A 56,287-nucleotide genomic window follows, 5' to 3' on the forward strand; every position below is an offset into this window, starting at 1 on the left:
CGAATAGAGGCGGGCTACGCGATACCTGTTGACCCGCAGGGCTGAGCCGATCAGCCGGGCAATGGCGCCACCCTTGGCGCCGTGCCCGTGCAAAATGTCCGGCTGCAAGCTCTTGATATATCTGTAACTCTTGTAGATCGCGACGAAGTCGGAGGGCGCAATTGCGCGGCGCATCGGAATACGGGTGAGGCCGAGCGAAAGATGCGGCCTGATACTGTTGAAGAGACGATCCTCATGCGCTCCACCGGTCGAGCTGTCGCACAGGATGCCGACTTCGTGGCCGGCCGCCCGGTGCTCCTCGACCAGATCGCGCACATGGCGGAAGATCCCGCCGACGGGCGACCTGAAGCAGTGGAGTATCCGCAAGGGAGCGCTATCCGCCATGGACCGGTCAGAACAGCCGCTCGCGGACGTAGATCGTGTCGCCGGCAAGCACCGTGGAAGAGATGACGGTGCGGCCGGTAATCACCTGGCCGTTGATCTTGCGGGTGACGTCGACGTCGCGCTGATTGCCGCGCGAGGTGAAGCCGCCAGCGATCGCGATCGCGTTCTGGGCAGTCATCCCCGGCACGTAGGAATATTGCCCCGGCCGGCCGACTTCGCCCATGACGAAGACGGGACGGTAGCGATCGATCTCGGCTGTGACATCCGGATCGCGCAGATAGCCCTGCTTGAGACGGGAAGCGATCGAGCCTTCCAGCGCTGGCAGCGTCTGGCCGCGGGCGACCACCTGGCCGATCAGCGGGAAGGCGATGTAACCGGCCTGGTCGACCGTATAGGTATTGGTGAGGCCTGGTTGCTCGAAGACGCTGACGCGCAGTCGGTCACCGCTGTCGAGCCTGTAGGGCTGGACGGTTGCCTGCTGGAAACTTTTCGGGGCGGGCGCGTAGCTCGTGCAGCCGGCAAGCGCCGTCGCAGCGAGCGCTAACGCCAGCACATGTTTGGCCATCACGCGATTGAAGGGGGCGAAGGACATTTCCGCGTTCGAGGCTCCGGCTGTTCATACCATCTGCCCCCGTTATCGATCCGTTAGGGTTAATGCCCGGTAAAGAGGCCGGGAATTTGGGGATTTTCTTGGAACCCCGACGCTGTACTTGGCCATTAACCCTCGCGTTACCATGATCCTTTACTCTTCGCCGAAACCGATCAGTTGGAGCGTATCATGTCAGGCGTAAACGGTGGCAATCAGGACGTGGATATCGACCTCGGGCGGGTCATCTCGGCGGTCTGGGAACGCAAGGCCAGGATATTGGCCGCAACGATCGTTGCGGCGGCGGTCGCACTGGTCGGCACCAGCCTGATGAAGCCCAGCTATAAGAGCGAGACGCGGATGCTGATCGAATCCCGCTCGCCCAACCTTTCGGGAGGGGATGCCGCAGCGCAGGCCAACGACCCGCTGCTCGACTCGCTCAACATCACCAGCCAGGCGCAGCTTCTGCAGTCGACCGATCTCATCAAGCGGGTCGCCCGCGACCTCAACCTCGCCAAGCTCAAGGAATTCGATCCGGCCGCCCAGTCCTTCCTTCCCGACCCGCTGGTCCTGATCGGCCTGAAGCAGGATCCGATGAAACTCGACCCGGAAGACAGGGTGATCAAGGAATTCCGCGACAAGCTGAATGTCTATGCCGTCGAGAATTCGCGCGTCATTGCCATCGAGTTTTCCTCACGCGATCCGAAGCTCGCAGCCGAGATCCCGAACCGGATGGCGCAGGCCTACCTTCAGATCCAGAGCGGTGCCAAGCTCGACACCCATTCCGAGACCGCCAAATGGCTGGAGCCGGAAATCGCCAGCCTGACCAGCAAGGTCAAGGAGGCGGAGAAGAAGGTTGCCAACTACCGCTCTTCCAACGGCCTGTTCCAGACCACCGAGACCAACAGCTTCTCGACCCAGCAGCTCAACGACATTTCGACCGAACTTGCCCGTATCCGCGGCGAGCGGGCGAATGCCGAGGCGCGCGCCGAAAACGTCCGCACGGCCCTGAAGGCCGGTCGCGCTTCCGATACGCTAAGCGATGTCGTCGGTTCGCAGGTCATCCAGCGGCTGAAGGAAGCGGAAGCCAACCTGCAGGCGCAGATTGCCGACTCCTCGACCTCGCTGCTCGAAGGCCATCCGCGGCTGAAGGGACTGCGCGGCCAGCTTTCCGGCATCCGCCAGCAGATCGAGAGCGAGACCAAGAAGATTCTCGCGAGCCTCGACAATGAAGCCGAAATGTCGCGCATCCGCGAACGCCAGTTGATGGGGCAGCTCAACGGCTTGAAGGCTGATTCCGCCAAGGCTGGCGAAGAGGAAGTGGGCCTGCGCGCGCTGGAACGCGAGGCCGCCGCCCAGCGCCAGCTTCTCGAAACCTATCTTGCCCGTTACCGCGAAGCGAGTTCCCGCCTCGAGGGCAATTCGAGCCCGGCGGATGCCCGTATCGTCTCGAAAGCCGTCGAACCGTCGGAACCCTATTTCCCGAAGATAATCCCGATCGTCATCGTGGTATCGCTCGCCACCTTCATCTTCGGCTGCCTGATCGTCATCGTCGTCGAGCTCTTCTCCGGCCGCGCATTGCGCCCCTCCGGCGTTCGTGATGTCGAAGACGACATCATCCTGGAACCCGCCGCATCCGCTCCCGCTGCTGCCGCTCCGCTGCCGGTCCACCAGATGCAGGCGGAGGCGGCACGTTTCGACCGGCCGGAACCGGCCCATGAAGACGCGAGGAATGCGGCAGCGCTCGCCTATGCCAAGATTGCCGAACAATCGCTCTCCGAGAAGGAGAGTGAGGCAGAGGGTGCCGTAGCGGAAGTCGACGATCGCGGCTTCACGATCGGCTCCGTCGCGCATTACCTGCAGCGCCACGACGTGCCTGTGGCGATCGGCATTTCACCGGGTGGCGACGAGGGCTCGACTGCGACCGTCATGCTCGCCCGCGAGCTCGCCGAGCGCGGCCGCACCGTCGTGCTGGTCGACATGACCGGTTCCGCTGCCCCGACGCAGATGATGGTGGAAAATCCGAAACTGCCCGGCATTACCGACCTTCTGTGCGGCGAAACCGCCTTCGGCGATGCGATCCATCCGGACCGGTTTTCCGACGCCCATATCATCCCGCACGGCGCTTCGGATCCGGCGCGTGCCATGCGCGGCGTCGATCGCCTGTCGATGATCATAGATGCGCTGGCGGATGCCTATGACCTGGTGCTGATCGAATGCGGTCCCGCCGAGATCGCCGGCATCTCGCGTCTGACCCGCAATGCGATGGCCGAGATCGTCCTGTCGGTTCCGGGTTTCAAGGATGAGGAAGTCGCCGAACTGGTGACGGATTTCGAAGCGGCCGGCTATGGCAATCTGCTGGTCATGGCGCAGACCGCCGACCGGCATTCGCCACGTCCCGGAAAACGCCGCGCTGCCTGATTATTCGGCTGCTGGTTCCGTGTCGGAGGCGGGAGCTTCCGGCGCTTTCGGGCACCGGCGGGACCGCCACCGCTGCACCAACGCATAGACGTGCGGATTACGCTTTATCGCAGCCTTTGCCTTGGTCACTCCGATCAAAAGCGGCCGCATCAGCGAACCCTTCCAGGTGAGCGGCAGCAGGATGTCGTACTGCACCGTTTCCTGGGTACACCAGTTGCGCTTGTAGGGCTGGTCGCCGACGCCGAAATCGAACACCGAAGCGCCCTCCCGGCAGGACTGCTCGATCATCAGCCAGAACAGCAATTCGCCGGGGCTCGCCTCCGGGCAGATCGTCTCGTCGATCGAGCTGAACTGGCAGATGACATGGTCGCCCTTGCGCGACAGGCCGGCAATCGCCGCGATGTGCCCTTCGTGTTCGCCGCGCAGCCGAATGGCATGCAGCGTCAGCGGCGTATCTGTCCCCTTGACCGGAACGTCCATCAGGTGGTGGAAGAAGTCCTGGATACCGGGAAATTGAAAGACGTCCGGCAGGCCGAACAGTCTCAGCCGCTCGCCTTTCTGGCGGAAGAAGATATCGAGCAGGGCATGTTTTTCGGCGGGGTCCGTCGGGATGAAATGGTCATAACCGCCGATCGCCTCGATCTTGCGGCTCTGCGAGCGGAATTTCTTGCGGCGGCTTTTCGCATTGAGTTGCGCAAGCGTCGCCTCGAAATTCTGAAAGAGCGGCAACTGGAAGGAATGGTTCTGGTTTTCGATCGAAGCAAGCGCGGACAGCGGATGCTGTATGCCCCGCCAGACAAGCGGGATATTATCGAGAACGACCAGGTCTGCCTTGTCGGAGAGTGCGAGCCTTATGCCATAGGCGAAGTTCTGCAGTTCTTCCGCATCGGGTGCGGCGAGTTCGGCATCGAAGAGGCCGGTATTGACGTTGTTGAACCGGTGGCCGAGCAGACGGGCGATCCGGGCGCGGCGTTCCGGTATGACTTCGAGCGGCAGGATGAAAAGCGTGCGGCCATCGACAATGCCCTGGATGATCGCAAGTTCGCTATGATGCGCCTGGACCCAGGCAAGACACCAGTCGAAACTCTGATGCAGGGAGTTCTTGGAAAGCCGTTCGAGGCGCCGCCACTCGGCTTCAACGGACCGGAGATCGTTGGTCGAAACGAGGGTGAGCTCGGACAATCGTATCGTCCGGTTATCGGTTCCGAGAGGATCCGCATCCTTGATCTGCTCTTCGTGTTGGATCTTCCGCTGCTGCATGGCCTCGCCCGCTGATGCCGTTCTGCCGGCAACATAAGGGGAGGGCGCCAAGAATCGGTTTACCGATGAGCGAAAGCCGCGCGAAACCGCTGCCACTGGTTAACCGGGGGTAAAGCCGCCTATTCCTTGGGCTTCGGCCCGGCCATCCATTTGATGATCAGCATGGCGGGCAGGATCCAAAGGAGGCCGCTGATCAGGAAGTAGAGGAAATGCACCCACCAGGGTGAAGTGGCGAGCAGCAGCATGGCGAAAGTCGTGGCGGCAAGCGCATAAACGATCACCAGGATGATGATCAGGATCGTGCCGATGAAACTTCTCAAACGCGGGACCAAGACGTCTTCTCCTATCCGCGACCGCATGCCGCAAAGCGCCGGGGCTTGTTTTGCATGGGTTGATGGGGCAAAGCAACGCGAAATGCTTGATGGATGCTTAGCCCGCACCCGCGTCCTTTTGGCTTGAGCGACAGGAGCACACCCATGTCGGTAACCGATGCTGTGATCATCGATGTCCTGAACCACACCAAGCGCCGCGAGCGTGACCGCAAGGCCGTGCGCATCTGGCTTGGCGTCGTCGTCTTCACGCTGTTCTGTCTGGTTCTCGTGGGCGGCGCGACACGGCTCACCGATTCCGGACTGTCGATCACTGAGTGGAAGCCGATCCACGGCGTCATCCCGCCGCTGTCGGCCGCGGAATGGGACGAGGAATTCCGCCTCTACCAGCGCATTCCGCAATACCAAGAGATCAACCGGGACATGACGGTCGACGAGTTCAAGTCGATCTTCTGGTGGGAGTGGGCGCACCGGTTCCTCGCCCGCTCGATCGGCATGGTCTTCGCCCTGCCGCTGATCTTCTTCTGGCTCACCGGCCGTATCGAAAAGCGCTTGCGCGGTCCGTTGGTCGGCCTTCTGGCGCTCGGCGGTTTCCAGGGGTTCATTGGCTGGTGGATGGTGTCTTCCGGCCTCACCAAGCTGGTCAGCGTCTCGCAATACCGGCTCGCGACGCACCTCGTCATCGCCTGTCTGATCTTCGCCGCCTGTATCTGGATCATGCGCGGGCTTTCGCCGCATAGCCGTGACCTTCCGCCGACGGCAAGGTCCAAATGGGCAGCCGGCGGCGTCGCCTTCCTGGTCCTCTTCCAGATCTATCTTGGCGCGCTGGTGGCGGGGCTCGATGCTGGCCTTTCCTACAATACCTGGCCGCTAATGGATGATGCGCTGATCCCGAGCGATCTCTTTGTCCAACAGCCCTGGTGGATCAATCTGTTCGAGAACCCGAAGACGGTACAGTTCGCGCACCGCTGCGGCGCCTACCTTTTGTGGGCTGCCACCCTCGTGCACATGATCATCTCGCTTCGCCTGGCTCCCGGCTCGACCCATGCCCGTCGTTCCGTTCTGCTGTTCGGGCTGGTGACGCTACAAGCCGTCATCGGCATTTCGACGCTCGTCATGCAGGTGCCGCTCGATCTGGCGCTGACGCACCAGGCCGTCGCCCTGATCGTACTCGGCTTTGCTGTCGCCCATTGGCGCGGTTTCGCCGGCGAATATCCCCCGGAGACCGCGATCGTTACGCGGACCTGATCTGCGATCTATCGAATGGAAACCTTGCCTAGGCAGGTGGATCGACTTCCGCCTGTCGTTTCTCAGAGAAAAATTTTCGGCCTCGTGTCGGAAGCGGTGACCGTCGCCCGTCCTTGGGACATAGTTCAATCGGCTTCGGCCAAGGAGAGGGTAGGGTTATGGCAAAGACAATCGCAATTCTCGTCGCAAGGCTGATCTTCGGCAGCGTGTTCGTTATGGCGACGACGTTCAAGTTTCTCGATATGCAGGCGACCGCAGGGTTCATTTCGGGCGCCGGGTTTCCGTTCCCGCTGTTCCTCGCCTGGATCGCGGCGATCTTCGAGGTGGGGCTGGCTCTCGCATTCCTGACCGGCGCCTTCTTCTCCGAAGCGGCGCTGCTTGCCGGCGCCTACGTCATCTTCCTGGCCTTCGCTTTCCATGGCCCCAGCCATTGGCAAGCCAACCAGGCGGAGTTCGGCTTTTTCGTCGATCACTTCACCTTCCTGGCCGGCCTGCTCTTCGCCGCCGTGCATGGCCCGGGCGAAAAGCTCGCCGTCCATCTGGGTTTGAAGCGGACGCTCGCTTAAGCCTGTTGCAGCACACTGTGGACCGCGGCGGCGACGGCAAGCTCGGCGTCGCGGTCTTTCGCATTGCCGTCTTCTTCATGCCATGCGGCCGAGAGACAGCCATAGGCGAAGGCATAACGCAGAATAGCGCGAACATCGCGGCTGAGCGTCTCAGCGAAGACGGCAGCCATGGAGGCAATGCGTTCTTCGCTGCGGGTGAGGTCGAAGCGGTCGAGCGGATTGGAAAACATGTTGGCGACGTCCATCGCGGCATCACCGATCAATCCGGCCGGATCGATGATCAACCAACCGCGCGGGCCAAGCATGATGTTTTCGTGATGCAGGTCGCCATGCAGCGGCTTGATGTCCCGCTGATCGGCGATCAGCGTCTCCGCCATTTCCGCCGCCTCGATAAAGGGGCCGGCAATGCCGTCACGCCGGTCCGTTTCGGCCTTTCCGAACAGGCTTTTGAAATAGCGGGAAAGCGGCATCATGGTTGGGGGCGGAGCGATGTCGGACGGCCGGTGATACTCCATGAGGACTTCGGCCGCGATGCGGGTGGCTTCCGCGTCGCCATGAGCTTCCAGATGGTCGCGCAGCGTCACCTTGCCCGCATGCTCCATCAGCAGGAGCTCGCCCGAGCGCGCAATCAGCCGAATACAGCCGACGCCATCCCGCCAGGCCATGAAATCGGCCCCGCGAAGACTGTCTTCCAGCGCCCTGGGCTTCAGGACCTTGACGATATCGATCTCGCCGCCGGCGCGCGTCACTTCAAGGACGGTGCCGACGACGGTATCGGCTATCTGTCTGGCGGTTTCGATCCGCCATTCGACAGGAAAGGAAAAAGGGAAGGGAATGCCTTCGGTCATCAGGCCGAAAGCATCAGGTCCATGTTCTGGACGGCGGCACCCGAGGCACCCTTGCCGAGATTGTCGAGCAAGGCCACGAGATTGACATGCGCACCGCCCGGCGTGCCGAACACGAAAAGCTTCATCGTGTCGGTGTCGACCAGCTCTTCCGCGTCGACGCGGGCAAGCGCCTTGCTCTCTTCGAGCGGCACGACGGTGACGATGTCCTGCCCGGCATAATGCTCGACCAGCACCTTGTGGATACTTTCCATCGTCGCGCCGTCGTTGAGGTCTTCGAGGAAGAGCGGCACCTGCACGATCATGCCCTGCGGGAAGCGGCCGACCGACGGCGAGAAGATCGGCGCACGGTCGAGCTGGCCGTGGATCTTCATCTCCGGCACGTGCTTGTGCTTGAGCGGCAGGCCATAGAGAAAATTGTTGGCCGAGATCGCATCTTCGCGCGACGGGTCTTCCATCTGCGCGATCATCTGCTTACCGCCGCCGGTATAACCGGAGACCGCATTGACCGTTACCGGATAACCGTCGGGCAGGATGCCGGCGGCGCGCAGCGGCCGGATCAGGCCGATCACGCCGGTCGGGTAACAGCCCGGATTGGCGACGTGCCGGGAGGCCTTGATCTTGTCTGCCTGCGCCTTGTCCATCTCCGCAAAGCCATAGGCCCAGGAGGGATCGACGCGGAAGGCGGTCGAGGTGTCGATCACCCGCACCTTGTTGTTGCCGGCAAGCATGGTCACGGCTTCCCGCGAAGCGTCGTCCGGCAGGCAGAGAATGGCGACGTCGGCGCTGTTCAGGAGATCCTCGCGCATGGCGGCGTTGCGCCGTTCCGCTTCCGGGATCGACAGCAGTTCGACGTCGCGGCGGCCGGCCATGCGGGTGCGGATCTGCAGTCCCGTGGTGCCGTGTTCGCCATCGATGAAGATTTTCGCTGTCATGGTCTTATCCTGTTAGATCAGTGCCTTGGATTGGATGCCGGATTCAGTTTACCAGCAAGTTGATTCAGAAATTTAACGCGCTCGCGCGGCGTTCCGCACGAAGCCCGAGCATATACATCGCAACCGTCGCCCCCGCAATGGCGGTGATGTCCGCATGGTCGTAGGCCGGTGCCACTTCGACGACATCGGCGCCGCGGATATCGAGGCCTCCAAGCTGGCGCAGCACCGAGAGTATCTTGGCGCTCGAAGGCCCACCGGCGACCGGCGTGCCCGTGCCCGGCGCGAAAGCCGGATCGAGGCAGTCGATGTCGAAGGTGAGGTAGGTCGGCGTTTGCCCGACGTGATCGAGGATAACCCTGGCGATCTCAGCTGCCGTCATCTCCTCGACCTCATGGCCATAGACGAGGCGGATTCCGAAATCTTCCGGCGCATGGGTGCGGATGCCGAGCTGGATCGATCGGGCAGGGTCTATGATGCCGGCCCGCACCGCCCGCGCCACGAAGGAGCCGTGGTCGATACGTCCATCGTCGTCGAGCCACGTGTCCTGATGTGCATCGAACTGCACCAGCGCCAGCGGCCCGTGTTTGGCGGCATGCGCCTTGAGCAGCGGCCAGGTGACATAATGGTCGCCGCCGAGCGTCAGCAGGAAGGCGCCGCTGTCGAGGATGACATTCGCCTGGGCCTCGATCGCGGCTGGGGTCTTCTGGTGGTTGCCGTAGTCGAGCAGGCAGTCGCCGTAATCGATAACGGCCATGTCAGCGAAAAGATCGCGCTGGAACGGATATTGCGGATCGTTGTCGAAGATCGCCGACGCCCGCCGGATCGCCTGCGGCCCGAACCGCGCGCCTGGCCGATTGGAGGTCGCGGCATCGAAGGGGATGCCCCAGATGACGGCATCGACACCCGTCAGATCCTTGGTAAAGCGGCGGCGCATGAACGACAGAGCCCCGGCAAACGTCGGATCCGACGCGGCCGAGGTCAGGCTTTTTGCAGTGAAGGCATGGTCGATCGACTTTTCCGCCATGGCGTCCCTCCATCGTTAACGTGGCGGGAACGTTGGACAATAAGGGCCGACAAGGCAAGCCTGAGCGAGACAAAATTCCTCCCGTTCAGGAAGCCTTGGCTTCGAACACCGGCGGAAAATCCCCCAGCGCCTTGGCCTCCCTGATCCTTGCGCCGATATCCTCCTCGATGATCGATTCCAGCTGCGCGAAGCTGTCGATGACATAGTAGATCGGCTGGACGATATCGATGCGGTAAGGGGTCCTGAGCACTGTCATCAGATCGAAGGGCCGGAATTCGGCCTCGCCACCTTCCATAGCGGCCCGCGTCTCGTTGGGAGAGGAGACGATGCCGGCGCCGAAGCAGCGGCGCCCCTGCGGCGTGTCGATCAGGCCGAACTCGACGGTGAACCAGAATATCCGGAACAGGTGCCAGGAATATTCCCGGCCGAGCCCGACGGCTTTTTCGCCGAAGCGGCGAACGAAATTGGCGTAACTCCGGTTGGTGAGGAGCGGGCAGTGGCCGAAGACTTCGTGGAAGATATCCGGTTCCTCGATATAATCGATGTGCTCGCGGCGGCGGATGAAGGTTGCCAGCGGAAACTTGCCCTGCGACAGCAATTCGTAGAAACGCGATGGCGGAATAAGGGCGGGCACGCCCTCGACGCCGAAGCCGGTCGTCTCGTTGAGGCGCCGGTCGACATCGCCGAGCTGCGGAACCTTGTCCGGTCTCAGCCCGAGTGCCTTGACGCCGTCCAGATATTCCCGGCAGGCCTTGTCGGCCAAGAGCGTCATTTGGCGCTGGTAGAGTTCGCTCCAGATCCGGTCTTCTTCGCTGGTGTAGTGATAGACGCCGTCTGCGTCCGGCAGGTTTGCCGTATAGGTGCTTTGCTTGGTCATCAGCGACCTCCCTTCGGTGATGGAATAAGCCGGATGCTCCAGCCGCCGGCCGTCAGGTCACCATTATATCTCCGAAAACGCGGGTAATCATTTCAGCTTTGCCAGATTGAGCGTAGATAATGAGAGGATATTTCGGGAGGAGAGGCCATCATGAAAGAAAACCTGCAGGCTGCCCGCAAGCTTCTGCAACTCGTGCAGACAGGCGACGGTTCGTCGCTCGCCGAATTGGCGGAAAAGGCCGGCATGTCGCAAAGCACCGCTTGGCGCAAGATCCAGGAACTGGAGGCCGAGGGCGTCATTCGAAAGCGAGTGGCGCTTCTCGATCCGGCAAAGCTCGACCTCAAGCTCTGCATCGTCGCCCATGTGACGCTCGAGGATCACCACGAGGAGGCGATCGAAGCCTTTGCCACCGTCGTGCGCGACCGGCCGGAGATCATGGAGTGTTATGCGCTGTCGGGGACATTCGATTATATGCTGAAGATCCGGGCGCGCGACGTCGAAGCCTATGAGGCTTTCATGACCCGCCACCTGATGCGGAACCCGCATGTGCGCAATGTGGTCTCCAGCTTTGTCCTGCGCGAACTGAAATCGACGACCGAACTGCCGATATAGGAAAGCCTATAAACGAAAAAGGCGGGACCGAAGCCCCGCCTTTTGAAAGTCCAAGTCCAGAAGCGATTAGCGCTTGGAGAACTGGAAGGAGCGGCGGGCCTTTGCCTTACCGTACTTCTTACGCTCGACGACGCGGCTGTCGCGGGTCAGGAAGCCACCCTTCTTGAGCACGCCGCGAAGGCCCGGCTCGAAATAGGTGAGTGCCTTGGAGACGCCGTGACGAACAGCGCCGGCCTGGCCGGAGAGACCGCCACCGGTAACCGTCGCGACGATGTCGAACTGGCCGGTGCGGGCAGCGGCGATAACCGGCTGCTGCAGGATCATCTGCAGGACGGGACGGGCGAAGTAGGTCGAGAAGTCACGGCCGTTGACCGTGATCTTGCCGGTGCCGGCCTTGACCCAGACGCGGGCGACGGCGTTCTTGCGCTTGCCGGTCGCGTAGGAGCGGCCGAGGCTGTCGACTTTGCGGACATAGACCGGAGCGGCAGCTTCGGAAGCCGGCGCGAGGTCCTTCAGGGAGGAAAGATCGGCCATTATCAGGCGCTCCTTACGTTCTTGCTGTTCAGCGATGCCACGTCGAGGGCGACCGGCTGCTGTGCTTCATGGGGATGGTTGGAACCGGCGTAGACGCGCAGGTTCTTCATCTGGCGACGGCCGAGCGGGCCACGGGGAACCATGCGCTCAACAGCCTTCTCGATAACGCGCTCCGGAAAGCGGCCTTCGATGATCTGGCGCGCGGTGCGCTCCTTGATGCCACCCGGGTAACCGGTGTGCCAGTAGTAGGTCTTGTCGGAATATTTCTTGCCGGTGAGGACGCACTTTTCCGCATTGATGATGATGACGTTGTCGCCATCATCGACGTGCGGAGTGAAGGTGGCCTTGTGCTTGCCGCGGAGCCGGTTGGCGACGATGGTGGCGAGGCGACCGACAACGAGGCCTTCGGCATCGATGATCACCCACTTCTTCACCACCTCTGCAGGCTTCTGAACGAAGGTTGACATGTTTTTAACTCTTTCTTCTAGGACCCATGACATCCGAAACCTTCGAATGCAGGGCGTTTCTTGTTGCTTGGATTGCCATGGCTGACGCCGGCAAAAAAGAAAGCGGGCCGAAACGGTCCGCGATCTGGGGCGGCTTATACCGAGGGAGGCCGAAAGCGTCAAGGTGATGGTTTTGCGTCGCTGAAAAATAGATTGAGTAAAATCAATGACTTATGAATGTGGTTATATGATACCACAGTTTTCTGAGTGAAAATCGGTCGCGGTTGATGCCGGAATACTGGTCCTCCTCATCGTAGCCGTCGAGCGGGGAGCGATTGCTGTCCGGAAGGGGGGCTATTGGCCTTATGTGCCGATGGGAAAGAAAACCCATCCTCATGCCGGGAGTTCCATCCAGGAGCCGCCCTGTCGGAAGCTCGCAAAGACCCGCTGACATGAAAGCGATCTGCGCCATTTTTCCCGCGTATCGCTTGTCTGGTCTACACCCTGGAATTGTGCTTGAACGAAAGATGGCGAGCGGGCACAAATGGCAGAATAGACGCTCTCTTGAAGGTTTTACGACGGATTTCACACATGAATAGCTGTCAATCACTCACGTTTTAAGAGGATCCGCCGCAGAAAAAGAAAACTGACAAATGTTCAGAAAAATAAATTTGCCTAGCAAAATCTAGTAGCACTTTCTAATTCAACCATAAGATGGTGCTAATATGTACAGGTACAAAAGAGGGGTATTCCACGAACCTGTGCAGAACATCGCGTGCTGAGCATTCTCGATTTTTTGAGTCAGGAAGCCGACTAAAATCTCAGGCAACCTGCCTGTAGAGGAAAACAATCTTCTGGATCGGGTCTTCTTTTGCAGGCACGAACGGGACAGCTCGGTGTGTCGGCCGTCGGCACCGTCGCCCGGTCGGCGAATTCATGGCCGTCGCAGTAGCCGCTGTCGATGACATAGCGGTCATAGAGTGTCATCCGCGCCTTGTTGCGGGACGGGTAACGCAGGATCACCGCGCCCTCCCGGCCGATCGCCCGCTGCACGGCGGCGCAGGACATGCCGGTGGAATTGTAGCGCGAGATCGCGGCGGCCGGCTCGCCTGAGAGGAGGGTGCCGCAGGCAATGACCGCAAGACAGCCGAGAATTTTTTTCATGATCCTCATCCCTTTTGACGAGACGCGGACTTACATAGCGCAGAAGCACCGCGCCGCCAGAGGCGCACTATTGCGGGAGCCGCCGTCATGAACCATGACCATTACGACAATGCCTATATCGCCGATATCCTGAAGAGCACAAGGACGATTGCGCTGCTCGGCGCATCTCCAAATCCCGACAGGCCGAGCAACCGGGTCATGGGGTTCCTGCTTTCCAAGGGCTATACGGTGTTTCCGGTCAATCCCGGCCAGGCAGGCAAGCAGATCCTCGGCCAGACAGTCTACAGGACGCTGGCGGACGTGCCGCAGCCGGTCGATATGGTCGATGTCTTTCGGGCCGCCGAGTATCTGGACGGCGTGATCAACGAGGCGATCGGGCTGGAAACCAGGCCGAAGGTGATCTGGGGCCAACTCAGCGTGCGCGACGACAAGGCCGCCGAAAAGGCGGAAGCCGCCGGCATCAAGGTTGTCATGGATCGCTGCCCGGCGATCGAGTATCCCCGCCTGGTTGCCTGAGGCCGCCGCCTGGGTTCGCCGCCGAGCGTCCGGCTATTTGGCGAGCAGTTCCGACCGGTTGCGCATGTCGTCAAGCAGTTCGGCATTGCCGCAATAGTTTGCGAAGTCCGCGGCGGCGCTGCCGTCGGCCAGTTCGCGCCGGCAGCGGGTCTTCTCGCCGCAGTGGACACAGGTCACGTGCATTTCGCGGAATTCCAACGGCTCCTCCAGCCTGGCTTCTTCCGGATCGATGTTGAGCAGCTTCATCAGCGCCAGCATTTCGTCGGCCGCATGTGGGCCTTTGGCGATCAGTTCGCGCAGTTCCTGTTCCGACAACGCGTTGTCCTGTGCCAGCAGCTTGACGGTCTCGTCGTCGAGGCTGGCGAGAAGCTTGGCTTCATTGATCGCTGCCCATGTGACGGAACACCAGCGCTTCAGCCTGTCGGTGAGATTTTCCGGGGTGGGGTCAAGGGTGGGAATTGTGTTGTCCATTGCAAACTCCTCTCTATTTCCCCGGAGGATAGGTTCCGGAGAACGATATACCTTGATCGTGATCAACCGCCGGGGTCTGTTGGAGCGCTAACAATCATGCGCCATTTCAAGGGGAGGGACTAACATGCCGACACTCAATCCGGGGTTTTCGACGCTGGCCGTGCACGCGGGCGCGCAACCCGACCCGACGACCGGGGCGCGGGTGACGCCGATCTACCAGACGACCGCTTTCGTCTTCAACGATGCGGACCACGCCGCCGCCCTGTTCGGCCTGCAGCAGTTCGGCAATATCTACACCCGCATCATGAACCCGACTCAGGCAGTGCTGGAGGAGCGGGTGGCGGCACTCGAGGGCGGCACCGCGGCGCTCGCCGTCGCCTCCGGCCATGCGGCGCAGATGCTGACCTTCCACACGATCATGCAGCCGGGCGACAATTTCATCGCAGCGCGAAAACTCTATGGCGGCTCGATCAACCAGTTCGGCAATGCGTTCAGGAATTTCGACTGGCAGGTGCGCTGGGCCGATACCGACGATCCGGCAAGCTTCGAGGCCGGCATCGACGAGCGCACTCGCGCGATCTTCATCGAGAGCCTTGCCAATCCCGCCGGCACGTTCGTGGATATCGCGGCGATCGCCGAGGTGGCGCATCGGCGGGGCATCCCGCTGATCGTCGACAACACCATGGCAACCCCCTACCTCGTCCGGCCGCTCGAGCACGGCGCCGACATCGTCATCCACTCGCTGACCAAGTTCATGGGCGGCCATGGCAATTCCATGGGCGGCGTCATCGTTGACGGAGGCACCTTCAACTGGTCGAAATCGGGCAATTATCCGATGCTCTCGGAGCCCCGTGCCGAATATGGCGGCATCGTCCTGTACCAGGCTTTCGGCAATATCGGCTTTGCCATCGCCTGCCGCGTGCTGGGCCTGCGCGATATGGGACCGGCGATTTCGCCCTTTAACGCGTTCATGATCCTGACCGGCATCGAAACGCTGCCGCTCAGGATGCAGAAACACTGCGACAATGCCGTTGCCGTCGCCAAATGGCTGAAGGCGCATCCGAAGGTCGCCTGGGTCAGTTATTCCGGCCTCGAGGAAGATCCGAACCACGCCCTGCAGAGGCGGTATTCGCCGAAGGGCGCCGGCTCGGTGTTCACCTTCGGCGTCACCGGCGGCTACGAGGCGGGCAAGACGCTGGTGGAAGGCCTGCAGCTGTTCTCCCACCTCGCCAATATCGGCGACACCCGTTCGCTGGTCATTCACCCGGCCTCGACGACCCACCGGCAACTGAGCGAAGAGCAGCTGATCGCCGCCGGTGCCGGGCCGGACGTGGTGCGCCTGTCGATCGGCATCGAGGATGCCGCCGACATCATCGCGGACCTCGACCAGGCCTTGTCGAAGATCTGAGGGAAGGTCTTGGCGTTAGGCGCCAAAACCGCCGTCGATCGTCTGCAGGGAGCCGGTGATGAAGCCGGCTTCCGGACCGGCGAGATAAGCGGCAAGACCGGCGATCTCTTCCGCACGGCCGTGGCGCTTGATGGCCATGAAACCGTGCATGAAGTCACTCATCGGGCCGTCTTCCGGGTTCATGTCGGTGGAGGTCGGGCCGGGCTGGATGACGTTGACGGTGATGTTGCGGTCGCCGAAATCGCGGGCGAGACCGCGCGCCATGCCCTGCATTGCCGACTTGGTGAGCGCATAAGCGGCTCCGCCGGCAAACGGCATGCGGTCGCCATTGACCGAACCGATGACGATGATTCGGCTGCCGTCCGGCATGCTGCGGGCGGCTTCCACGGCCGCATGGTAGGGCGCGCGAACATTGACGTCGATCATCCGGTCGACCGCGTCGGCGTCGATCTCCAGCGGATTGCCGAGCGCCAGCGTGCCGGCGCTGATGACCAGAATGTCCAGCGGGCCGGCCTCGCGCACCGTGCTGATCACGGCCGCGCGGTCTGCCGCATCCGACCGGACAGCCTTGGCGCCGGTCTCGACGGCAAGAGCGTCCGCGGCATCCTTCGAACCGGCATAGGTGAATGTCACGTCGGCGCCATCGCCGGCGAAACGGCGGACGATTGCGGCCCCGATGCCGCGGCTGCCGCCCAGAACCAGCGCTTTCTTTCCATGGAAGTCAGTCATTGTCGTGTCTCCTTCAAAGAGGCTTGAGGTTTAATGTAATGAACGCTACATAAATCGAGCGATCAGTGCAGTCAAGGATTTTGTAATGAGTACTACAAAAAAGATCTCGTCGCGCGGTCGGCCCCGCGCTTTCGACAAGGAGGAGGCACTGGCAAAGGCCCAGGCGCTTTTCCATGCGAAGGGATACGATGCCTTGAGCGTCGCCGATCTCACCGAGGCGATCGGCATCAATCCGCCGAGCTTTTATGCCGCTTTCGGCAGCAAGGCGGAGCTCTACTCAGCCGCCTTGAAGCGTTACGAAGAGAGGGAAGGTCTGGATGTTCCAGGCGCCCTGGCAGCGGACAGACCGCTCGACGAAGGCGTGGCCGGACTGCTGAGGCAGGCTGCCGACAACTACGGCAGCGGTGACGCACCCGGCTGCATGGTGATCGAGGGAGCAAGAGGCACGGTTGACCCGCAGGCCTCCGACCAGGCCCGGCGCATGCTGGACATGAGCCGCAAGGTCATCCACGCCGCAATCGCAGGCCGTGAACCGCAGCGTGCCGAACTCATCACCGATTACATCATGATGGCGATGTCCGGCCTCTCGGCGAGCGCCCGCAACGGCATGGCCACGGACCGCCTGCGCGCACTGGCCGCAATCGCCTCCAACCAGCTTTCCCATCATCTGAAGGAAATCGAACAATGAGCGCCTGGATCAAATTCGACCTCTCGTCCATCGCGCCGGAAGAAGGCGCCCCGGCTCCGGACCGGCTGGTCTCCGGCACCCCGACATTCCGCACCTGGAATTTCGAGGAGGCGGACGGCGGGCTTTATGCCGGCATCTGGGAGGCGACTCCCGGCAAATGGCGGATCGTTTATGAGGAGTGGGAATATTTCCACATCCTCTCCGGCCACTCGATCGTCACCGAGGAGGGCGGCGCAATGGTCCATCTGAAGGCTGGTGACAGCATGATCCTCAGACCCGGGTTCAAGGGAACCTGGGAAGTCGTTGAAACGACTGGCAAGCATTACGTGATCAGGGTTTGATCAGGCTTCTTCACCCCGCTTGAAGGCCTTCGCGAATTCGCCCGACGAAATGAACGCCAGCGCCCGCCGCAATTCCTCCGACTTTTCCTTGCCGAATGCCTTGTCGAAACGGTCCTGGGCAATCTGCCAGCGGGCGGTGAGGTCGCGCTGTGTGGCTGCGCCTGTCTCCGTCAGGCGGACACGTTTGGCGCGGCGGTCTTGCGCATCAGGCACCAGTTCCACTAGGCCATCGCGGATCAGCGGCTTCAACGTGTGGCCGAGCGCCGAGAGGTCCATGACCATCGCCTCCGCGAGATTTTTCAAGGTCGGCTGGTTGGATCCGGCGATCTGGGATATCAGGGAGAACTGCGTTCCCTTGAGGCCTGTATCGCCCATCGCATCCTCATAGAGCTGGCCAAGATGCCGTGAGGCGCGGCGCACTGCGGTATTGCTGCAATGAAGCCAGACGCCGTCTTCGTTCTGCGCTTGGCTGTCGTGTTTGTCTTTGTCTGTCATGCCTCGTTCCGATCTTGTCGCGGGACAATGCCCGCTTTTGGCTGGCCCTTCCACTCCGATAAAAATTTATGGTCGCCCCTTGCAGGCTCCAATCTTCCTTTTCATATATGGTGGCATATGCCAGTAAATTCCAGATGCCGAAACACCGGCCGCGACACCACTCGAAAAACCTCTGAAGGAAATCGACCATGACCAACAATTCAAAACTCGGAACCGCACTCGTGACCGGCGCATCGTCGGGCATCGGCGCGACCTATGCGGAAAAGCTCGCCAAGCGCGGCTATGATCTCGTCCTCGTCGCCCGCGACGCGGATCGCCTGAAGGCGCTTGCCGGCCGGTTGACGAGCGAACATGGCATCAAGGCGGACGTACTGCGCGCCGACCTCAGCCAGCGTACCGATGTGCTCGCCGTCGACAAGCGCCTGCGCGACGACCGCTCGATCACCCTCTTCGTCAACAATGCCGGCATCGGCCCGAAGGGCTCGCTGCTGAAGGCCGATCCGGATTATCTCGACCAGATGGTCGACCTCAACGTCACCGCCGCCAATCGCCTCGCAATCGCTGCCGCCCAGGCTTTCGTTGCCCGGGGTGAGGGCGCCATCGTCAACATCGCCTCCGCCGTGGCGCTCGCCGCGGAGTTCTTCAGCGGCACCTATGCCGCCAGCAAGGCCTTCGTACTGGCCCTGACGGAAGCCCTCGCTGCCGAATTGAAGGACACCGGCGTCAGGATCCAGGCGGTCCTGCCCGGCTATACCCGCACCGAAATCTTCGATCGGGTCGGCGGCTCGATGGACAATCTCGACCCGAACTCGGTCATGGAAGTGGGCGACCTTGTCGACGCGGCGCTTGTGGGTCTCGACCGCGGCGAACTCGTCACCATGCCGTCGCTTGCCGATACGCAGCTTTATGAGGCCTACACGAACGCCCGCGGCGGGCTGCGCCCCTACCTGTCGCTCAACAAGCCGGCAACCCGGTATGGGGTTGCCGCCCAGGCTTGATCAGAACAATCGACGGGCAGCCGCAGCAGGTGTCTGCAGTTGCTCATCGAAGGCACCTTCGCGCTTGGCTACACCACGTCGCCATCTCGCTCACGGAGCCAGCAACTCTATCGCCACCGCCGGGGGCAGAAACGCCTCCCGCGGTCCATTTTTTGGCGTTTCACCAGCGGGTTATCACACCGAGTGGTGCCATCTTTTCATCAATTGAGATCAAGGCCATGTCTTCAATGATGGCTTGGGCCGCAAGAATCCGATCAAACGGATCCTGATGTATCCCTGGTAGCAGAACGCTCCTCACCATATGAGCGCTTGTAATGGGAAGGTCGGCAAAGCCGTTCTCCTGAACAACTTCGGAGAAGTTGGGCAAGACGCTGATTGCCGTAGGCAGTTTGCCCTTCTTATGTTTTGTGGCGATTTCCCAGGCGGACGCTGCGCTAACATAGATATCGTTCTTTTCATCTATGATCAGTTCGCGGGCTGCGGATGAAAGATCAGGATGATCGTTGAGCCACCAAAGGAGCGCATGCGTGTCGAGCAGATATCTCATTCGCCAGTCAGTTCTCTGATTTCAGCCTCGCTCAAAGGTTCAAAGAACTCGGGGCCTACCACGAGCTTGCCTTTCAAGCGCCCTGGCTTTCTTTTAGCCGATACGGATCTGTAAGACGTTTTTTCTCGCGTTTCAAACAATGTTGTGAGAGCCGCGTCTACGTCCCCAGCTTCAAGAGCGCTTACCAGTTTTTCCATTTGTTCCTTGCTAGGAAAATTGGAAAGCTCGAAGAGCGACAACGTACCGGGGTGATTTTCCTTAGATTCATTGTCCAAAACCGGGGTCCTCAGAGTCAATTTTGAGCAGCCAATATACGCGTTATTTGCGACGTCGAAAACTCCCACTCACCAGGCCAGGTCCAGCCGTTCGAGCCCGTGGAAATGATAGACGTCCTTGACCACCGGCGGCGTGGCGATCCGCATGCCGGGCAGTCGCCGAAACAGGATCGGCAGCACGGTATTGAGTTCCAGCCTTGCAAGCGGCGCGCCGATGCAGAAATGGATGCCGGCTCCGAAGGAGAGGTTTGCGGCTTCCTGCCGGTCGGACTTGAAAACCAGCGGATCGGAGAACTTCTTCGGATCGAGATTGGCGGCGGCGAGGATGAGGCTCACCTTGTCGCCGCGCTTGAAGGATAGTCCGTCGATTTCGACATCCTCGAGCGCCCAGCGCTGGAAGATGTGCACGGGTGCGCAAATGCGCAGCGTTTCCTCGACCGTTCGCTCCGTCGCCGCCTCGTCGGGGAAAAGCTCTGCCGGGGACAGGCCGCTCTCCAGGATCACCCGCACGGAATTGCCGATCTGGTGCACCGTCGCCTCGTGGCCGGCATTGAGCAGCACGATGGTGGTCGAGACAAGTTCGTCGTTGGTGAGATACTGGCCCTTGTGCTCCGTGTGGATCATGTGGGTGAGGAGATCTCCGCGCGGCTCCCGGCGGCGCTCAGAGATCAGGCCTTTGACATAGTCGGAAAATTCCTTGGCCGCGCGGTCGGCAGCAAGTTCGTCCTCCGCGCTCCGCTTGAACATGTACATGCCGACATAGGCGTGTGACCATTTGAGAAGCTGCGGTCCCATCGCGTCCGGGATGCCGATCATCCTTGCGATCATCGTGACCGGAATGATGTCGGCGAAGGCGGAGAGCAGCTCTGTCTCCCCTTGGCCCTCGAACCCGTCGATCAGCCTTTCGGCAAGTTCTGCGATCTCCGGCCGGAGCCTCTCGATATGCCGCGAAACGAAGGCACGGTTGACGAGCGTGCGAAGCCGGGTGTGTTCAGGCGGCTCGAGCTCCAGCAGCGAATACCGCTCGGCGAGATCGAAGTTTTCGAGATGAGCCAAGGGTTCGGGCAGGCCGAGTTCTTCCCGGCTGGCGATATGCAGGATCTGCCGCCCGAATCGACGGTCGCGCAACAGCCCGTTCACATGGTCGTAGCCGGTGAAGAACCATTGCCGCTGTTCTTCCCAATAGAAAGTCGGGCAATGTTCGTGGAGAAGGGCGTAGACGCGGTTCGGGTCGCCGTAAAAGACTGGGTTGCGGCCGTCCAGCGAGACGCGGCGCGTTTGAGGATCGATGCGGAGAAAGTCGGGCGGAATGGTCATGTCTGAAGACCTAGCGAATTTCAGCCGATGGGGAAAGCGGGCTGAATTGACGCAATTCTAGCTTGCGCGCATGTTCGCCATGCACGGTAAGTTTGGGCCTTGGGGAGAGATAAATTGAAACTATCGTCTCGCGAATACAAGCTGACGCTGCACGCGCATGAGTTTGCCGGCGACGAAGCAGCCTGCGGTTCGAAGGCCGCGGATTTCTGGACGGACACGGTCAATCGGCTCGGCGAAGCCGGGATCGGCGCAAGCGGCAAACTCGATCTGCTGGAGCCGGACAAGCAGCGAAACGTGTTTTTCCTCGATACGCCGGAGAAGGCCCTCTACGAACGGTCGGATCTCGTTTTCCGGATGCGACGGCCGGTCGCCGCCAAGGGCGACTGGGATGCAACGCTGAAATTCCGCCAAGGGGACCGTCTGCTCGCCGGGGCGCAGGCGTTCCGGTTGCGGGAAGGGCGCGGACGCGGCAAGTTCGAAGAGGATGTCAAGGCGGTTTCGCGATCCGGAATGCCGGGCTTCTGGGCGCTTTTCAGCCGCTCCGTCGAGGCCGGGTTCGGCCCCCGAAAGAAACTCCTGACCGTTGGCGATTGCCTCGCCCCTTTCGAGAAACTCGACGGCGCGTCGCTGCCGCCGCTGAAGGAAAAGGTTCAGACCGTTTCGGGCCTGAACGTGATCGAGCACGTCTTCGAGGATGGCTGGCTGAACCTCTCGAAAAAGGTTGAGGCCGAGTGCGCGTTGATCTTGTGGTGGAAGGAAGACAAGCGCTGGAGCCGATTGCCGCCGAATTCAGCTTTCGTTTCCCCCGTCGACGACGGCGTTGCGGGTGCCAGGGTCGTCCGCAACGCCTGGACGGCGATGGCCGTGCTCAGCGGTTCGCCGTTCGTCGATCCGAAAGGCAGGACAAAGACGGCGCTCGTCTACGGCGCCGATTGATCATTCGCCGACCGCTACGCCCTCGCGGCGCGGGTCGGCGCTGCCCACGAGACCGTTCGCGGTGATCTCGATCGCATGCAGTCCGGAATTCATCTCGCCCGGTTTCACCTCGTAACCGAGCGCCTTCAACGGTTCGGCGAACTTTTCGGCCCCGGTGCCTGCCTCGATCTCGTAAGGCCCGAAACGATTGATGAAATGCGGCTGGGCGACGATCTGCTCCACCGGCATGCCCCAGTCGATATAGGCGATCAGCGCCTGGGCGACGTAACCGATGATCTGGCTGCCGCCCGGCGAACCGACCGCCAGCAGCGGTTTGCCGTCCTTCATCACGATCGTCGGCGCCATGGAGGAACGCGGCCGCTTGCCCGGCTCGACACGGTTGGCGACGGGCAGGCTGCCGTCATGGGTCTTGAAGGAGAAATCGGTGAGCTCGTTGTTGAGCAGGAAGCCGTTCGTCATCAGCCGCGAGCCGAACCCGCTTTCGATCGTCGTGGTCATCGACACGACGTTACCCTCTCTGTCGACGATGACGAAATGGCTGGTGGAGGGCAGCTCGATCGCGGCATCGCGGCCGAACAGCAGCGCATGGTCCCATTCCGGCTCGCCGGCCTTCACCTGGTCCGCGCTAAGAGCCTTGGTGCCGTCAAGCAGCGAGGCGCGCTTGCCGAGATAGTCCTTCTTCAGCAGGCCCTTGATCGGCAAGGGCCGGAAATCCGGATCGGCCAGATACCGTTCGCGGTCGGCAAAGGCGAGGCGCTGCGCATCGCCGATGATCCGCCAGCTTTCGGCGTTCTGGGCCCCGAGTGCCTTGATGTCGAAATTTTCGATCAGCCCGAGCATCTGACCGATGGCGACCGCACCGGAGGAGGGGGGGCCCATGCCGCAGATGTCGAGCGCCCGGTAGGTGGCGCAGACCGGCTCGCGTTCCTTGACACGGTAATTGGCGAGATCGGCGAGCGACAGGACGCCGGGATTGCCCGGTGCTTCGCGTACCGTCTTGACGATCGCCTCGGCGATCGGCCCTTCGTAGAAGGCATCCGCGCCGCCGGCCGCGATCGCCTTCAGCGTCTCGGCATAGGCTGGGTTCTTGAGCACCGTGCCGGCCTTCAGTGGCGCGCCTGAAGCGTCGTAGAAGTAGCCGCGGGGACCGTCGTATTTCTTCAGCCGGTCGCCTTCGGCGGCGATCAGCGAAGCCATGCGGGGCGAGACCTGGAAACCGCTTGCGGCGAGCTTCTCCGCCCGTTCGAACAGGCTCGCCCAGTCGGCCTTGCCGTAGCGCTTATGGACTTCGGAAAGCAGGCGCACCGTGCCGGGCGTGCCGACCGATCGGCCGCCAACCACCGCGTCCATGAATTTCAACGGCTGGCCCTGGGCATCGAGGAAGAGTTTCGGCGTAGCCTCCATCGGTGCCGTCTCGCGGCCGTCGAACGTGGTGAGCCTGTTGGCGGCCGCATCGTAATAGACGAGGAACGAGCCGCCGCCGAGGCCGGAACTCTGCGGCTCGACAAGGCCGAGCACGGTTTGGACCGCGACCAGAGCGTCGATCGCATTGCCACCCTTGGCAATTACGTCGCGCCCAGCCTCCGCTGCCAGCGGATTGGCGGCGGCGACCATGAAGTTCTTGGTCTCGACACGCTTGGCCGAGGTGAACCCGGTCGCCCGCTCCGGCGCAACCGTATCGGACGCCTGCTGCGCCAGCGTTGTTCCGGCCGAAAGCATCAAGGCGGAAAGCGCCGAGGAAAGAAGGATGCCGGTGAAGAAACTTGTCCCGAAAAATCTCGCCCGCATGGCGCGCCCTCCGCGTTTGAATCCCTGCGGAGGAATGTGGGTTTCAGGATGACGAGAACAAGAGGATGTCAGCGCTTGCCGAGCGAAGCGAGGCGTTTCAGAGCTGCGACTTGCCGGCTCGCGCGCACATCCGTCGGGGCCTCGTCCTCACCCTGCCGGTCGACGGCCGGAACGATCGAGGCGTCGGTGCCGGTATCGATCGCGGTGCGGTCGCGGCCGCTGTCCTTGGCTGTGTAAAGTGCCCGGTCCGCGGCGCTGAGCAGAAGATCGAGGTCGGCGGTTCCGGCGCCCGCAAGCGCGATGCCGGCGCTGACGGTGACGGTGATATTGTGCTCGCCGGCGACGATGGTCTGGCGTTTGAGCGTCAGGCGGATCGCCTCGGCGATGCTGGCGGCCTCGATCATGTCGCCGACGCGCAGGATGGAGGCGAATTCCTCGCCGCCCATGCGGCCGAAAAAACCGCGGCCGCGCATCGACGTCTGGCCGACTTGTGAAAAGGCGACCAGCACCGAATCGCCCGCCTGATGGCCGCAACGGTCGTTGATCTGCTTGAAGTTGTCGAGGTCGAAATGCAGGAACGCGATCAGCGGTTTCTCATCGTCCTCGAGTTTTCTCAGGGCATGGAACTGGTCGATCAGGCCGCGCCGGTTGAGAACCCCGGTCAAGGGGTCGGTGACGGCAAGTGTCTTGAGTTTCTCTTCCGAGCGCTCGGTCAGCAGTTTCGTGCCGGTCATGATGATGGCAATTAAACAGACTGCCGCCGGGAAGAGCAGCCAGGCGGAGTGCGGCGACATGCCAATGGATTTCGCCTCACCGGCGATCACCAGAACCGCTACCACGCCGTTCGCGCAAAGTTGTACGGCAAGGAAGGCCGCAAGCACCCGCCGCGTCATCTTCGACGCGCCGTTGTTCCTGAGCAGGATATAGATCATGATCGCATGACCGACCATGGTCGCGACGTTGTGGAGAGCCACCCGGTTGGCGAAGTTCTCGCGCACCGGATAGAGGAACATTCCAGCCACCCACAGAAGCGCCGGGATGGCGATATAGGCTCCCACGGGCTTTCGGTCGAACTGCAGGAAACCGGCAATCCACAGGCCGACGCCGGAGAGCACCAGCGTATTGGCGATCTGGATGGAGATGAAATCGGGGATGTCGCCGCGCAGTGCCACCAGGATGACGCCGATCCCGTGCAGCGCAAACCCGCCGCCCCAACTCAGGTAGAAGCGGTCCCGCTCGTAGTACCAGCGTGAGCACAGGAGGGCTGCAAGCGTCAGTGCCTCCGCCGCCCAGATCATCAGGCCCGTTAAAATGTCCACCCCAAACTCCAATGCTCGATGTCGAGCGCGCCCAACATGACACGCAGTCTTTAAGACGAAGTTGCACGGATTCTGGAAAACCCTGGGCTCAAACCCGGTTGCGGCGAGATTTCGAGACGAAATTCACGCCCGCTTTACCCTGATCGCGCAAAAACCTGTGCCATCGGGCGAAATGGGGCGTCCGCAGGCTGTCGCCCGGCAGGAATCGTAATAGCGGTCAGCCTCGCGCATCCCCGGGCAGTTAAGGATATCGGATGCTCCGTCTTGAAGTACCGGGCGTTGACACTCTATGTAGGGATGACCCATTCCATTTGATTCCGGAGCGCCTTTTTGCCTTCGGCCAGGGATCAAGAGAAGCTTGACAAAGGACGGACATGAGAAATCCAGTTGATACCGCAATGGCCTTGGTGCCGATGGTCGTCGAACAGACCAATCGCGGTGAGCGCTCTTACGACATCTATTCGCGTCTTCTGAAAGAGCGCATCATCTTCCTGACGGGTCCCGTCGAAGACTATATGGCGTCGCTGATCTGCGCCCAGCTTCTCTTCCTCGAAGCGGAAAACCCGAAGAAGGAAATCGCCCTCTACATCAATTCGCCCGGCGGCGTCGTGACCGCCGGCATGGCGATCTATGACACGATGCAGTTCATCAAGCCGGCGGTTTCGACGCTCTGCATCGGCCAGGCCGCCTCCATGGGCTCGCTGCTCCTCTGCGCCGGCGAAAAGGGGATGCGCTTTGCAACCCCGAACTCGCGCATCATGGTGCACCAGCCCTCCGGCGGCTTCCAGGGCCAGGCGTCCGATATCGAGCGCCATGCCCGTGACATATTGAAGATGAAAAGACGTCTTAACGAGGTCTACGTGAAGCATACGGGCCGCACGTTGGAGGAAGTCGAAAAGACCCTCGACCGCGACCATTTCATGACGGCCGACGAAGCCCAGGATTGGGGCGTCATCGACAAGATCCTGACATCGCGTCAGGAAATGGAAGGTGGCTCCGGAGACTGAGTCTGATGGCGCGACCCGTGCACCTCACCCCGATGTGAGCAAAAAGGGGTTTCAAGTCGCACGGAAAGCGCTATTAGTACTTATTAATGCTGTGTTGAACTTTTATGACATAGCATTCGTTTCTTAGGGGTTTCGTTGCCGCTGATCCGGCATGATGTACGCAGGATCGGTAGAGTACCCTTAAGGCAAGGCAGGCGCGCAAGGCCCGTCGGGCGCGCGCCGGCAAGCGGTAGAGTGGACCGCGCCCGTTTTGACGTGAGTGCGGAGTGCTGGAAGGAAAGTGATATGAGCAAAGTCAGCGGCAGCAACGGCGGCGACTCCAAGAATACCCTATATTGCTCTTTCTGCGGAAAGAGCCAGCACGAAGTCCGGAAGCTGATCGCCGGACCGACCGTATTCATCTGCGATGAATGCGTCGAACTGTGCATGGACATCATCCGCGAAGAGAACAAGACCTCGATGGTCAAGTCCCGCGACGGCGTGCCCACGCCTCAGGACATCATCAAGGTCCTCGACGAATATGTCATCGGCCAGAAGCAGGCCAAGCGTATCCTGTCGGTCGCGGTGCATAACCATTACAAGCGCCTCGCGCATGCCTCCAAGGGCGGCGATGTCGAGCTTGCGAAGTCGAACATCATGCTGGTCGGCCCGACCGGCTGCGGCAAGACCTATCTTGCCCAGACCCTCGCCCGCATCATCGACGTTCCCTTCACGATGGCGGACGCCACGACGCTGACCGAAGCCGGTTATGTCGGCGAGGACGTCGAAAACATCATCCTGAAGCTCCTGCAGTCTGCGGACTACAATGTCGAACGCGCCCAGCGCGGCATCGTCTATATCGACGAAGTCGACAAGATCTCCCGCAAGTCCGACAACCCGTCGATCACCCGCGATGTGTCGGGCGAGGGCGTGCAGCAGGCGCTTCTGAAGATCATGGAAGGCACGGTTGCCTCGGTACCGCCGCAGGGCGGCCGCAAGCACCCGCAGCAGGAATTCCTGCAGGTCGACACGACGAACATCCTCTTCATCTGCGGCGGCGCCTTCGCGGGTCTCGACAAGATCATCTCGGCTCGCGGCGAAAAGACCTCGATCGGCTTCGGTGCCTCCGTCAAGTCGGCGGATGACCGTCGCGTCGGCGAAGTGCTGCGCGAACTGGAGCCGGAAGATCTGGTGAAGTTCGGCCTCATTCCGGAATTCATCGGCCGTCTGCCGGTTCTGGCAACCCTCGAAGACCTCGACGAGGATGCTCTGATCCAGATCCTGTCGGAACCGAAGAACGCGCTGATCAAGCAGTACCAGCGCCTGTTCGAGATGGAAGACGTCGATCTGACCTTCCACGAGGATGCGCTGCGCGAGATTGCCAAGCGGGCGATCACCCGCAAGACCGGCGCCCGCGGCCTGCGCTCGATCATGGAGAAGATCCTTCTCGACACCATGTTCGAACTGCCGACTCTCGAAGGCGTGCGCGAAGTGGTCATCTCGGACGACGTCGTGCGTGGAAACGCCCGGCCGCTCTACATCTATGCCGACCGGCAGGATGAAAAGGCGAACGTTTCGGCTTGAAGCGGGCCGTTCCGTTCCTGAGCTTGAAGAGGCCCTATCGGGGCCTCTTTTTTATGTCGGCGAACAGCCTTGCTTTTTTTGATTTTTCCACCATTTTTGCCTCGCGAAGAATTGCACCATATTCGCCTTGCATTAGAGACTGTGCGGGAAGATCATCGACGCTCCGGTTGCTTCGTTTGGGTGTGATCTCAGGTTGGCAGGTCCGGTGGTCGCGTCCCGTGTCCTTTGGCGTTCCGCGTGGCGTTTATGTGTACACGCTTTGTAATGCCCCTGTCACATTCGTTAAGCGACGGCGGCCTGCAAGGCTTGAAATCAAATTTCTAAAACTCCACTTTGGGCGAGAGTGAAATGCCCGGGTGATTTGCCCCGGGACGTATCCCGGAAACGGGACGATGGAAAGGAAATGAAATGACGAATTCAACGTCTGCGACTGGTAGCGAAACCTATCCGGTGCTGCCGCTGCGCGACATTGTGGTCTTTCCGCATATGATCGTGCCTTTGTTCGTCGGACGGGAGAAGTCTATTCGCGCGCTCGAAGAGGTGATGGGTTCCGACAAGCAGATCATGCTGGTCACCCAGATCAACGCCGGCGACGACGATCCCGAACCCTCGGCAATCTACAAGGTCGGCACCGTCGCCAACGTGCTGCAGCTCCTGAAGCTGCCCGACGGCACCGTCAAGGTTCTGGTCGAAGGCCGTTCGCGCGCCAAGATCGACGGCTATACCGACCGTGAGGAATTCTACGAAGCGACGGCGAGTGTTCTTGCGGAACCCGACGAAGATGCGGTCGAGGTCGAAGCCTTGTCGCGTTCCGTGGTTTCCGAGTTCGAAAACTACGTGAAGCTCAACAAGAAGATCTCGCCGGAAGTGGTGGGCGCCGCAAGCCAGATCGAAGACTATTCGAAGCTGGCCGATACGGTTGCCTCGCATCTGTCGATCAAGATCACCGAAAAGCAGGAAATGCTGGAAACGGTTTCCGTCAAGCTGCGCCTCGAAAAGGCGCTCGGCTTCATGGAAGGCGAGATCTCCGTCCTGCAGGTGGAAAAGCGCATCCGCTCGCGTGTAAAACGCCAGATGGAGAAGACCCAGCGCGAATACTACCTCAACGAACAGATGAAGGCGATCCAGAAGGAGCTCGGCGACGGCGAAGAAGGCCGCGACGAGATGGCCGAACTGGAAGAGCGCATCGCCAAGACCAAGCTGTCCAAGGAAGCCAAGGAAAAGGCCGATGCCGAGCTGAAGAAGCTCAAGCAGATGAGCCCGATGTCGGCGGAAGCCACCGTCGTGCGCAACTATCTCGACTGGCTGCTCGGCATTCCGTGGGCCAAGAAATCGAAGGTCAAGGTCGACCTCAACAATGCCGAGAAGATCCTCGAAGCCGATCACTTCGGCCTCGACAAGGTCAAGGAACGCATCATCGAATATCTCGCCGTGCAGGCCCGCGCCACCAAGCTCAAGGGTCCGATCCTGTGCCTCGTCGGGCCTCCGGGCGTCGGCAAGACCTCGCTCGCCCAGTCGATCGCCAAGGCGACCGGCCGCGAATACGTGCGCATGGCTCTCGGCGGCGTTCGTGACGAAGCCGAAATCCGCGGTCACCGCCGCACCTATATCGGCTCGATGCCCGGCAAGGTCATCCAGTCGATGAAGAAGGCAAAGAAGTCCAACCCGCTCTTCCTGCTCGACGAAATCGACAAGATGGGCATGGATTTCCGCGGCGACCCGTCTTCGGCCCTGCTCGAAGTGCTGGATCCGGCGCAGAACTCGACCTTCATGGACCATTACCTGGAAGTCGAATATGACCTGTCCGACGTGATGTTCATCACCACGGCGAACACGCTGAACATCCCGGCACCGCTGATGGACCGTATGGAAATCATCCGGATCGCCGGTTACACCGAGGATGAAAAGCGCGAGATCGCCAAGCGTCACCTTCTGCCGAAGGCGATCAAGGAACATGCCTTGCAGCCGAACGAATTCTCGATCACCGACGATGCCCTGATGGCGATCAGCCAGCAGTACACGCGGGAAGCCGGCGTTCGTAGCTATGAGCGTGAACTGATGAAACTCGCCCGCAAGGCGGTCACCGAGATTATCAAGGGCAAGACCAAGTCGGTTGCGATCACCGCGGCCAACATCTCCGACTACCTCGGCGTTCCGCGGTTCCGCCACGGCGAAGCCGAGGGCGAGGATCAGGTCGGCGTGGTCACCGGTCTCGCCTGGACGGAAGTCGGCGGCGAGCTGCTGACGATCGAAGGCGTGATGATGCCGGGCAAGGGCCGCATGACGGTCACCGGCAACCTCAAGGAAGTGATGAAGGAATCGATCTCGGCGGCGGCTTCTTATGTCCGTTCGCGTGCGATCGATTTCGGCATCGAACCGCCGCGCTTCGACAAGTCGGACATCCACGTTCACGTGCCGGAAGGGGCAACCCCGAAGGACGGACCGTCGGCCGGCGTCGGCATGGCGACCGCAATCGTCTCGATCATGACCGGCATCCCGGTCCGCAAGGACGTGGCGATGACGGGTGAGATCACCCTTCGCGGCCGTGTGCTGCCGATCGGCGGCCTCAAGGAAAAGCTGCTTGCCGCCCTTCGCGGCAACATCAAGACCGTTCTGATCCCGGAAGAAAACGCCAAGGATCTGGCCGAGATTCCGGACAACGTGAAGAACAACATGGAGATCATTCCGGTTTCCCGCATGGGCGAGGTGATCCGTCACGCGCTCGTCCGTCAGCCGGAAGCGATCGAATGGGATGGCACGGTGGAAACGCCGCTGATCACCACGGTCGAAGGTGTGGACGACGCAGGCGTAACCATAGCGCACTGATCGATAGTCTTTTGGTTATGCCAAATTGGCACCAGCAATGAAAAAAGCCGGCACAACGCCGGCTTTTTTTGTGAAAAATAACGCGCACCCCTTGTTTTTCAGGCGATTGCGGAGCTTTTGGGTTGCCACGGGCGGGCGCCTGACTATTGTCTGCCCCGATTACATGAGTCGTTCCAAAACCGTTTGAAAGGGGTGGAAACATGAATAAGAATGAGTTGGTATCCGCAGTGGCCGAGAAGGCCGGCCTCTCTAAGGCTGATGCCGCATCCGCTGTAGACGCCGTTTTTGAGACCGTACAGGCTGAACTGAAGAAGGGCGGCGATATCCGTCTTGCCGGTTTCGGCAGCTTCTCCGTTTCCCGTCGCGAAGCGTCCAAGGGTCGTAATCCGTCGACCGGCGCCGAAGTCGACATCCCGGCACGTAACGTGCCGAAGTTCTCGGCCGGCAAGGGCCTGAAGGACGCAGTCAACAGCTAACGCGCTGCCTTCGAGGCATCCTGTTACAGTCTCATATTTTGAAAAGGCCCGGGTTTTTCCCGGGCCTTTTTTACGAGTCGCAAATCGCTGCCAATCACAATTCTGGATGTGAAAACTGTCATCCGTTGTCACGGGGCTGCATGCTGCGTGACGGCAGCTCGGCGTTCCTACCAGCGCTGATGCACGTGCGGAGCAACCAGTCGTGCATAGATTTCCTTGGTCGCCATCATCACGTCGGCCGAAAGTGCGGCAAGCTCTGCCGCCGCAGCATTGCCCCTGGCCTGCGCCTCGTTGCGGGCGCCGGGAATGATGACGGTGACCGCCTCGTTCATCAGGATCCATTTCAGCGCGAAAGCCGCCATCGACGCTCCCCGTGGCACCAGCTTGCGGACTTCCTCGACCGCCTGGAGACCAACTTCGAACGGTACGCCGGCAAAAGTCTCGCCGACATCGAAGGCATCGCCATGCCGGTTGAAGTTGCGATGGTCGTCCTTGGCGAACGCCGTATCGCGGGTGATCTTGCCCGACAGCAGCCCGCTTGCGAGCGGCACGCGGACGATGACCGCGACGTTCTTCTGCTTGGCCTCCCTGAAGAACAGGTCCGCCGGGCGCTGGCGAAAGATGTTGTAGATGATCTGGATGCTGGTGACGTCGGGATATTCGATCGCCTTCAGCGCTTCCTCGACCTTCTCGACGCTGACCCCGTAATTCCTGATCTTGCCGGCACGGCGCAGATCGTCGAGCGCGCCAAAAACCTCCGGGCGATAGAGGACTTCGGTCGGTGGGCAGTGGAGCTGCACGAGGTCGAGGCTGTCGATTTCGAGATTCTTGAGGCTGCGGTCGATGAAGCCTTCGAGATTGGCCTTGGTATAGCCGTTGGCCACATGCGGGCTGAGACGACGGCCGGCCTTGGTGGCGACCATCGGCCGATTGCCGCCGTGCGATTTCAGGACGCCGGCAATGATTTTTTCCGAACGGCCATCGCCATAAACGTCGGCGGTGTCGACGAAGGTGACGCCGGCATCGAGCGCCGCTTCCAGCGCCTTGGCCCCGTCCGTTTCGCTGACGTCGCCCCAGGAGCCGCCGATCTGCCAGGCGCCGAAACCGATCTCGCTGACGGTGAAGGATGTGCGTCCGAACGCGTGGTTTCTCATGATGTCCTCCGAATAAGATTGGGCTATCCACAGGCTGCGGAACCCTGAGCTTCCTTCGTGCCCGGCATTTGCCTAAAACACCTGATCAGCTCCGGCAATCAAAACAAGCGATTCGATGACCTCCTTCCGATTCATTCACGCCGCCGACCTGCATCTCGGCAGTCCCTTCCAGGGGCTGGCGCTGAAGGATGCCGCGATCGCAGAATTGTTCATCGAGGCGAGCCGCAGGGCGTTTTCAGGCCTGGTCGACCAGGCGGTCGAACGCAAGGTCGACTTCTTCATCGTCGCCGGCGACGTCTATGACGGCGACTGGAAGGACAACAAGATCGGCCTGTTCTTCAACCGCGAAGTGGCGCGGCTGGAACGCGCCGACATTCCGGTCTTCCTGCTGAAGGGCAATCACGACGCCGAAAGCGTCATCACCAAGACGATTACCCTGCCGAAGAATGTCAGCGAGTTCCCGGTGAACAAGCCGGGCAGCTTCAAGCTCGATCATTTGAAGGTTGCGCTGCACGGCCAGGGTTTTGCCGAGCGCTCGGCGGTCGATAACCTGGCGCTGGCCTATCCGAAGCCGGAAGCGGGCTGGTTCAATATCGGCGTGCTGCATACCTCGCTCACCGGCCGCGAGCCGCACGCGCCCTATGCGCCGTGTTCGGTCGAGGACCTGCGCTCGCGCGGTTATGACTATTGGGCGCTCGGCCATGTGCATGATTTCGAGATCGTCGCCGCAGATCCGCTGGTGGTCTTCCCCGGCAATCTCCAGGGCCGCTCGATCCGCGAGCAGGGGGCGAAGGGCGCGGTGTTGGTGACCGTCGAGGACGGTCGTATCACCCATGAGCGGATCATCACCGACAGCGCCCGCTTTGCCGAACTCGTCGTCGCGGTCGAACCGGACGACAACATCCCGGCGATCCTGCGCCGCATCGAGAATGCGCTGGAAGATGTCGTCGAGCGGATGGAAGGTCGGCCGCTGGCGCTGCGCATCCGCCTGACGGGCAAAAGCCGCTTCCGCAACGAAGTCATGGCCCGCGCCGAGGATTTTCGCGATGAGGTGCAGGCGGCCTGCCACCGCTCCCACCAGGATATCTGGCTCGAAAAGCTGGAAGTGCGGCTGGAACTGGCAACCAACGGGGCGCACGTCGCGACCGACATGCTCGGCCTCGAAGGCCTCATCCCGATGGGCGGCTTCGCCCCGGAACTGCTCGCCGATGCCAACACCAAGATCGCCGAGATCACCGCCCGCCTGCCGGGCGGCATCGGCGCCGGCGACCTGGCGCTCGGCGAGGATGCCGAAGCGCTGCTGGCCGAGGCCCGCGATCTCCTGCTCTCGCGTGCGGCGAGGGCTGGCTGATCCATGCGTTTCAACCGCCTCGACATTCTGCGCTACGGCGCACTGACGGACCGGATGCTCACCTTTCGTCCGGACGCCAGATTGCACGTGATCTACGGACCCAACGAGGCCGGAAAGTCCTCGGCGCTGTCGGCGATCTCCGACCTGCTGTTCGGCTTTCCGACTGCCGCCGAATACAGTTTCCTGCATGACGCGACCGCGCTTCGCGTCGGTGCCGCGATCACCGCGCGCGATGGGCAGGCGCTCGAATTTAGACGCCGCCGTGGCCGCAAGAATACGCTGCTCGCCGCCAACGAGGCGGAAGAGGCCTTGGCGGAGGATGCCCTGGCGCCGTTCCTCGGCACCCTGTCCCGCGATGTGTTCGAGCGCGCCTTCGGGCTCGATTCCGCCTCGCTGCGGGCCGGTGGCGAGACGATGCTGAAAAGCGGCGGCGAGATCGGCAGCCTGCTGTTTTCCGCAGCCTCCGGCCTGACCGGGCTTTCGGACCTGCGCAAGTCGCTCGATGCGGAAGCCGACGGCATCTATGCGCCGCGTCGCTCCAAGGATCGCGCGTTCTATCAGGTCCTCGACAGCCATGACGAGGCGCGCAAGGCCGAACGCGACAATGAGCTGAAATCGGGCGACTGGAAGAAGCTGCTCGCCGAACAGGCCGAGATCGAGGCCGATCTTGCCGCCGTGCAGGCCGAGCGGCAGGAAACCAAGCGCGCCCTCGATCGCTTGCGGACACTGCTGCGGCTGGAACCGGTGCTGCGGGAGATTGACCGCGAGCGGGAACTGCTCACGCAATATGAAGCGCTGGCTGCGCTGCCGGCGGGCTTCGAGGAACGCCTGGCCGCGGCTTTGGAGACGGAGCACAAGAACGCCGAAGCGCTCAAGGCTGCGGAGGCCGAGGTATCGCGTCTGCGCGACGAGATCAGCGCCGTGCATGTCGATGAGGCACTGATCACCGCGGCGCCCAAGATCCTGGCCGCCCATGCGGATAAGGGCGCCTATATCAAGGCGCGGGAAGATATCGCCCGGGTGCGCGGCGAGGTCGACGATTTCGACCAGCGTATCGTCCAGTCGGCCCGCCGGCTCGGCTTCGGCAAATTCGAAGAGCTTCAGCGCGCCCAGCCGGCCGATGCCGATCTCGTGCGCCTCCGCAAGCTTGTCGAGGAGGGTAATGAGCTCGACCGCAGCCTGAAACAGCTGCGCCAGCAGATCGAGGACGCGCAGGATGTCCTGCGGCGGCTCGGAGACCACGGACCGGACGGCCGGTTGATCGACCCGAAACCGTGGGCGGAACAGCTCGCAGCGCTGCGTCCCGACGTCAGCGAACTCTCCAGCGTCGAAACGCTGCAGGTGCGCGTCGCCCGTGCCGAAAGCGATCTTGCCGCCGCGGCCGCGCGCCTCGACCCGCCGGTCAGGGATATCGACCGTCTTCTCTCGGTGCCGCTGCCGGATATCGCGACGCTCACCCATCACCGCCGGCTGATTGACGCGGCCAAAGCGGAGAGCGCCCAGGCTGCCCAGAAGCTCGCCGGTCTCGGCGACGAAGCCAGGGCGATCGCCGGCCAGCTCGCGGCCCTGGAAGGGCAGGGGCGGATTGTCTCCCGCGAGGATATCGCGGCGGCAAGAGCCGGCCGCGACGAAAAGATCGAGGCGCTGGGGACAAAACCATCTGTCGAAAAACTGAGCGAACTGAAGATCGCCGTGGAGGACGCAGACCGGCTCGCCGACGCGGCGCTTGCCGATGCCGAGCGTGTGTCGCTCCACGCCCAGCTCACCCTGCGGCAGCGGGAACTGCAACAGGCGATCGGCGCTGCCGAGATCACTGCCAAGGAATGCGGCATTGCCGCCGCCGACGTGGTCACCGAATTCGAAGACCTTTTCCATGCAGCACCCGTCGCACCGTCGACGCCGGAGAGGATGATCGAATGGCGCCGTGCCGTCGACGGCCTTTCCCTGCTGTCGGGTGCACTGAACGAGGCGCGCGACGAGCTGGAGACGCTGCGTCTCAGGGAGGAAAAACTCAAGCCGGCACTGCTAGGGCTGGCGGATGCCATCGGTCTTGCCGCATCCGCACTGCCGCCGCCCGCTCTCGCCCGCGGGCTTGAACGCCGGATCGGAGAACTCAACGAGCGCTGGACCGAAAGCCGATCGCTGGAAGGCAAGCGCCATTCCGCCGAAGAGGCTTTGGAAAAGCTGGAGGAACGCGAGACCGGTCTGCGCCGGGATATCGAACGCTGGAGCTCGACGTTCTCCAATGCCGCGGTCCTGGCGGGGCTCTCGGAAGACGCGACGGTCGACATGGCTCTCGCGGCGCTGGATGTCTGGCGCACCGTTCCCGATCTCCTCTCCGAACGCGAAAACCGGGATCGCCGCGTCAAGGGCATGGCGCGGGACATGGAGGATTTCGAAGCGGAGGTGAAGGCGCTTGCCAATGCGGTGGCGCCGGATCTGGTCTCGCTGCCTGCCGATGTTGCGGCAGGCATGCTGAATGATCGCGCAACCGACGCAAAGACCGCCGCAAACCAGCGGGCCACCCTCACCACAGCGCTGGAGCGCGCCGAGCTCGCGGTGGCCCGGCACGCAGCCGACGCGGAAAGACTTATGGCGGACCTGCGCGGGCTTGCCACCGCCGCATCCAAGCATATCGAAGAGGCCGACGGCCTTCTCCGCGATCTTCGCGAACGCAACCGGCTGGAAGCGAGCCTCGCGCAATGCCGCAGCCGCTTTGCCGAACAGGCGGATGGCGCAAGCGAGGACGAGGCACGCGCCGCGCTCGTCGGCTTCGACAGGATCGCCGCCGGCCTGGAAATCGAGCGCCTAGATGCCGAGGATGCCCGCCAGGTCGAGCGGATGAAGGCGCTTGGCATTGCCCAGGCCGATAGCGAGCGCCGCCGTCGGGAGCTGGAAACCGGCATCGGCGCCGAGCGCGCCGTCTTCCAGAAGCTCGCCGCCGAGGTGGAGGCAAAGGAGCTGGCGCGGCGCTGGGTGGTGCTGAAGCTCGCCGCCGGCCTTCTGGCGAGCTCCATGGAAGCCTATCGCGAACGCCAGGCCGATCCGGTCATGCAGCGGGCAGGGCGGGTCTTCGCCGATCTCACCGGCGGCCGTTTTTCGCGCCTTGTCCAAGTCTATGACGAGCGCGACGAGCTGCAGCTCGCGGTCGAACGCAGTACCGGCGAGCAGGTGAGGCTTCCCGGCCTGAGCGAAGGTACCGGGGACCAGCTCTATCTGGCGTTGCGGCTCGCCTTCCTGGAGGACTATTGCAGCCGCAACGAGCCCGCGCCGCTGATCCTCGACGACATCTTCCAGACCTTTGACGACGAGCGGACCGCAGCGGGCATCCGGACGCTCGCGGCGGCCGGCGAAAAATTCCAGACGGTGCTCTTTACTCACCAGATGAGCCTGGTAGAGGCGGCGCGGCGCGAACTGGGGGACGGGCTGGACCTCGTCCAGCTGGAGCGAGCCTAAACACCTAGGAGGCGGATTGCGGCTGAGACAGGCTGCGCAACGCCAGGCAGCCGACCGGCATGCGATAGGTCGGCGTGGCCCATCTGTCCGGCGGGGCCGATGGGCGTTCGCCACAGCCGGCCGTCTGTCGGCGCGGCAGGATCAGCAGATTATAGCGCCGTGCATCGGTGATCTCCCGGCTGAACGTCATCCGGTAGTTTTCGACGATCGAGCTGAACTCGGTGCGTCCCGCAAGTTTCTCGATCAGATAACTTCGGGTTTCGGGCGTCATCGGCAGGCCGAACCGCTCGGTGGCACGAATGGCTTCACTGAGCACCGCAAGCTCCATGGTCAGGTCCGTCAGGCTAACCTTGATGCGAAAGCTGGTGACCATGTCGGGCTCCGTGCCGCGGACCTGGATGAACATCGCGGCCGGTTCCGGCGCATTTCCGAATTCCTCGAAAAACAGGCATTCCCAATCGTGACCCGAACGGGTGAAGGTAGGTGCCGTGCCCCTGTCGTCCCGCAGCAGATCGCAGCGTTCGTCGGCGGAAAGCACCTCGGTCTTCTCGAACACCGCCATCCGCTCGAGGCCCGCCTTGAGGAGCCAGGGTGGATAATGTTCCGCCGGTGGCAGCGATCTATGCCTGTCGATCCGCAAGGGTGGCGCCGGTGGCACGGGAAAAAGGTATTGCTCCAACGCGAATTGCCGGACCAGCCGCTTGTAGTTCCGGCCATTGTTGACCGTGAGCACCGTCGTCGCGAGGGCGGCCAGCACGACCGCAAGGAAAAAGCCGAAAACCAGAACAGCCGAACGCTGCCCGCGGCGCCGATCGGCTGGTGTCAGTCTGTCTGCCTTACCCTCCTCCGGCATGGCTCCGCTTCCGATCGGGGATGGCCCGGCGTTCGGCCCCCCGCCGCCGACATAACACGCTTCTCCGGCTTAATGATCAAGCCTCTGCTGTTTGGAGGTGTCAGCTCGCCCGATATCCGGACCTTTAGAGGAACGAGAAGCGGCCGCCGTCGATTTTGAGGACCGTCATCCTGCCGGAGTAGTAGGCGCCCGTATCGATGCCGATTCGGCCGGGTCCGAAATCCGGTTCCGGCTGCGGCGTATGTCCGTGGATGACGAGAAGCGGCAGCTGCGGTCCGGTCGCAAGAAAGGCGTCCCGGATCCAGAGCATGTCTTCCTCGGTCTGCTGTTTGAGCGGTATCCCAGGCCTCAGGCCTGCATGGACGAAGACGAGTTTGCCGATCGTCAGGCTGACCGGGAGATTGGCGAGGAACTTCCTGTGCGGCACCGGCACGGCTTCCATCAGCAGGTCGCCGAACCTGGTGCCGCGCTTCTTGCCGCGCGCGCCGAACTGGTATGGGTCCAAACCGTAGGATAGCAGCGTCTGTTCGCCACCCATTCCCAGCCATTCGGAATAACGTTCCGGATCGTCCACGAACCTCATGAAAGTATCGTCATGGTTGCCGCAGAGCGCAATCCGCCTCAGACCGTGTTCGCTGGGCCTGATCAGGTGCTCGAGGACGTGGCTCGACGCGGGTCCGCGATCGACATAGTCACCGAGCAGAATGACCATTCCGGGACGGCGGTGCTCCGACATGTCATGGGCAATGCGGGCCTCGGCGTCCCGAAGTTCGTCGATACAGCCATGCACGTCGCCGATCGCATAGATCGGATAGGAGGGCGGGTTGATACCGAGATCGATCCGGCGGCGGGGCCTGATCGATCTGGCCGGCCGGCGTCTTGAAAACCAATCCGTCAATTTTAGCATGCTTACTGCCATCCGCCCGATATGGAAGATCCTGCCGACAATGAGAAGTGGATGCCCGAAGGAGTGTTAACAATGTCCGAAGCCCAGACCTCTGGATGCGGGTATCGGCAATGTCGCCGTCATCTGCGAGACAATTCCGAACCTGACAAGGCCGGTCGACAGCGTTCACGGCAAGGGAGTGTATTTTGTGGATAACCGACGATTAACCAACCATGTGGTTGATTCGCCACAGTACGCGGATTTTTGATTCGCCGCCTGCTTACCCCTTAGAATCACTGGGTTCGCTCATCGGCTAAACCGATACCATACTTTGGGTTGTATGGCGGTGCGTATGTTTAGTTCCTTGGGTGCTGTTTTAACGCTTGCTACTGTTGCGTTTCTGTCCGGCTGCACGGGGCTCCCGAGGTCCGGTCCGGATCCGTCCGCCGTTGAAGCCAATGCAACCGTGAAGGCTTTCTCCGCCACCGGCAACAGGGTCGGCATCGACTATGCGCTCGTCGACATCAATCAGTCCGTCCTCGCCCATCTGCCGAAATCGACCAGTCCTAACCTGAGCGCCGGTTTCGGCTCTGGCAGCAGCGGCCCGCCGCCGCTCACCCTCGGTATTGGCGATGTCGTCCAGGTCTCTGTCTTCGAGGCGCAGAGCGGCGGCCTGTTCATTCCCGCCGATGCCGGCGCCCGTCCGGGCAATTACATCACCCTGCCGAACCAGACGATCGGTCGTGACGGCACATTGAGCGTCCCATACGCGAACAAGGTGAAGGCCGCTGGCCGTCCGGTCGATGCCGTGCAGCTCGATATTGCCGAGCGACTGGCCAATCGCGCCATCGAGCCCCAGGTGGTCATCTCGACGGTGGCGAGCCGTTCGATGGGGGCGTCGGTCCTTGGCGACGTCAAGCAGGCGAGGAAGATCGAGCTCAGCCCGGCGGGCGAACGCATCATCGACGTGATTTCCGAGGCAGGCGGTTTGAGTGTCCCGAAGGAGGAGGCGACGGTGACGCTCCAGCGTCGAGGCCGCCGCATGACCGTTGCCTATCGGATGCTGAGCGAGCGTCCGCAGGAGAATATCTATGTGCAGCCAGGCGATACGATCTTCGTCGATCGCAATCGCCGGACCTTCCTGGCCTTCGGCCTGACCGGCGAAAGCGGACGCTTCGATTTCGACGATTCCAATCTGTCGCTCGGGGAGGCTTTGGCTAAGGCCGGCGGGTTGCTCGACGACAAGGCTGAACCGCAATCGGTCCTGCTCTACCGCCTCGTCGAGCGTGATCTCCTGCGCAATATCGGCGTCGACGTCAGCCGGTTCAGTGTGCGGGACGTGCCGGTGATCTTCCGCGCCAATCTGCGCGATCCGGCCGCGTTCTTCGCCGTCCAGCAATTTCCCATGCAGGACAAGGACGTCCTCTACGTGTCAACTGCCGATGCGGTCGAGCTGGTCAAATTCCTCAGCATCCTCAATTCGGTCACCGCTTCGACCCGGGATATTGCGAGCAGCCATGATGCCTGGCGCAACTGACATTCAGGCCGCCTGCGGCCGCTCCGAGTTGGTTTGGTGGCCTGCGCACATCGATCGGCTGATGCGATGAACCAGCGGCCCGTTTTTCTCACTCGACCCCGGCAGGAGCCCCGCGAGGAAGAGGTCCCGGAACTGGACATGGATGGTCTGATCGCCATCGTCCGGCGGCAATGGCGAGTGGCCGGTCTCTGCGTCGCGGTGTTCGTTATGCTCGGCATCGGTTACATGTTGACAGCCGTACCTCGATATACCGCCAGGACGAGCGTGCTGATCGACCGCGGCAACCGACAGGTCGTCGAGCAATTGTCGACGATCGGCGGGGTTCTTGACGATGAGGCGTCGGTCCTCAGCCAGGTCGAACTGCTGCGTTCCGAGACGATAGGCCTGTCGGCGGTCGACAAGCTGAAACTGGCGGATGATCCGGAATTTATGGCGGGCCGCCGAAGCCTGCTGCTCGCGGCAGTATCCGACATACGCTCGATACTCGATATTAGGCGATGGCTGCGCGGTGGCGAGGTTCGGCCCGATCAGATCGAGGCGCAACGCCGCTGGGCGCTCGCCAACCTTCTCGGCAATATGAAGGTTTCGCGCGTCGGGCGTTCCTATGTCCTCGAAATCACGTTCACGGCCACATCGCCGCGCCTTGCCGCAGCGGTCGCCGGCGCGATTGCGGATGCCTATCTGACCGACAAGTTGGATGCCAAATACGATGCCACACGGCGGGCGGGCAACTGGTTGCAGGAGCGCATCGAGGAACTGCGGCAGCGCTCGCTGGAATCGGATCTGGCAGTCCAGCGGTTTCGCGCCGAAAACGGCCTCGTCACCGCCAATGACAAGCTCGTCTCCGATCAGCAGCTCACCGAGCTGAACAGCGCGCTGATCGTGGCACGGGCGGATACAGCCAGAGCACAGGCACGCTTCGACCGCATCGAGGCGATCATCGCGCGGGGTCAAAGTGAGGCGATCGTCACCGACGCGCTGGACAGTTCGGTGATCAGTTCCCTGCGCGAAAAATACCTGGAATCGTCGAAGCGGGAAGCCGAGATATCGAGGCGGCTGGGGCAGGGCCATGCCCAGGCCACCCGCCTTCGCCAGGAGATGGCGGAATACGACCGGCAGATGTTCGACGAGCTCAGGCGGATCGCCGGGAGCTATCAAAGCGAGCTTGAAGTCGCGCAATCCCGCGAGCGCCAGATCACCCTCGGCGTTAGCAACGCCACCGATATCAGCGTCACCGCCGGTGAAACGCAGGTGCAGTTGCGGGAGCTCGAACGGGCCGCCGAAACCTATCGGAACCTTTACCAGACTTTTCTGCAGCGATATCAGGAGGCCGTGCAGCAGCAGTCGTTCCCCGTCACGGAAGCGCGTATCATTTCCCGTGCCGTGCCGCCGGCAGGTGCCAGCGAACCGCGGTTATCGCTGGTACTGGCGCTCTGTCTGGCGCTCGGCTTTGGCGTCGGCGGAGTTCTCGGGGCATTCCGTGAGTTCCGGGATCGGTTCTTCCGCACCGGTGAACAGGTGAGGGATATTCTCGGCCTCGAATATCTGGGCTCGGTACCACTGGTGCAGCCGCAGACCGGCTTGAGACCGTCGATCGAGCCGGTGAAGGGAGAAATCTACAGGAAAAACGAGCTGTCCGGTTTCGCGACCGAGCATCCGTCCTCTGCCTTTGCCGAAACGTTGCGCAGCGCCCGGATCGCGGCAGACGTCCATATCGACGGGCCCCACAAGATCATCGGCATCGTTTCGATGCTGCCGGGCGAGGGTAAATCGACGATCGCCATGAATTTCGCCCAAGCGCTAGCCGGGAGCGCGAGGGTTCTGCTGATCGATGCGGACCTGCGCAATCCGGGCGCGACGCGGGCGCTTGGCCAGCATGCGGAAGAGGGGCTGCTCGAAATTCTGCTGGAGGGCCATGCGCCGGCCTCTGCGATGCTGGCCGACCCGGTCACCGGCCTGAAATTCCTTCCGGCAGTCGTCCGGCGGCGGATACCGCATTCATCCGAGCTGCTGGCGTCGGCTGCGATGACCAGGCTGCTGGCGCAGATGGTCGGTGAGTTCGACTACATCATCCTTGACCTGCCGCCGCTCGGTCCCGTCGTCGATGCGAGGGCCATCGCCCCGCGTGTCGACGGCTTCATCATGGTCGTCGAATGGGGCGAGACATCGCGAAAAGCCGTCAAAGAAACCTTGGATGCCGAGCCTCAGATCGCCGGCCGTTGCCTCGGCGTGATCCTCAACAAGGTCGATGCCGCCAGGATGAAGCTTTATGAGGGATACGGTTCGCCGGACTATTATGCATCGCGTTACACGCAGTACTACCATGAAACGCATCCTGACCCGACGCCGGTTTCCATCGGCACCCCAACCAGGATCAAAACGACAAGGGAGAAGCCTGACGACAGCCGATGATCTTTTCTGAAGCGTTTCACTGCAATGTTTGGCATAAGCCCAGGATGCTACGAATCACTGTATGTCTCGGATTCGCCGCATTCCGGGGGACATCACAATGGTGTTCTCAGTGCTTGCGACTGGCACATTGCGCGGATAGACGTGCACGTTTCACTTAAAGACTGACGGGTTCCGTTAGGGGGATATGATGACTGGAATTGTGAAGAGCAACGGCAAGGTAGCATTGATCACCGGGGTAACGGGCCAGGACGGCGCTTACCTTGCGGAACTGCTGCTGTCCAAGGGCTATACGGTGCACGGCATCAAGCGGCGCTCTTCCTCGTTCAACACCAACCGCATTGAGCATCTTTACGAAGACCCACATGTGGCCGACCCGCGCTTCATCCTGCATTTCGGCGACATGACGGATTCGACCAACCTCATCCGCGTCGTGCAGGAAGCCCAGCCGGACGAAATCTACAATCTGGCCGCCCAGAGCCACGTGCAGGTCTCCTTCGAGACGCCGGAATATACCGCCAATGCCGACGGCACCGGCACGCTGCGCCTGCTCGAAGCGATCCGTCTCCTCGGCCTCTCCAAGAAGACCCGCTTCTACCAGGCCTCGACCTCGGAGCTCTATGGCAAGGTGCAGGAAGTGCCGCAGAGCGAAACGACGCCCTTCTATCCGCGCTCGCCCTACGCAGTCGCCAAGCTCTACGCCTACTGGATCGTCGTGAATTATCGCGAGGCCTACGGCCTGCATGCCTCGAACGGCATCCTGTTCAACCACGAAAGCCCGATCCGCGGCGAGACCTTCGTCACCCGCAAGATCACCCGTGCGGCGGCTGCCATCCATCTCGGCCTTCAGGAACGCCTCTTTCTCGGCAATCTCGACGCCAAGCGCGACTGGGGTCATGCCCGTGAATATGTGCGCGGCATGTGGCTGATGACGCAGCAGGACGAACCGGACGACTACGTTCTGGCAACCGGCGAGACCCACACGGTGCGCTCCTTTGTCGAAAAATCCTTCGCCAAGGTCGGCATGCCGATCGAGTGGCGCGGCGAGGGCGTCGAGGAGAAGGGCTACGACACGACATCCGGCGAATGCGTCGTGGCGATCGACCCCCGCTATTTCCGCCCGACGGAAGTCGACCTTCTGATCGGCGACCCTACCAAGGCGCATCGGAAGCTCGGCTGGAAGCACGAGACCAATCTCGACCAGCTGATCGCCGAAATGGTCCGGGAAGACCTGAAGGTGATGGCCCGCAACGTGCCGACCGCGGGCGGCAACAAGGGCCTCTCTCATGCCTGAGACGATCTACAGCCTTGCGGGGAAAAAGGTCTATGTCGCGGGACATCGCGGCATGGTCGGCTCGGCAATCGTTCGCCGTCTGGCCTCGGAGGGCTGCGAGATCCTGACGGCGTCGCGCGGCGATGCCGATCTGACGCGCCAGGCGGAGGTCGAGGCCTGGATGGAGAAGAACCGCCCGGACGCAGTGTTCCTGGCGGCCGCCAAGGTGGGCGGCATCCTCGCCAACGACACCTATCCGGCCGATTTCCTCTACGACAACCTCATCCTCGAGGCGAACATCATTGAGGCCGCCCACAAGGTCGGCGTCGAAAAGCTGATGTTCCTCGGCTCGTCTTGCATCTATCCGAAATTCGCCGACCAGCCGATCGTCGAGGAGTCGCTTTTGACCGGCTCGCTGGAGCCGACCAACGAATGGTACGCGATCGCCAAGATCGCCGGCATCAAGCTCTGCCAGGCCTATCGCAAGCAGCATGGCAGCGACTTCATCTCGGCGATGCCCACCAACCTTTACGGCCCCGGCGATAATTTCGACCTGAAATCCAGCCATGTCATGCCGGCGCTGATCCGCAAGGCGCACGAGGCGAAGACCGGCCGCCTTCCGGACATCACCGTGTGGGGCACCGGCACGCCGCGCCGCGAATTCCTGCATGTCGACGATTGCGCCGACGCCTGCGTTCATCTGATGAAGACCTATTCGGCCGAGACCCATGTCAATGTCGGCTCCGGCGAGGACGTAACCATCCTGGAGCTCGCCGAACTGGTGTCCAAGGTCGTCGGTTTCCAGGGGAGTATTTCTCATGATCTCACCAAACCCGACGGCACGCCGCGCAAGTTGATGAGCGCGGCCAAGCTGCGGGCGCTCGGCTGGTCGCCGAGGATCGGGCTGGAGCAAGGCATAACCGATGCCTACCAAGCCTTCCTCAAGGGCGAATATCTTGAGCGCAAACGCGGAGATGCTGCCTGATGACAGCAGCCGCCCACCCCCTCAGCGACGAATGCGAACGATCGTTCGACGCCGCACCGGGGCTGGCCACGGCAGCTGCCACATCGCCACGCAAAAGCGTGGTCGTCTATGCGATGAACTACGCGCCGGAAACGGCCGGCGTCGGCAAATATACCGGCGAAATCGCCGAATATCTCGCCGCCGAGGGCATGGACGTCACGGTGGTGACCACCCCGCCGCATTATCCCGGCTGGTCGGTCCAGGCCGGATATCGGAACCGCTATTCTTCAGGCATCGAAGGACGCATCAAGGTGCTTCGGTCGCCGTTGCTGCTGCGTCGAAAGATGAGAGGTATCTGGCGGCTCCTGGCGCCGCTCTCCTTCGCGCTCACCTCGGCGCCTCTGGTTGTATGGCAGATCCTGCGGCATCGCCCGATCACGGTGTTCTGCGTCGAGCCGACGCTGTTTGCCGCGCCCGCGGCACAGCTTGCCGCCAAATTGGTCGGCGCCCGCACGGTGCTCCACGTCCATGACATGGAAGTGGATGCGGCATTCGCCGTCGGGCATCTGAGTTCCAGGACCTGGCTGAAGAGGCTTGGCCATGCCTTCGAGCGCAGCGTGCTCGGCCGGTTCGACCAGCTGGTCACCATTTCCAACCGCATGGCCGAAGGCCTTGCCCTGAAGCACGTTCCGGCCGCCAAAGTATCCGTTGTCCGCAACTGGGTGGATCTCGCGCAATTCCATCCGATGGAAGATGTCAGCCCTTACCGGGCTGAACTCGGTTTCGGCCACGAGGATTTCGTCGTTCTTTATTCGGGCAGTATCGGCGCCAAACAGGGCCTGAACGTACTGCTCGATGCGGCCGAGCGTCTGAAAGACGAGCGGCGCATTCATTTCGTCATCTCCGGCGAGGGGCCGCAGAAGCCGGAACTTCAGGACCGTTACGGCCATCTTGAGAATCTCCGTTTCCTGGCCTTCCAGCCCTATTCGCGGCTGAACGCGTTCCTCAACATGCCGGATCTGCACGTGCTGCCGCAGGACAGAAGCGCTGCCGATCTGACGCTGCCGTCGAAACTCGGCGGCATGCTTGCCTCGGGAAAGCCTGTCCTCGTCACCGCCGACGAGGGCACGGAGCTGGCGCAGTTCGTCGGGAGCGCCGTTTATCTGACTCCGCCCAACGATGCGGAAAACCTTGCCGCCTGTATTTTTCGCGCGATGTCGGAGYGGGAAGCATGGCAGCCGCAGGTCCAGACGGTTCTGGTCCAAAACCTTTCGAAACGGCCTGCCATTATCGCCATCAAGCAGTTGATCGACGGCGGCAATCCATGAAGGTTGCCGGCCACGTCCTCGCCTACAACGTCGATCGTTTTCTGCCGCACGTTGTCGAGAACTGTGGCCGTTTCGTCGACAAGATCTTCATCGTCTTTCCGGAGCGTCCATGGGCCTATCTGCCCGGCTCCCGCGCCACGAGGACAAACCCCACAACCAGGGAAAAGGTGGACGAGGCAATCGCCGCCGCCCGCGCAAAAGGCGTGAGCTGCGAGATCGAGGTGATCTGCAGCGACTTCGAAACCGAGGAAGAAACCCGCAACGACTGCCTCGACCGGGCAATCCGCGAAGGTTTCGATTGGCTGGTCATCCAGGATGCCGACGAGTTCTATCCGGATAGCGGCTGGGAAACGCTGCTCAAATTCATGGCGGCGGACCACAGGCATGACCGCATCCTGACGCCATGGCACAATTTCTGGAAAACGCCCGAGCTGGTGCTGACCACCCGCGATGGCTCGATCAGGGATGTCAACGCGGGGTTCGCGATCCGCTGCAAAAGCGGCGTTCGCTTCGATACGGCCCGAAAGACCACCCCTGCTGCTGCCATCGTCATCGATGCGCCCTGCTACCACTATGGCTACGTCATGAGCGATGCCGAGATGTGGGAAAAGATCACCAGCTGGGGACATGCGCATCAGGTGAATGCGCAAAAATGGTTCCGCCTGAAATGGCTCGGATGGACACCCGCCCATTCATACCTCCATCCGGTCACGCCGCTGTTCTGGCCAAAGGCGATCCGCTTTCCCGGCAGGCAACCCGCCTTCGCCTCACATTTCATGAACCCGGACCAGGAAACCGCGCCGCTTGGTTTCATCGATTTCCTGGAAAACATGCTTGCCGACCGTGCGACGGACGTTCGCATCGTCGCGCGAAAATTATTGAGAAGGTCAACCGTGTAGCCGTAGGTCGCGTTTTCGATGAGTGTGTCAGTACGGCTAATCTCGGGCTCGATCGCCAATGGGGCGTTGCTTGCCGCCAATATCCTGATCCAGACGATCAGCGTGCCGATCATGCTCGGCTGGTGGTCGGCACAGCAATTCGGGCTCTGGGTCCTGCTGCAGACGCTTTATTCCCTCTCCGTCGTCTTCGACCTCGGCCATCAGAACTACCTCGGTTACGAGTTCCAACGGCTCGGCACCAGGGATGCCGTAAGACGGGACTTCGCCTCGTCCATCCCGGCCGCCATTCTGCTGGGAACGATACTCCTGTGCTTCTGGACGGCTGTCCCGGCCTTCGGATGGGCCGACGCGCTGTTCGGAGATTTTGTTCCTGCGGAGCTGATGGACGACCTTTCAGGCTCGATGACCGTCTATGCGCTCACCTGGCTCGTCACCAGCTCCGTCGGCGGTCTCCTCGGGCGGGCGCTCATCCCTTTCGGCTATTACGCGAGAATGGCGTGGTGGCGGTTTGCATTGCTGGTCGGCATCAACCTCGCGGCCCTCGCGGCAGTCCTTTCCGGCGGTGACGTCCTCGACGCTGTCATCGCCTCGTCGGTTGCCAACGTGGCCGTCAACATCGCCATTCATGTCGACTGCTTCCGTCTCTGGCGGCGCGAAGAAATCGGCTTTGCCGTCCCCGATCTGCGCAGGAGCTGGTCCAACCTCACGAGGAGCCTGTTCGTATCGCTCCGCGAACTGCTCGCCATCGGAAACCAGCAGGGCATCCGGCTGCTGATCGCACCGCTCGCCGGTGTTGGCCTTCTCGGTGCGTTCACCGCGACCCGGACGCTGTCGAATATGGCGATGCAGGGCATCAATGCATTGGCGGGGCCGGTCGAGCCGGAGCTCTTGTGCTATCTGAGGGAAGGGAAGAGCGAACCGGCGGAAGTCACTGTCATCCTCAGCTGGCTATTCGTACTTTTCATCATTAGTCCCGCCTGCCTTCTGCTCCAGTGGGTGGCGCCCAGCCTTTTCCAGTGGTGGACCCGTGGCAATTTCCAGCTGGACCCACTGCTGTTTGGCTCGCTCTGCGCCTGCATCATCGTCTACGGTTTCGCCCAGCCGCTCGCCTCGATCGTCCGGGGGAGCAACATCCTGCTGCCGCAGATCGTCGCGAACGGCACCTCTCTGCTGATCACGGCGATCGGTTGTTATCTGACGGTGACCTCATGGGCGTTGCCGGGCGCCGGCTTCTCGCTTCTAGCGGCCGAGACCGCCAGTTTCCTCATCTACGCAGCCGCCGCCGGCGGAGCCCTCCGAGAGCTGCGGTTGCCCCTCCCAATCCATGCCTTCGCCGCATCCGTTTGCGGCGGCCTCTCGGCTATCGCCGGGCTGTTCGCCATGGCGGCCTGGCCCCAATCGATCGGCTTGTCATCCGTTCTCGCCGTGATCGGCCCGCTGCTGGCGGCGTGGATGGCCTATCGGTCCCTGCCAGCCAACATGCGGGCTATCCTTCAAAGGCGTCTTCCAGACCTCTCCCGCAAACGGGCGGTTCTCAGGGGAGAACGGCCATGATCGGGAGCGGAGGTCTGGCGAGCGGCGATGTGGTGTTCGGTCGTCGTTCCGTACAAGGGCAACGTCGCCGCAATTCCCGTTACGTTACCCAGGCCCGCTGGGTCGTGGCGATTGCGATCCTGCTCTGCACGGCAATCCAGTTGGCAATATCGCCCGAGTTGGCCAACATGTTCTGTGCCGTTTCAGCCGGACTGATCGGTATCCTGGTGTTTTCCTACTGCACCAAGCCAAGGCGGATCGAACGATTTACAATCTCAACGCTGGTGGTGCTCGGCTTCCAAGCCCATTCGAGCCTGGCCGCCCTGATCGTCCAGACATTTGCCTGGAAACCGGTCACCTTCAACCTCGAGGCGCCGGTAGCCACGTTTTCTGCTCTGGCACTTCTGCAGATATGGGCGGTGGCGCTGCACTGGTTCTATGCGCAGTCGCGGGTGATGCAGGTTGCGACGACGGCGATCCGCCAAAGGATGTTTGCGCCGCTCGGCCTCTATCACTCGCCGACAAACCGGCAATTGTGGTGGATGGGGCTGCTGGGGTCGTTCGCCTCCTGGTACACGAATGCCGACCGCTGGGGCGAGGACAATTTCGGCGATATCGCTTTCAAGCTGCTCGCCGGCCTGTCGCAATTTTCCGTCGCGCCTTTCTTGATCCCGATCGCCGCCTACCTCATCGATCCGCCGAACGGCAAGCGGTCGATCAACTGGCTCTCGCTGACCGTCTACTGCGCCCTGACGCTCTATATCGCGCTGGCGCGCAACAGCCGCGGCGTGTTCGCGGTCAACGTCCTGACCGTGCTGATCTGCCTCGCCATCGCGGTGATGATAGGACGCCTCATCCTGACGAGGCGGCGGGTGATCTGGCTCGCGGTCGCCATCCTGCTCAGCCCTATTCCAGCCGGCATCCTCTCTGATCTGGCAACCGCCATGGTCATTGCCCGCGACGACCGCTCCGACATCTCGTCGCAGGATCTCGTCTTCTCGACCATCGGCACGTATTTCGATGGAGAGGCGCTGCAGTCCCGGCGGGAGACGGACCGGATCCTGGCCGAGGGCAGCTATAACGAGATCTATGTCGACAACCCGCTGCTGGCGCGCTTCGTCTCGACCAAATACATCGACCATAACATCGCCCTTGGCCTTTCGCTGTCGCAGACCGGTGAGGGGCTGGCGCGTGAAAATGCCGTCAACCAGCTGCTATTGCTGCTTCCGACGCCGGTTCTGAATTTTTTCGCGCCCGAACTCGATAAATCCAGCAACGCCTTTTCGTCCGGCGATTATTACAACTTTCTCGTTACCGGCGATGAGCCGGGAAGTTACCGCACCGGCTCGTCGGTCGCCGATGGCTTCGTTGTCCTCGGCGCGTTTTACGTGGTGGTGTTCGCCATCTTCGTCTTCGCGAATTTCATGATCGGCGATGCGCTCACGATCCGGATGCGGGATGGACATGTGCTGCTTTCGGCTCTGGCCTGCATCTGCATCACCCGCTTCTTCATGAACGGGCTTATGGACGAATCTATTGCGGTCCAAGCCGGCAACCTTGTCCGGGCGCTGCCGCAGACGGAGCTGCTCTATGTGTTGATGTTCTGGCTGACGAGGGGCGTGAGGCTGAGATGAGGCTCCTCTATATCGGCGCAGAATCAGGCACTAGCCTGCAGCGGGCAGCGGCATTCGGGCGTATCGGCTTTGATGTTCTGCACCTGTCTCCCTACACCCTCCTGCCGCCTCATTGGGCGCCGTGGCTGAACAGGGCAGGTGGCCCTGGCATCGATCGCCTCGTGGCAAACGGGCTCGGCCGGCGGATCGGCGGGCAGCGCTTCGATTTTGCCCTGGTGGATTGCGGCGACGTGGTCGGACCGGCCGCCCTGAACGTCATCCGCAAGGCGGCCCCGATCGTCGTCAACTACAACGCCGACAACCCCTATCTGAACCCGGCTCCGGAACGCCTCCGCTGGAGCATTTTTCACCGCGCCCTCCCGCACTACGATCTGGTCGTCACCGTGCGCCGTGACGGCATCGAAGAGATGATGGCGAGGAGAGGTGCAAGACGGATCGACACGATCTGGCAGTGCGCGGATGAGGTCGTACATCGCACGCTGCCGCCGACGCTGGAGGAGAAAAGCCGCCGGTCTTCCGATGTCGTTTTCGTCGGCACATGGATGCCGGGGCGCGGCGCCTTCATGGCGCGGTTGATCGAAAGGGGCGTGCCGCTCGCGATCCATGGGTCCCGATGGAAAAGAGCGCCGGAATACCGGCTGCTCCGCCCGTTCATCCGATCCGATCACCTTGAAGGTTTTGACTACACACGCGTAATTGCTGGCGCAAAAATCGCTCTGGTTCTGCTGAACGGCCAAAATGCCGACCTGCATACGACCCGCTCCGCCGAAATTCCCGCCATCGGCACGGCCATCTGCGCTCCCCGCACTCCGCATCATCAACGGCTCTACAAGGAGGGTGAGGAAGCCATCTTTTTCGATGGAGCGGATGATTGCGCGGAGGCTTGCAAACGCCTGCTGGCGGATGACGGCAGGCGCCAAACGATCGCCGACGCCGGGCACCGGCGCACGTTCACGAACGGGACCTATAACGAGGTCCTGGCCCGCCGGATCGTCGATCAGGTCGCCGACATGAAACATGGCGGCGCACGATGAGGAAAACGGAGGCGCGCAATCGTGGCATTCTGTTTCTGGCCCTGGACACCTACGGCCGGTTCGGCGGTATCCAGCGCTTCAACCAACGGGTTATCGCTGCCCTGGCCGAGATCTCTGGTGACAACGGCTGGAAGCCGCCGGCCGTCCACGTCATGCGCGATGGCAAGGCCGACATCCCCGAAACCACATCGGCCGCAATCCGCGCCTTTGGTCCTCGGCGGCTGGATTTCGTCGTCCACTCGGCTGTCGCTGTCCTTAACTGCAAAATCCTGTTCCTCGGGCATATCAACCTTCTGCCCGTAGGGCTCATCTGCAAGCTGCTATCTCCAAGAATCAAGCTCGTGCTCTTCGTCCATGGCGACGAGGTCTGGAACGATCCGGCCTATCGCCGCATGCGGTTTTACGAACCGCTTATGGCGAGAGCCCTCAGCCGGATCGCCTCCGTCAGCACCTTCACTGCAAGCCGGATGCAGAAGGCGTTCAACCTTCCCGCCGAGACGTTTAGGCTGTTTCCGAACGCCGTCGACGACATCGACCGGCAGCCAAAAAAGAGCAGCCGGAACATCCTGACGGTCGCCCGGCTGGATCGGCATGACCGCGGCAAGAATATCGACGCATTGATCAAGGCGATGGCCTTGCTCAAGCGCCGGAACGTGGAATGCGTCCTCCAGGTCGTCGGCGAGGGACCGCTCAAACCGGAACTGGCGTCGTTGGCCCGAGAGCTTGCAGTCGAGGACAGGGTCGAATTCATGGGCCGCGTATCCGATGCGAGACTGGCCGAGGCCTATGCCCAGGCCTGCCTTTTCGCGATGCCCTCCTCCAAGGAGGGGTTCGGCATCGTTTTCCTGGAAGCCTGGCTGCATGGCCTGCCGGTGATCTGCGGCACTGAGGATGCAGCGGCGGAGATCATTGCCGATGGTGTCGACGGGTTTGCCGTGAACCCATCGGATACTGAAACGCTGGCCGCGAAAATCGCGATGCTTCTCGACCATCCGGACATGGCAGCGGCGATGGGAGAGGCTGGGGCCGGCAAGGTCCGCTCGCGCTATCTCATGGAGCACGTCAAGGGAAATCTCGAAAAAATTATCGCGGAGCTGCCATGAGAATCCTCAACATCATCGCCAGCGCCGATCCCGAAACCGGAGGCCCGATCGAGGCGCTGCGGCTGACTGGACTGCAGATGGTGCGTCTGGGTCATGCGGTGGAAGTCGTGACGCTGGACAAGCCATCGGCGCCCTATGTGGGAGAGTTTCCCTTGCCCGTTCATGCCTGCGGGCGATGGACCCGGAGATACGGATATACACCGGAACTGGCACGCTGGATCGCCGCGAACGCCGATCGTTTCGATGCGACGATCATCCATGGCCTCTGGAATCATGCCTCTGTCGGCGGCTGGTCGGCCCTGAGGCGGGCAGGCCTGCCTTATGTCGTCTTCGCCCACGGCATGATGGATCCGTGGTTCCGTAAAACCCATCCGCTCAAGCACGTCGCCAAACAGGCGTTCTGGCTTGCCTGGCAGGGCAGGGTTCTCCGGGATGCAGCGGCGGTCCTCTTCACCTGCGAAGAAGAGCGCCGCCGGGCGCGCGGCGTCTTCCGGGGCTATAGTTACGCGGAGCGTATCGTCGCGTTCGGCACGGCCGATCCGCCGGTGGGGGTGGAGAGCCAGCTTGCCGCATTCCGCCGGCTTCTGCCGGAATTGAAGAATGGGCGGTTCCTGCTGTTCCTCGGCCGTTTCCACGCAAAGAAGGGCTGCGACCTCCTCGTCGAAGCCTTTTCGAAGATCGCCGCGTCCAATCCCGATCTCGACCTGGTGATGGCGGGGCCGGACCAATCCGGGTTGAAATCGAAACTGATTGCCCAGGCCGCCAAGGCCGGCATCGCCGATCGCGTCCATTGGCCGGGCATGCTGGCCGGCGATGCAAAGTGGGGCGCCTTCCGGGCCGCCGAAGCCTTTGTCCTGCCGTCGCACCAGGAGAATTTCGGCATCGTCGTCGCGGAAGCCATGGCCTGCAAAACGCCGGTCCTGCTGACCGACAAGGTCAATATCTGGCGGGACGTGCAAATGAGCGGCGGCGGCCTCGTCGGGCCCGACACATCGGAGGGCATCGAAAGCCTGCTCCGGTCATGGCTCTCGCTCTCCGACGACGGCAAAAGCGCCATGCGCGCCCATGCCCGCGCGGGCTTCGAACGCCATTTCCGCATCGAGGCGGCGGCCCGCGATCTCATTACCGTTCTGCGCTCTATCTCTCCACGAGGCCTTCATGAAGCCGCTTGACGCGAAGATCTCCAATCCGCGGCTGGGTGCCCCGAGTTTCGCGCTGAGACATCGGCTGTTCAGGCTTGCATGGACCCTCGTTTGGAGCCTTTTCGGCCGCTGGACACCGGTGCCGTTGTTTGCATGGCGCGGGTTCCTGCTGCGGTGCTTCGGCGCCCGGATTGACCGGACGGCGCGGATCTATCCCGGCGTCGAGGTCTGGTATCCGCCGAACCTCGCCATGGCCGCGTATTCCTGTCTCGGAAGCGGCGTGAACTGCTATTGCATGGATCGCATCGAGCTCGGCGCCCACGTAATCGTCTCCCAGGGCACCCATCTGTGCACCGGCACGCATGATGTCGACGATCCCGATTTCCAGCTGGTTACGAGACCCATCGTCGTCGGTGCGAATGCCTGGATCGCGGCGGAAGCGTTTGTCGGGCCGGGCGTCACTGTCGGGGAGGGCGCGGTGCTCGGCGCCCGCGCCGTCGCCTTCCGCAGCCTCGATCCCTGGACGATCTATGCCGGCAATCCGGCCCGAAAATTGCGGCGGCGCTTCGATAAGGATAGGCCGAGCATCTTTCCGGTGCGGTTGAACTCCTGATCGGGACACGTCGTCGAATGGCCAGCCTTGCCGTCCTCATCCTCACCTATAACGAAGAGCGCCACATCGCCCGCGCGCTGCAAAGCGTCGCGCCCTTCGCCTCCCAGGTCTTCGTCATCGATTGTTTCTCGACCGACGGCACGGTCGAGATTGCCCGGTCGCTTGGCGCAACCGTGCTCAGCAATCCCTGGATCAATTATTCCAGGCAGTTCCAGTGGGGGCTCGACAATGCGCCGATCACGGCCGACTGGATCATGCGGCTCGATGCGGATGAGGTGATCGAACCTGAACTGGCGGTGGAGATCGCTGAGAAGCTTCCCACTCTCGCTGCCAATGTCGCAGGCGTGAACCTCAAGAGAAGACACATCTTCCTCGGACGCTGGATCCGCCATGGCGGACGGTATCCGCTCATCCTCACCCGCATCTGGCGGCGGGGGCAGGGACATGTCGAGGACCGCTGGATGGACGAGCACATCGTCGTGCAGGGCGGCCGCACAATCCTTTTCGACGCGCCATTCTCCGATCACAATCTCAACGATCTCGGCTTCTTCACGGGCAAGCATAACCGATACGCAACCCGTGAAGCTGTCGATGTGCTGGGCCGGCGTTACGGTCTGTTTCCGGAGGACTTAGGACTATCGAGAGAAGTGTCGTCGCGACAGGCCACCATGAAGCGGCGCATCAAGGAGCAGATCTATAACCGGCTTCCGTTCCCTGTCGCCGCACTCGGTTATTTCCTGTTCCGCTATATCGGCCAGTTCGGCTTCCTCGATGGCCGCGAAGGGCTGATCTACCATGTCCTGCAGGGTTACTGGTACCGTTTCCTCGTCGGCGCCAAGGTCATGGAATTCGACCGGTCGCTCCGCTCGCTGGCAACGCTTGAGGAAAAGCGTGCGGCGCTGGCGCGATTGACGGGGCTGCCGCTCTGAAGCGACAGCCCGTGAAGTGCAGCGATTCAAGCAACGCCCACATTCGGGAAGGCCGCCCAGAAGAGCGTCGAGCCCGCTCCTTCGGCGGCGACCACCAGCAGGCTTTCGCCGGCGTTCAGGATATAGCCGGTCTTACCGGAGATCTTGTTGAAGAGCTGGGTGCCGTTGGTATTGACCGCCAAATCCGCCGATCCGGCATTGACGATATGAAACGGCAATCCCACCAGCGACGACGCATCCGACGAACTGGTGATCGCGGGCAGCGTGCAGACGAGCGCCGACGCGGCGTCGAAGGTGACGAGGCCGGCATCCAGCGGATGCAGCACGGTGTTTGCGGTCTTGAGCGTCGACTTCATTCCCATTCCGAAGCGGGGATAGATGAAGCTGTTGCCGCCCCTGACTTCCAGATCGCCTTGGTTTTCCCCTGCGTCGCCGCGAATGTTGAATGCCGCCAATCCGTTGCGGGTCTGATCGGTCCACAGACCTGATAGCATCGCGTGGCGGCCAATTCCGCGCGCCCCGTGAAACTGGCTGGTGGCTGAGGCTGTGTCGAAATCGGTAATCGTCGTGTTGCTGCTGTAGAACCGGCTGAAGCCGGTCGCGCGCCCGACGACGTCGGCATTCTTGTCGCCGGGCACTTCGGAGATGTTGAGGTCGCAGCCCTGCGCGTTCTCCACGTAAATCCCGGCGCCGGAGCCGCCTTCCACATCCACGCCGAAGAAGCGTGAATTGGAGACGAACGCGCCTTCGTTGCTGGTGCCCAGTTCGAAACAGGGCATGCCCCAGGACGAGAGCGTCAGCGAGCCGCTGCCGGACGCGATTGTGGCCGGGGAGGTGAAGGACTTGCCGATCTGGATCGTATTGCCGCTCACCGATTTGACGACATGGACCCGCCCGGCGGTGATCCCGTAATTGCTGCTCGTGAACGCGACCGGCATGCGCGCCCGGAATTTGCCGCCGTCGGCAACGGCGATATTCGCCGAGCCGTTCGAGAAGGTCGCGCTGGCCACAAGTTCGGCCCGGTTGAAGGCATTGTTTTGAATGCGGTCGACATACATTTCGTTCAGACGAGCGCCGTCACCCCCGGCTTCGAATACGATACCCCGGCAGAGCCGATTGTCCCGTCCATCGGCCGGAGTGATATTGAAGAGCGAATCGAAGCGGCTGTTTCCGGGCATCAGCGTCGAACCGGGCAGCAATGACGCGTAGTACTGGCCGTTTTCGCAGAGATGCGTCCAGACCCGGCAAACGTCCGTGT

Annotated in this window: 52 protein-coding genes (2 of these 52 running past the window's edge); 29 read left to right on the forward strand and 23 right to left on the reverse strand. The window is 61.8% G+C overall.

Going from position 1 to position 56,287, the window contains the following annotated elements; all coding sequences use genetic code 11:
- A protein-coding gene (locus tag AC1DLT_RS19005) for a glycosyltransferase family 4 protein (protein ID WP_477487767.1) crosses the window boundary here: on the reverse strand, positions 1-384 show its 5' portion. 777 nt of this gene lie to the left of the window's left edge; the window shows 384 of its 1,161 coding nt (coding positions 1-384); it begins with the start codon at positions 382-384; the stop codon falls past the left edge of the window.
- Between the two features lie 7 nt (positions 385-391).
- Positions 392-976 carry a polysaccharide biosynthesis/export family protein gene (locus tag AC1DLT_RS19010; RefSeq protein ID WP_038541887.1) on the reverse strand — a complete coding sequence of 195 codons (585 nt, stop codon included), beginning with the start codon at positions 974-976 and terminating at the stop codon, positions 392-394.
- 186 nt (positions 977-1,162) lie between these two features.
- Between AC1DLT_RS19010 and AC1DLT_RS19015 the strand changes: the two genes are divergently transcribed.
- Entirely contained in the window at positions 1,163-3,391 is a 2,229-nt protein-coding gene (locus tag AC1DLT_RS19015) for a GumC family protein (RefSeq protein ID WP_477487768.1), read from the forward strand.
- Here AC1DLT_RS19015 and AC1DLT_RS19020 read toward each other — a convergent pair whose 3' ends face one another.
- Positions 3,392-4,651, reverse strand: coding sequence for a GNAT family N-acetyltransferase (locus AC1DLT_RS19020; protein WP_477487769.1), 1,260 nt, complete (start codon positions 4,649-4,651; stop codon positions 3,392-3,394).
- 119 nt (positions 4,652-4,770) lie between these two features.
- Positions 4,771-4,983 (reverse strand): DUF2842 domain-containing protein, encoded by a 213-nt coding sequence (locus tag AC1DLT_RS19025; protein WP_038541894.1) that lies wholly within the window; start codon positions 4,981-4,983, stop codon positions 4,771-4,773.
- A 144-nt stretch (positions 4,984-5,127) separates the two neighbouring features.
- On the opposite strand from AC1DLT_RS19025, the gene AC1DLT_RS19030 reads away from it, so the two are divergent.
- Complete coding sequence (locus AC1DLT_RS19030; protein ID WP_477487770.1) at positions 5,128-6,228, forward strand: COX15/CtaA family protein; 1,101 nt, start codon at positions 5,128-5,130, stop codon at positions 6,226-6,228.
- Between the two features lie 158 nt (positions 6,229-6,386).
- Positions 6,387-6,794 (forward strand): DoxX family protein, encoded by a 408-nt coding sequence (locus AC1DLT_RS19035; protein ID WP_038541898.1) that lies wholly within the window; start codon positions 6,387-6,389, stop codon positions 6,792-6,794.
- On the opposite strand, the gene AC1DLT_RS19040 is transcribed toward AC1DLT_RS19035, so the two are convergent.
- From AC1DLT_RS19040 to AC1DLT_RS19055, 4 genes are all read right to left on the reverse strand, one after another.
- Positions 6,791-7,642, reverse strand: coding sequence for an aminoglycoside phosphotransferase family protein (locus tag AC1DLT_RS19040; protein ID WP_477487771.1), 852 nt, complete (start codon positions 7,640-7,642; stop codon positions 6,791-6,793). The two genes, AC1DLT_RS19035 and AC1DLT_RS19040, sit on opposite strands and share 4 nt — an antisense overlap.
- On the reverse strand, positions 7,642-8,574 hold the full coding sequence (gene argC / locus AC1DLT_RS19045; RefSeq protein WP_477487772.1) for an N-acetyl-gamma-glutamyl-phosphate reductase: 933 nt from the start codon (positions 8,572-8,574) through the stop codon (positions 7,642-7,644). The genes AC1DLT_RS19040 and argC overlap by 1 nt, the downstream gene beginning before the upstream one ends.
- A 64-nt stretch (positions 8,575-8,638) precedes the next feature.
- Entirely contained in the window at positions 8,639-9,598 is a 960-nt protein-coding gene (gene speB / locus AC1DLT_RS19050) for an agmatinase (RefSeq protein WP_477487773.1), read from the reverse strand.
- A gap of 85 nt (positions 9,599-9,683) precedes the next feature.
- Positions 9,684-10,475: a phenylalanine 4-monooxygenase gene (locus tag AC1DLT_RS19055; protein WP_477487774.1), complete on the reverse strand. Its 792-nt coding sequence runs from the start codon at positions 10,473-10,475 to the stop codon at positions 9,684-9,686.
- 150 nt (positions 10,476-10,625) lie between these two features.
- On the opposite strand from AC1DLT_RS19055, the gene AC1DLT_RS19060 reads away from it, so the two are divergent.
- The gene (locus AC1DLT_RS19060; protein WP_038541909.1) at positions 10,626-11,087 is read left to right on the forward strand and encodes an Lrp/AsnC family transcriptional regulator; all 462 of its coding nucleotides are present in this window, start codon (positions 10,626-10,628) and stop codon (positions 11,085-11,087) included.
- Between the two features lie 66 nt (positions 11,088-11,153).
- Here AC1DLT_RS19060 and rpsI read toward each other — a convergent pair whose 3' ends face one another.
- The 3 genes from rpsI to AC1DLT_RS19075 all read right to left on the reverse strand — a co-directional run bounded on the left by rpsI (position 11,154) and on the right by AC1DLT_RS19075 (position 13,231).
- The gene (gene rpsI, locus AC1DLT_RS19065; protein ID WP_037080614.1) at positions 11,154-11,621 is read right to left on the reverse strand and encodes a 30S ribosomal protein S9; all 468 of its coding nucleotides are present in this window, start codon (positions 11,619-11,621) and stop codon (positions 11,154-11,156) included.
- Between the two features lie 2 nt (positions 11,622-11,623).
- Positions 11,624-12,088 (reverse strand): 50S ribosomal protein L13, encoded by a 465-nt coding sequence (gene rplM, locus AC1DLT_RS19070; protein ID WP_037080613.1) that lies wholly within the window; start codon positions 12,086-12,088, stop codon positions 11,624-11,626.
- A 792-nt stretch (positions 12,089-12,880) separates the two neighbouring features.
- Positions 12,881-13,231, reverse strand: coding sequence for a hypothetical protein (locus AC1DLT_RS19075; protein WP_477487775.1), 351 nt, complete (start codon positions 13,229-13,231; stop codon positions 12,881-12,883).
- An 87-nt stretch (positions 13,232-13,318) separates the two neighbouring features.
- Here AC1DLT_RS19075 and AC1DLT_RS19080 point away from each other — a divergent pair, with 87 nt between their 5' ends.
- Entirely contained in the window at positions 13,319-13,747 is a 429-nt protein-coding gene (locus AC1DLT_RS19080) for a CoA-binding protein (RefSeq protein ID WP_038541913.1), read from the forward strand.
- A 33-nt stretch (positions 13,748-13,780) separates the two neighbouring features.
- Here the strand turns inward: AC1DLT_RS19080 and AC1DLT_RS19085 are convergent, their stop codons facing one another.
- On the reverse strand, positions 13,781-14,218 hold the full coding sequence (locus AC1DLT_RS19085) for a DUF6455 family protein (protein WP_477487776.1): 438 nt from the start codon (positions 14,216-14,218) through the stop codon (positions 13,781-13,783).
- 124 nt (positions 14,219-14,342) lie between these two features.
- Here AC1DLT_RS19085 and AC1DLT_RS19090 point away from each other — a divergent pair, with 124 nt between their 5' ends.
- Positions 14,343-15,626 (forward strand): O-acetylhomoserine aminocarboxypropyltransferase, encoded by a 1,284-nt coding sequence (locus tag AC1DLT_RS19090; RefSeq protein ID WP_038541917.1) that lies wholly within the window; start codon positions 14,343-14,345, stop codon positions 15,624-15,626.
- 15 nt (positions 15,627-15,641) lie between these two features.
- On the opposite strand, the gene bdcA is transcribed toward AC1DLT_RS19090, so the two are convergent.
- The gene (gene bdcA / locus AC1DLT_RS19095; RefSeq protein ID WP_477487777.1) at positions 15,642-16,355 is read right to left on the reverse strand and encodes an SDR family oxidoreductase; all 714 of its coding nucleotides are present in this window, start codon (positions 16,353-16,355) and stop codon (positions 15,642-15,644) included.
- 85 nt (positions 16,356-16,440) lie between these two features.
- On the opposite strand from bdcA, the gene AC1DLT_RS19100 reads away from it, so the two are divergent.
- Both AC1DLT_RS19100 and AC1DLT_RS19105 read left to right on the forward strand, forming a co-directional pair.
- The gene (locus tag AC1DLT_RS19100) at positions 16,441-17,043 is read left to right on the forward strand and encodes a TetR/AcrR family transcriptional regulator (RefSeq protein WP_247138807.1); all 603 of its coding nucleotides are present in this window, start codon (positions 16,441-16,443) and stop codon (positions 17,041-17,043) included.
- Complete coding sequence (locus tag AC1DLT_RS19105; protein ID WP_477487778.1) at positions 17,040-17,384, forward strand: cupin domain-containing protein; 345 nt, start codon at positions 17,040-17,042, stop codon at positions 17,382-17,384. The genes AC1DLT_RS19100 and AC1DLT_RS19105 overlap by 4 nt, the downstream gene beginning before the upstream one ends.
- On the opposite strand, the gene AC1DLT_RS19110 is transcribed toward AC1DLT_RS19105, so the two are convergent.
- Positions 17,385-17,879, reverse strand: a complete 495-nt coding sequence (locus AC1DLT_RS19110) for a MarR family winged helix-turn-helix transcriptional regulator (protein ID WP_477487779.1) — start codon at positions 17,877-17,879, stop codon at positions 17,385-17,387.
- Between the two features lie 188 nt (positions 17,880-18,067).
- Between AC1DLT_RS19110 and AC1DLT_RS19115 the strand changes: the two genes are divergently transcribed.
- The gene (locus AC1DLT_RS19115) at positions 18,068-18,877 is read left to right on the forward strand and encodes an SDR family NAD(P)-dependent oxidoreductase (RefSeq protein ID WP_477487780.1); all 810 of its coding nucleotides are present in this window, start codon (positions 18,068-18,070) and stop codon (positions 18,875-18,877) included.
- 160 nt (positions 18,878-19,037) lie between these two features.
- On the opposite strand, the gene AC1DLT_RS19120 is transcribed toward AC1DLT_RS19115, so the two are convergent.
- The 3 genes from AC1DLT_RS19120 to AC1DLT_RS19130 form a co-directional block, all read right to left on the reverse strand.
- The gene (locus AC1DLT_RS19120) at positions 19,038-19,424 is read right to left on the reverse strand and encodes a type II toxin-antitoxin system VapC family toxin (protein ID WP_038541926.1); all 387 of its coding nucleotides are present in this window, start codon (positions 19,422-19,424) and stop codon (positions 19,038-19,040) included.
- The gene (locus AC1DLT_RS19125; RefSeq protein WP_477487781.1) at positions 19,421-19,699 is read right to left on the reverse strand and encodes a hypothetical protein; all 279 of its coding nucleotides are present in this window, start codon (positions 19,697-19,699) and stop codon (positions 19,421-19,423) included. Before AC1DLT_RS19125 ends, AC1DLT_RS19120 begins: the two co-directional genes overlap by 4 nt.
- A gap of 69 nt (positions 19,700-19,768) precedes the next feature.
- The gene (locus AC1DLT_RS19130; RefSeq protein WP_477487782.1) at positions 19,769-21,016 is read right to left on the reverse strand and encodes a cytochrome P450; all 1,248 of its coding nucleotides are present in this window, start codon (positions 21,014-21,016) and stop codon (positions 19,769-19,771) included.
- 114 nt (positions 21,017-21,130) lie between these two features.
- Here AC1DLT_RS19130 and AC1DLT_RS19135 point away from each other — a divergent pair, with 114 nt between their 5' ends.
- Entirely contained in the window at positions 21,131-21,952 is an 822-nt protein-coding gene (locus tag AC1DLT_RS19135; protein ID WP_477487783.1) for a hypothetical protein, read from the forward strand.
- Here AC1DLT_RS19135 and ggt read toward each other — a convergent pair whose 3' ends face one another.
- Together ggt and AC1DLT_RS19145 are read right to left on the reverse strand one after the other, a co-directional pair.
- The gene (gene ggt, locus AC1DLT_RS19140; RefSeq protein ID WP_477487784.1) at positions 21,953-23,740 is read right to left on the reverse strand and encodes a gamma-glutamyltransferase; all 1,788 of its coding nucleotides are present in this window, start codon (positions 23,738-23,740) and stop codon (positions 21,953-21,955) included.
- Positions 23,741-23,808: 68 nt separating this feature from the next.
- Positions 23,809-25,059 carry a GGDEF domain-containing protein gene (locus AC1DLT_RS19145; protein ID WP_477487785.1) on the reverse strand — a complete coding sequence of 417 codons (1,251 nt, stop codon included), beginning with the start codon at positions 25,057-25,059 and terminating at the stop codon, positions 23,809-23,811.
- A 374-nt stretch (positions 25,060-25,433) separates the two neighbouring features.
- On the opposite strand from AC1DLT_RS19145, the gene clpP reads away from it, so the two are divergent.
- The 4 genes from clpP to hupB all read left to right on the forward strand — a co-directional run bounded on the left by clpP (position 25,434) and on the right by hupB (position 30,931).
- Positions 25,434-26,066, forward strand: coding sequence for an ATP-dependent Clp endopeptidase proteolytic subunit ClpP (gene clpP / locus AC1DLT_RS19150; RefSeq protein ID WP_007753416.1), 633 nt, complete (start codon positions 25,434-25,436; stop codon positions 26,064-26,066).
- Positions 26,067-26,351: 285 nt separating this feature from the next.
- Entirely contained in the window at positions 26,352-27,629 is a 1,278-nt protein-coding gene (gene clpX, locus AC1DLT_RS19155) for an ATP-dependent Clp protease ATP-binding subunit ClpX (protein ID WP_038541942.1), read from the forward strand.
- A gap of 408 nt (positions 27,630-28,037) precedes the next feature.
- Positions 28,038-30,455 (forward strand): endopeptidase La, encoded by a 2,418-nt coding sequence (gene lon / locus AC1DLT_RS19160; RefSeq protein WP_038541944.1) that lies wholly within the window; start codon positions 28,038-28,040, stop codon positions 30,453-30,455.
- Positions 30,456-30,655: 200 nt separating this feature from the next.
- Entirely contained in the window at positions 30,656-30,931 is a 276-nt protein-coding gene (gene hupB, locus AC1DLT_RS19165; RefSeq protein ID WP_007753405.1) for a DNA-binding protein HupB, read from the forward strand.
- A gap of 167 nt (positions 30,932-31,098) precedes the next feature.
- Here hupB and AC1DLT_RS19170 read toward each other — a convergent pair whose 3' ends face one another.
- A complete protein-coding gene (locus AC1DLT_RS19170; RefSeq protein ID WP_477487786.1) occupies positions 31,099-32,085 on the reverse strand; it encodes an aldo/keto reductase in 987 nt (328 codons plus the stop codon).
- A gap of 115 nt (positions 32,086-32,200) precedes the next feature.
- Here AC1DLT_RS19170 and AC1DLT_RS19175 point away from each other — a divergent pair, with 115 nt between their 5' ends.
- Together AC1DLT_RS19175 and AC1DLT_RS19180 are read left to right on the forward strand one after the other, a co-directional pair.
- Entirely contained in the window at positions 32,201-33,436 is a 1,236-nt protein-coding gene (locus AC1DLT_RS19175) for a metallophosphoesterase family protein (protein WP_477487787.1), read from the forward strand.
- A gap of 3 nt (positions 33,437-33,439) precedes the next feature.
- Positions 33,440-36,892: an AAA family ATPase gene (locus AC1DLT_RS19180; protein WP_477487788.1), complete on the forward strand. Its 3,453-nt coding sequence runs from the start codon at positions 33,440-33,442 to the stop codon at positions 36,890-36,892.
- Positions 36,893-36,896: 4 nt separating this feature from the next.
- Here the strand turns inward: AC1DLT_RS19180 and AC1DLT_RS19185 are convergent, their stop codons facing one another.
- The gene (locus tag AC1DLT_RS19185; protein ID WP_477487789.1) at positions 36,897-37,745 is read right to left on the reverse strand and encodes a DUF6030 family protein; all 849 of its coding nucleotides are present in this window, start codon (positions 37,743-37,745) and stop codon (positions 36,897-36,899) included.
- A gap of 124 nt (positions 37,746-37,869) precedes the next feature.
- Positions 37,870-38,652, reverse strand: coding sequence for a metallophosphoesterase family protein (locus tag AC1DLT_RS19190; protein WP_477487790.1), 783 nt, complete (start codon positions 38,650-38,652; stop codon positions 37,870-37,872).
- A gap of 445 nt (positions 38,653-39,097) precedes the next feature.
- Between AC1DLT_RS19190 and AC1DLT_RS19195 the strand changes: the two genes are divergently transcribed.
- The 13 genes from AC1DLT_RS19195 (at position 39,098) to AC1DLT_RS19255 (ending at position 55,029) form a co-directional block, all read left to right on the forward strand.
- On the forward strand, positions 39,098-40,168 hold the full coding sequence (locus AC1DLT_RS19195; protein ID WP_477487791.1) for a polysaccharide biosynthesis/export family protein: 1,071 nt from the start codon (positions 39,098-39,100) through the stop codon (positions 40,166-40,168).
- 138 nt (positions 40,169-40,306) lie between these two features.
- Positions 40,307-42,580 carry a polysaccharide biosynthesis tyrosine autokinase gene (locus AC1DLT_RS19200; RefSeq protein WP_477487792.1) on the forward strand — a complete coding sequence of 758 codons (2,274 nt, stop codon included), beginning with the start codon at positions 40,307-40,309 and terminating at the stop codon, positions 42,578-42,580.
- Positions 42,581-42,764: 184 nt separating this feature from the next.
- Entirely contained in the window at positions 42,765-43,871 is a 1,107-nt protein-coding gene (gene gmd / locus AC1DLT_RS19205) for a GDP-mannose 4,6-dehydratase (protein ID WP_477487793.1), read from the forward strand.
- On the forward strand, positions 43,864-44,835 hold the full coding sequence (fcl, locus tag AC1DLT_RS19210; protein ID WP_247137165.1) for a GDP-L-fucose synthase: 972 nt from the start codon (positions 43,864-43,866) through the stop codon (positions 44,833-44,835). Before gmd ends, fcl begins: the two co-directional genes overlap by 8 nt.
- Positions 44,835-46,142, forward strand: a complete 1,308-nt coding sequence (locus AC1DLT_RS19215) for a WcaI family glycosyltransferase (protein WP_477487794.1) — start codon at positions 44,835-44,837, stop codon at positions 46,140-46,142. Before fcl ends, AC1DLT_RS19215 begins: the two co-directional genes overlap by 1 nt.
- A complete protein-coding gene (locus tag AC1DLT_RS19220; protein WP_477487795.1) occupies positions 46,139-47,041 on the forward strand; it encodes an RAD52 family DNA repair protein in 903 nt (300 codons plus the stop codon). The genes AC1DLT_RS19215 and AC1DLT_RS19220 overlap by 4 nt, the downstream gene beginning before the upstream one ends.
- An 18-nt stretch (positions 47,042-47,059) precedes the next feature.
- Positions 47,060-48,595, forward strand: a complete 1,536-nt coding sequence (locus AC1DLT_RS19225) for a lipopolysaccharide biosynthesis protein (protein WP_477487796.1) — start codon at positions 47,060-47,062, stop codon at positions 48,593-48,595.
- Positions 48,592-50,208, forward strand: a complete 1,617-nt coding sequence (locus AC1DLT_RS19230) for a hypothetical protein (protein ID WP_477487797.1) — start codon at positions 48,592-48,594, stop codon at positions 50,206-50,208. The genes AC1DLT_RS19225 and AC1DLT_RS19230 overlap by 4 nt, the downstream gene beginning before the upstream one ends.
- The gene (locus AC1DLT_RS19235) at positions 50,205-51,242 is read left to right on the forward strand and encodes a CgeB family protein (protein WP_477487798.1); all 1,038 of its coding nucleotides are present in this window, start codon (positions 50,205-50,207) and stop codon (positions 51,240-51,242) included. The genes AC1DLT_RS19230 and AC1DLT_RS19235 overlap by 4 nt, the downstream gene beginning before the upstream one ends.
- Complete coding sequence (locus AC1DLT_RS19240) at positions 51,239-52,345, forward strand: glycosyltransferase family 4 protein (protein ID WP_477487799.1); 1,107 nt, start codon at positions 51,239-51,241, stop codon at positions 52,343-52,345. The genes AC1DLT_RS19235 and AC1DLT_RS19240 overlap by 4 nt, the downstream gene beginning before the upstream one ends.
- A complete protein-coding gene (locus tag AC1DLT_RS19245) occupies positions 52,342-53,517 on the forward strand; it encodes a glycosyltransferase (RefSeq protein WP_477487800.1) in 1,176 nt (391 codons plus the stop codon). The genes AC1DLT_RS19240 and AC1DLT_RS19245 overlap by 4 nt, the downstream gene beginning before the upstream one ends.
- Entirely contained in the window at positions 53,504-54,100 is a 597-nt protein-coding gene (locus tag AC1DLT_RS19250) for an LbetaH domain-containing protein (protein ID WP_477487801.1), read from the forward strand. Before AC1DLT_RS19245 ends, AC1DLT_RS19250 begins: the two co-directional genes overlap by 14 nt.
- A gap of 17 nt (positions 54,101-54,117) precedes the next feature.
- The gene (locus AC1DLT_RS19255; RefSeq protein WP_477487802.1) at positions 54,118-55,029 is read left to right on the forward strand and encodes a glycosyltransferase family 2 protein; all 912 of its coding nucleotides are present in this window, start codon (positions 54,118-54,120) and stop codon (positions 55,027-55,029) included.
- Positions 55,030-55,055: 26 nt separating this feature from the next.
- Here the strand turns inward: AC1DLT_RS19255 and AC1DLT_RS19260 are convergent, their stop codons facing one another.
- A protein-coding gene (locus tag AC1DLT_RS19260) for a hypothetical protein (RefSeq protein ID WP_477487803.1) crosses the window boundary here: on the reverse strand, positions 55,056-56,287 show its 3' portion. Its footprint extends 490 nt past the window's final position; the window shows 1,232 of its 1,722 coding nt (coding positions 491-1,722); its start codon lies off the right edge, out of view; the stop codon is at positions 55,056-55,058.

The sequence above is a fragment of the Neorhizobium sp. 05N33 genome, from assembly GCF_056397445.1.

Excerpts from the sequence above, each read along its gene's own strand:
- AC1DLT_RS19010 (WP_038541887.1), bottom strand. The coding sequence starts at position 976 with ATGTCCTTCGCCCCCTTCAATCGCGTGATGGCCAAACATGTGCTGGCG.
- AC1DLT_RS19015 (WP_477487768.1), top strand. The coding sequence starts at position 1,163 with ATGTCAGGCGTAAACGGTGGCAATCAGGACGTGGATATCGACCTCGGG.
- AC1DLT_RS19020 (WP_477487769.1), bottom strand. The coding sequence starts at position 4,651 with ATGCAGCAGCGGAAGATCCAACACGAAGAGCAGATCAAGGATGCGGAT.
- AC1DLT_RS19030 (WP_477487770.1), top strand. The coding sequence starts at position 5,128 with ATGTCGGTAACCGATGCTGTGATCATCGATGTCCTGAACCACACCAAG.
- AC1DLT_RS19035 (WP_038541898.1), top strand. The coding sequence starts at position 6,387 with ATGGCAAAGACAATCGCAATTCTCGTCGCAAGGCTGATCTTCGGCAGC.
- AC1DLT_RS19040 (WP_477487771.1), bottom strand. The coding sequence starts at position 7,642 with ATGACCGAAGGCATTCCCTTCCCTTTTTCCTTTCCTGTCGAATGGCGG.
- argC (WP_477487772.1), bottom strand. The coding sequence starts at position 8,574 with ATGACAGCGAAAATCTTCATCGATGGCGAACACGGCACCACGGGACTG.
- speB (WP_477487773.1), bottom strand. The coding sequence starts at position 9,598 with ATGGCGGAAAAGTCGATCGACCATGCCTTCACTGCAAAAAGCCTGACC.
- AC1DLT_RS19055 (WP_477487774.1), bottom strand. The coding sequence starts at position 10,475 with ATGACCAAGCAAAGCACCTATACGGCAAACCTGCCGGACGCAGACGGC.
- AC1DLT_RS19060 (WP_038541909.1), top strand. The coding sequence starts at position 10,626 with ATGAAAGAAAACCTGCAGGCTGCCCGCAAGCTTCTGCAACTCGTGCAG.
- rpsI (WP_037080614.1), bottom strand. The coding sequence starts at position 11,621 with ATGGCCGATCTTTCCTCCCTGAAGGACCTCGCGCCGGCTTCCGAAGCT.
- rplM (WP_037080613.1), bottom strand. The coding sequence starts at position 12,088 with ATGTCAACCTTCGTTCAGAAGCCTGCAGAGGTGGTGAAGAAGTGGGTG.
- AC1DLT_RS19075 (WP_477487775.1), bottom strand. The coding sequence starts at position 13,231 with ATGAAAAAAATTCTCGGCTGTCTTGCGGTCATTGCCTGCGGCACCCTC.
- AC1DLT_RS19080 (WP_038541913.1), top strand. The coding sequence starts at position 13,319 with ATGAACCATGACCATTACGACAATGCCTATATCGCCGATATCCTGAAG.
- AC1DLT_RS19085 (WP_477487776.1), bottom strand. The coding sequence starts at position 14,218 with ATGGACAACACAATTCCCACCCTTGACCCCACCCCGGAAAATCTCACC.
- AC1DLT_RS19090 (WP_038541917.1), top strand. The coding sequence starts at position 14,343 with ATGCCGACACTCAATCCGGGGTTTTCGACGCTGGCCGTGCACGCGGGC.
- bdcA (WP_477487777.1), bottom strand. The coding sequence starts at position 16,355 with ATGACTGACTTCCATGGAAAGAAAGCGCTGGTTCTGGGCGGCAGCCGC.
- AC1DLT_RS19100 (WP_247138807.1), top strand. The coding sequence starts at position 16,441 with ATGAGTACTACAAAAAAGATCTCGTCGCGCGGTCGGCCCCGCGCTTTC.
- AC1DLT_RS19105 (WP_477487778.1), top strand. The coding sequence starts at position 17,040 with ATGAGCGCCTGGATCAAATTCGACCTCTCGTCCATCGCGCCGGAAGAA.
- AC1DLT_RS19110 (WP_477487779.1), bottom strand. The coding sequence starts at position 17,879 with ATGACAGACAAAGACAAACACGACAGCCAAGCGCAGAACGAAGACGGC.
- AC1DLT_RS19115 (WP_477487780.1), top strand. The coding sequence starts at position 18,068 with ATGACCAACAATTCAAAACTCGGAACCGCACTCGTGACCGGCGCATCG.
- AC1DLT_RS19120 (WP_038541926.1), bottom strand. The coding sequence starts at position 19,424 with ATGAGATATCTGCTCGACACGCATGCGCTCCTTTGGTGGCTCAACGAT.
- AC1DLT_RS19130 (WP_477487782.1), bottom strand. The coding sequence starts at position 21,016 with ATGACCATTCCGCCCGACTTTCTCCGCATCGATCCTCAAACGCGCCGC.
- ggt (WP_477487784.1), bottom strand. The coding sequence starts at position 23,740 with ATGCGGGCGAGATTTTTCGGGACAAGTTTCTTCACCGGCATCCTTCTT.
- clpP (WP_007753416.1), top strand. The coding sequence starts at position 25,434 with ATGAGAAATCCAGTTGATACCGCAATGGCCTTGGTGCCGATGGTCGTC.
- clpX (WP_038541942.1), top strand. The coding sequence starts at position 26,352 with ATGAGCAAAGTCAGCGGCAGCAACGGCGGCGACTCCAAGAATACCCTA.
- lon (WP_038541944.1), top strand. The coding sequence starts at position 28,038 with ATGACGAATTCAACGTCTGCGACTGGTAGCGAAACCTATCCGGTGCTG.
- hupB (WP_007753405.1), top strand. The coding sequence starts at position 30,656 with ATGAATAAGAATGAGTTGGTATCCGCAGTGGCCGAGAAGGCCGGCCTC.
- AC1DLT_RS19170 (WP_477487786.1), bottom strand. The coding sequence starts at position 32,085 with ATGAGAAACCACGCGTTCGGACGCACATCCTTCACCGTCAGCGAGATC.
- AC1DLT_RS19175 (WP_477487787.1), top strand. The coding sequence starts at position 32,201 with ATGACCTCCTTCCGATTCATTCACGCCGCCGACCTGCATCTCGGCAGT.
- AC1DLT_RS19180 (WP_477487788.1), top strand. The coding sequence starts at position 33,440 with ATGCGTTTCAACCGCCTCGACATTCTGCGCTACGGCGCACTGACGGAC.
- AC1DLT_RS19185 (WP_477487789.1), bottom strand. The coding sequence starts at position 37,745 with ATGCCGGAGGAGGGTAAGGCAGACAGACTGACACCAGCCGATCGGCGC.
- AC1DLT_RS19190 (WP_477487790.1), bottom strand. The coding sequence starts at position 38,652 with ATGCTAAAATTGACGGATTGGTTTTCAAGACGCCGGCCGGCCAGATCG.
- AC1DLT_RS19200 (WP_477487792.1), top strand. The coding sequence starts at position 40,307 with ATGGATGGTCTGATCGCCATCGTCCGGCGGCAATGGCGAGTGGCCGGT.
- gmd (WP_477487793.1), top strand. The coding sequence starts at position 42,765 with ATGATGACTGGAATTGTGAAGAGCAACGGCAAGGTAGCATTGATCACC.
- fcl (WP_247137165.1), top strand. The coding sequence starts at position 43,864 with ATGCCTGAGACGATCTACAGCCTTGCGGGGAAAAAGGTCTATGTCGCG.
- AC1DLT_RS19220 (WP_477487795.1), top strand. The coding sequence starts at position 46,139 with ATGAAGGTTGCCGGCCACGTCCTCGCCTACAACGTCGATCGTTTTCTG.
- AC1DLT_RS19225 (WP_477487796.1), top strand. The coding sequence starts at position 47,060 with ATGAGTGTGTCAGTACGGCTAATCTCGGGCTCGATCGCCAATGGGGCG.
- AC1DLT_RS19230 (WP_477487797.1), top strand. The coding sequence starts at position 48,592 with ATGATCGGGAGCGGAGGTCTGGCGAGCGGCGATGTGGTGTTCGGTCGT.
- AC1DLT_RS19235 (WP_477487798.1), top strand. The coding sequence starts at position 50,205 with ATGAGGCTCCTCTATATCGGCGCAGAATCAGGCACTAGCCTGCAGCGG.
- AC1DLT_RS19240 (WP_477487799.1), top strand. The coding sequence starts at position 51,239 with ATGAGGAAAACGGAGGCGCGCAATCGTGGCATTCTGTTTCTGGCCCTG.
- AC1DLT_RS19245 (WP_477487800.1), top strand. The coding sequence starts at position 52,342 with ATGAGAATCCTCAACATCATCGCCAGCGCCGATCCCGAAACCGGAGGC.
- AC1DLT_RS19250 (WP_477487801.1), top strand. The coding sequence starts at position 53,504 with ATGAAGCCGCTTGACGCGAAGATCTCCAATCCGCGGCTGGGTGCCCCG.
- AC1DLT_RS19255 (WP_477487802.1), top strand. The coding sequence starts at position 54,118 with ATGGCCAGCCTTGCCGTCCTCATCCTCACCTATAACGAAGAGCGCCAC.